Origin of the sequence: Streptomyces sp. x-80, assembly GCF_046549095.1 — a bacterium.
GTDB lineage: Bacteria > Actinomycetota > Actinomycetes > Streptomycetales > Streptomycetaceae > Streptomyces > Streptomyces celluloflavus.
Genome location: NZ_JAJPWM010000022.1, coordinates 1 through 56,245 on the forward strand (window position 1 = coordinate 1; position 56,245 = coordinate 56,245).

50 protein-coding genes, 1 pseudogene and 1 riboswitch (1 of these 52 cut by a window edge) are annotated in these 56,245 nt (G+C 71.4%); of the genes and pseudogenes, 27 read left to right on the top strand and 24 right to left on the bottom strand.

All coding sequences use genetic code 11. The features are described 5' to 3' along the window. Positions 1-263 precede the first annotated feature (263 nt). The gene (locus tag ACLJWH_RS33705) at positions 264-506 is read left to right on the top strand and encodes a hypothetical protein (RefSeq protein ID WP_411145589.1); all 243 of its coding nucleotides are present in this window, start codon (positions 264-266) and stop codon (positions 504-506) included. A gap of 38 nt (positions 507-544) precedes the next feature. On the opposite strand, the gene ACLJWH_RS33710 is transcribed toward ACLJWH_RS33705, so the two are convergent. After that, positions 545-1,246, bottom strand: a complete 702-nt coding sequence (locus tag ACLJWH_RS33710; RefSeq protein ID WP_411145590.1) for a metal-dependent hydrolase — start codon at positions 1,244-1,246, stop codon at positions 545-547. A gap of 265 nt (positions 1,247-1,511) precedes the next feature. Between ACLJWH_RS33710 and ACLJWH_RS33715 the strand changes: the two genes are divergently transcribed. The 5 genes from ACLJWH_RS33715 (at position 1,512) to ACLJWH_RS33735 (ending at position 9,251) form a co-directional block, all read left to right on the top strand. Further along, complete coding sequence (locus tag ACLJWH_RS33715; protein ID WP_411145591.1) at positions 1,512-3,731, top strand: NADP-dependent isocitrate dehydrogenase; 2,220 nt, start codon at positions 1,512-1,514, stop codon at positions 3,729-3,731. Positions 3,732-4,351: 620 nt separating this feature from the next. Then, on the top strand, positions 4,352-5,794 hold the full coding sequence (locus ACLJWH_RS33720; protein ID WP_411145592.1) for a basic amino acid/polyamine antiporter: 1,443 nt from the start codon (positions 4,352-4,354) through the stop codon (positions 5,792-5,794). 47 nt (positions 5,795-5,841) lie between these two features. Next, entirely contained in the window at positions 5,842-7,104 is a 1,263-nt protein-coding gene (locus ACLJWH_RS33725; protein WP_411145593.1) for an arginine deiminase, read from the top strand. Between the two features lie 257 nt (positions 7,105-7,361). After that, complete coding sequence (locus ACLJWH_RS33730) at positions 7,362-8,459, top strand: chemotaxis protein (protein ID WP_411145594.1); 1,098 nt, start codon at positions 7,362-7,364, stop codon at positions 8,457-8,459. 165 nt (positions 8,460-8,624) lie between these two features. Then, entirely contained in the window at positions 8,625-9,251 is a 627-nt protein-coding gene (locus ACLJWH_RS33735) for a hypothetical protein (protein WP_411145718.1), read from the top strand. A gap of 40 nt (positions 9,252-9,291) precedes the next feature. On the opposite strand, the gene ACLJWH_RS33740 is transcribed toward ACLJWH_RS33735, so the two are convergent. Next, positions 9,292-10,854 carry an adenosine deaminase family protein gene (locus ACLJWH_RS33740; protein ID WP_411145719.1) on the bottom strand — a complete coding sequence of 521 codons (1,563 nt, stop codon included), beginning with the start codon at positions 10,852-10,854 and terminating at the stop codon, positions 9,292-9,294. 435 nt (positions 10,855-11,289) lie between these two features. On the opposite strand from ACLJWH_RS33740, the gene ACLJWH_RS33745 reads away from it, so the two are divergent. Together ACLJWH_RS33745 and asnB are read left to right on the top strand one after the other, a co-directional pair. Then, positions 11,290-12,321: a PHP domain-containing protein gene (locus ACLJWH_RS33745; RefSeq protein WP_411145595.1), complete on the top strand. Its 1,032-nt coding sequence runs from the start codon at positions 11,290-11,292 to the stop codon at positions 12,319-12,321. Positions 12,322-12,535: 214 nt separating this feature from the next. Next, complete coding sequence (gene asnB, locus ACLJWH_RS33750) at positions 12,536-14,365, top strand: asparagine synthase (glutamine-hydrolyzing) (protein ID WP_411145720.1); 1,830 nt, start codon at positions 12,536-12,538, stop codon at positions 14,363-14,365. A gap of 59 nt (positions 14,366-14,424) precedes the next feature. On the opposite strand, the gene cynS is transcribed toward asnB, so the two are convergent. Then, positions 14,425-14,895, bottom strand: a complete 471-nt coding sequence (gene cynS / locus ACLJWH_RS33755; protein ID WP_411145596.1) for a cyanase — start codon at positions 14,893-14,895, stop codon at positions 14,425-14,427. A 588-nt stretch (positions 14,896-15,483) separates the two neighbouring features. On the opposite strand from cynS, the gene ACLJWH_RS33760 reads away from it, so the two are divergent. After that, positions 15,484-15,777, top strand: coding sequence for a LysR family transcriptional regulator (locus ACLJWH_RS33760; RefSeq protein ID WP_411145597.1), 294 nt, complete (start codon positions 15,484-15,486; stop codon positions 15,775-15,777). 123 nt (positions 15,778-15,900) lie between these two features. Next, on the top strand, positions 15,901-17,442 hold the full coding sequence (locus ACLJWH_RS33765; protein ID WP_411145598.1) for an AMP-binding protein: 1,542 nt from the start codon (positions 15,901-15,903) through the stop codon (positions 17,440-17,442). A 55-nt stretch (positions 17,443-17,497) separates the two neighbouring features. On the opposite strand, the gene ACLJWH_RS33770 is transcribed toward ACLJWH_RS33765, so the two are convergent. The 3 genes from ACLJWH_RS33770 to tdh form a co-directional block, all read right to left on the bottom strand. Next, positions 17,498-18,406, bottom strand: a complete 909-nt coding sequence (locus ACLJWH_RS33770) for a LysR substrate-binding domain-containing protein (RefSeq protein WP_411145599.1) — start codon at positions 18,404-18,406, stop codon at positions 17,498-17,500. 10 nt (positions 18,407-18,416) lie between these two features. Continuing rightward, positions 18,417-19,604 (bottom strand): glycine C-acetyltransferase, encoded by a 1,188-nt coding sequence (locus ACLJWH_RS33775; RefSeq protein ID WP_411145600.1) that lies wholly within the window; start codon positions 19,602-19,604, stop codon positions 18,417-18,419. 62 nt (positions 19,605-19,666) lie between these two features. Continuing rightward, positions 19,667-20,695 (bottom strand): L-threonine 3-dehydrogenase, encoded by a 1,029-nt coding sequence (gene tdh / locus ACLJWH_RS33780; protein ID WP_411145601.1) that lies wholly within the window; start codon positions 20,693-20,695, stop codon positions 19,667-19,669. A gap of 302 nt (positions 20,696-20,997) precedes the next feature. Between tdh and ACLJWH_RS33785 the strand changes: the two genes are divergently transcribed. Together ACLJWH_RS33785 and ACLJWH_RS33790 are read left to right on the top strand one after the other, a co-directional pair. Continuing rightward, positions 20,998-23,409 (top strand): SpoIIE family protein phosphatase, encoded by a 2,412-nt coding sequence (locus ACLJWH_RS33785; RefSeq protein ID WP_411145602.1) that lies wholly within the window; start codon positions 20,998-21,000, stop codon positions 23,407-23,409. Positions 23,410-23,519: 110 nt separating this feature from the next. Further along, positions 23,520-23,711: a hypothetical protein gene (locus tag ACLJWH_RS33790; RefSeq protein ID WP_094793016.1), complete on the top strand. Its 192-nt coding sequence runs from the start codon at positions 23,520-23,522 to the stop codon at positions 23,709-23,711. A 23-nt stretch (positions 23,712-23,734) separates the two neighbouring features. Here ACLJWH_RS33790 and ACLJWH_RS33795 read toward each other — a convergent pair whose 3' ends face one another. From ACLJWH_RS33795 to ACLJWH_RS33815, 5 genes are all read right to left on the bottom strand, one after another. Continuing rightward, positions 23,735-24,280: a GNAT family N-acetyltransferase gene (locus tag ACLJWH_RS33795; protein WP_411145603.1), complete on the bottom strand. Its 546-nt coding sequence runs from the start codon at positions 24,278-24,280 to the stop codon at positions 23,735-23,737. A 411-nt stretch (positions 24,281-24,691) separates the two neighbouring features. Next, positions 24,692-25,597: a GNAT family N-acetyltransferase gene (locus tag ACLJWH_RS33800; protein ID WP_411145604.1), complete on the bottom strand. Its 906-nt coding sequence runs from the start codon at positions 25,595-25,597 to the stop codon at positions 24,692-24,694. Positions 25,598-25,707: 110 nt separating this feature from the next. Next, positions 25,708-27,159 carry an amino acid permease gene (locus ACLJWH_RS33805; protein WP_411145605.1) on the bottom strand — a complete coding sequence of 484 codons (1,452 nt, stop codon included), beginning with the start codon at positions 27,157-27,159 and terminating at the stop codon, positions 25,708-25,710. A 274-nt stretch (positions 27,160-27,433) separates the two neighbouring features. Further along, on the bottom strand, positions 27,434-28,390 hold the full coding sequence (locus ACLJWH_RS33810; RefSeq protein WP_411145606.1) for a hypothetical protein: 957 nt from the start codon (positions 28,388-28,390) through the stop codon (positions 27,434-27,436). A gap of 407 nt (positions 28,391-28,797) precedes the next feature. Then, positions 28,798-30,282: an MFS transporter gene (locus tag ACLJWH_RS33815; protein ID WP_411145607.1), complete on the bottom strand. Its 1,485-nt coding sequence runs from the start codon at positions 30,280-30,282 to the stop codon at positions 28,798-28,800. Positions 30,283-30,307: 25 nt separating this feature from the next. Here ACLJWH_RS33815 and ACLJWH_RS33820 point away from each other — a divergent pair, with 25 nt between their 5' ends. The 5 genes from ACLJWH_RS33820 to ACLJWH_RS33840 all read left to right on the top strand — a co-directional run bounded on the left by ACLJWH_RS33820 (position 30,308) and on the right by ACLJWH_RS33840 (position 36,373). Beyond that, positions 30,308-30,829 carry a CGNR zinc finger domain-containing protein gene (locus tag ACLJWH_RS33820; protein WP_411145608.1) on the top strand — a complete coding sequence of 174 codons (522 nt, stop codon included), beginning with the start codon at positions 30,308-30,310 and terminating at the stop codon, positions 30,827-30,829. 185 nt (positions 30,830-31,014) lie between these two features. Beyond that, positions 31,015-31,246, top strand: a riboswitch (cobalamin riboswitch). 40 nt (positions 31,247-31,286) lie between these two features. Further along, a complete protein-coding gene (locus ACLJWH_RS33825) occupies positions 31,287-33,074 on the top strand; it encodes a ribonucleoside triphosphate reductase (RefSeq protein WP_411145609.1) in 1,788 nt (595 codons plus the stop codon). Continuing rightward, entirely contained in the window at positions 33,071-33,721 is a 651-nt protein-coding gene (locus tag ACLJWH_RS33830) for an anaerobic ribonucleoside-triphosphate reductase activating protein (RefSeq protein WP_411145610.1), read from the top strand. The genes ACLJWH_RS33825 and ACLJWH_RS33830 overlap by 4 nt, the downstream gene beginning before the upstream one ends. A 620-nt stretch (positions 33,722-34,341) precedes the next feature. After that, the gene (locus ACLJWH_RS33835; protein ID WP_411145611.1) at positions 34,342-34,890 is read left to right on the top strand and encodes a winged helix-turn-helix domain-containing protein; all 549 of its coding nucleotides are present in this window, start codon (positions 34,342-34,344) and stop codon (positions 34,888-34,890) included. 640 nt (positions 34,891-35,530) lie between these two features. Continuing rightward, on the top strand, positions 35,531-36,373 hold the full coding sequence (locus ACLJWH_RS33840) for an SAM-dependent methyltransferase (RefSeq protein WP_411145612.1): 843 nt from the start codon (positions 35,531-35,533) through the stop codon (positions 36,371-36,373). Between the two features lie 461 nt (positions 36,374-36,834). Here ACLJWH_RS33840 and ACLJWH_RS33845 read toward each other — a convergent pair whose 3' ends face one another. Continuing rightward, a complete protein-coding gene (locus ACLJWH_RS33845) occupies positions 36,835-37,401 on the bottom strand; it encodes an ATP-binding protein (RefSeq protein WP_411145613.1) in 567 nt (188 codons plus the stop codon). Between the two features lie 195 nt (positions 37,402-37,596). Here ACLJWH_RS33845 and ACLJWH_RS33850 point away from each other — a divergent pair, with 195 nt between their 5' ends. Continuing rightward, entirely contained in the window at positions 37,597-37,833 is a 237-nt protein-coding gene (locus ACLJWH_RS33850; RefSeq protein WP_411145614.1) for a DUF397 domain-containing protein, read from the top strand. 368 nt (positions 37,834-38,201) lie between these two features. Here ACLJWH_RS33850 and ACLJWH_RS33855 read toward each other — a convergent pair whose 3' ends face one another. After that, complete coding sequence (locus ACLJWH_RS33855; RefSeq protein ID WP_411145615.1) at positions 38,202-38,681, bottom strand: GNAT family N-acetyltransferase; 480 nt, start codon at positions 38,679-38,681, stop codon at positions 38,202-38,204. Positions 38,682-38,882: 201 nt separating this feature from the next. Between ACLJWH_RS33855 and ACLJWH_RS33860 the strand changes: the two genes are divergently transcribed. Next, positions 38,883-39,794, top strand: coding sequence for a helix-turn-helix domain-containing protein (locus ACLJWH_RS33860; RefSeq protein WP_411145616.1), 912 nt, complete (start codon positions 38,883-38,885; stop codon positions 39,792-39,794). Between the two features lie 125 nt (positions 39,795-39,919). Here ACLJWH_RS33860 and ACLJWH_RS33865 read toward each other — a convergent pair whose 3' ends face one another. The 3 genes from ACLJWH_RS33865 to ACLJWH_RS33875 form a co-directional block, all read right to left on the bottom strand. After that, positions 39,920-40,525, bottom strand: coding sequence for a hypothetical protein (locus ACLJWH_RS33865; protein ID WP_411145617.1), 606 nt, complete (start codon positions 40,523-40,525; stop codon positions 39,920-39,922). 101 nt (positions 40,526-40,626) lie between these two features. Then, positions 40,627-41,655, bottom strand: a complete 1,029-nt coding sequence (locus ACLJWH_RS33870; RefSeq protein WP_411145618.1) for a helix-turn-helix domain-containing protein — start codon at positions 41,653-41,655, stop codon at positions 40,627-40,629. 183 nt (positions 41,656-41,838) lie between these two features. Next, positions 41,839-41,991, bottom strand: coding sequence for a hypothetical protein (locus ACLJWH_RS33875; RefSeq protein WP_411145619.1), 153 nt, complete (start codon positions 41,989-41,991; stop codon positions 41,839-41,841). A gap of 561 nt (positions 41,992-42,552) precedes the next feature. Here ACLJWH_RS33875 and ACLJWH_RS33880 point away from each other — a divergent pair. Further along, a pseudogene (locus tag ACLJWH_RS33880) lies at positions 42,553-43,037 on the top strand (nuclear transport factor 2 family protein). 22 nt (positions 43,038-43,059) lie between these two features. On the opposite strand, the gene ACLJWH_RS33885 reads toward ACLJWH_RS33880, so the two are convergent. Together ACLJWH_RS33885 and ACLJWH_RS33890 are read right to left on the bottom strand one after the other, a co-directional pair. Then, positions 43,060-43,260 carry a hypothetical protein gene (locus ACLJWH_RS33885; RefSeq protein WP_411145620.1) on the bottom strand — a complete coding sequence of 67 codons (201 nt, stop codon included), beginning with the start codon at positions 43,258-43,260 and terminating at the stop codon, positions 43,060-43,062. 77 nt (positions 43,261-43,337) lie between these two features. Next, the gene (locus tag ACLJWH_RS33890; RefSeq protein ID WP_411145621.1) at positions 43,338-44,369 is read right to left on the bottom strand and encodes a medium chain dehydrogenase/reductase family protein; all 1,032 of its coding nucleotides are present in this window, start codon (positions 44,367-44,369) and stop codon (positions 43,338-43,340) included. 172 nt (positions 44,370-44,541) lie between these two features. Here ACLJWH_RS33890 and ACLJWH_RS33895 point away from each other — a divergent pair, with 172 nt between their 5' ends. After that, positions 44,542-45,204 (top strand): TetR/AcrR family transcriptional regulator, encoded by a 663-nt coding sequence (locus ACLJWH_RS33895; RefSeq protein WP_411145622.1) that lies wholly within the window; start codon positions 44,542-44,544, stop codon positions 45,202-45,204. Positions 45,205-45,525: 321 nt separating this feature from the next. On the opposite strand, the gene ACLJWH_RS33900 is transcribed toward ACLJWH_RS33895, so the two are convergent. Together ACLJWH_RS33900 and ACLJWH_RS33905 are read right to left on the bottom strand one after the other, a co-directional pair. Beyond that, entirely contained in the window at positions 45,526-46,839 is a 1,314-nt protein-coding gene (locus ACLJWH_RS33900) for a sensor histidine kinase (RefSeq protein ID WP_411145721.1), read from the bottom strand. Between the two features lie 139 nt (positions 46,840-46,978). Further along, positions 46,979-47,656, bottom strand: coding sequence for a response regulator transcription factor (locus ACLJWH_RS33905; RefSeq protein WP_411145623.1), 678 nt, complete (start codon positions 47,654-47,656; stop codon positions 46,979-46,981). Positions 47,657-48,647: 991 nt separating this feature from the next. On the opposite strand from ACLJWH_RS33905, the gene ACLJWH_RS33910 reads away from it, so the two are divergent. The 6 genes from ACLJWH_RS33910 (at position 48,648) to ACLJWH_RS33935 (ending at position 53,319) form a co-directional block, all read left to right on the top strand. Next, complete coding sequence (locus ACLJWH_RS33910) at positions 48,648-50,330, top strand: ABC transporter permease (RefSeq protein ID WP_411145624.1); 1,683 nt, start codon at positions 48,648-48,650, stop codon at positions 50,328-50,330. A gap of 47 nt (positions 50,331-50,377) precedes the next feature. Next, complete coding sequence (locus ACLJWH_RS33915; protein ID WP_411145625.1) at positions 50,378-51,685, top strand: nitrate/sulfonate/bicarbonate ABC transporter ATP-binding protein; 1,308 nt, start codon at positions 50,378-50,380, stop codon at positions 51,683-51,685. 93 nt (positions 51,686-51,778) lie between these two features. Further along, entirely contained in the window at positions 51,779-51,970 is a 192-nt protein-coding gene (locus ACLJWH_RS33920) for a hypothetical protein (RefSeq protein ID WP_411145626.1), read from the top strand. Further along, on the top strand, positions 51,957-52,157 hold the full coding sequence (locus ACLJWH_RS33925) for a hypothetical protein (RefSeq protein WP_411145627.1): 201 nt from the start codon (positions 51,957-51,959) through the stop codon (positions 52,155-52,157). Before ACLJWH_RS33920 ends, ACLJWH_RS33925 begins: the two co-directional genes overlap by 14 nt. Beyond that, a complete protein-coding gene (locus ACLJWH_RS33930) occupies positions 52,154-52,312 on the top strand; it encodes a hypothetical protein (protein WP_411145628.1) in 159 nt (52 codons plus the stop codon). Before ACLJWH_RS33925 ends, ACLJWH_RS33930 begins: the two co-directional genes overlap by 4 nt. Then, entirely contained in the window at positions 52,309-53,319 is a 1,011-nt protein-coding gene (locus ACLJWH_RS33935) for an endonuclease/exonuclease/phosphatase family protein (protein ID WP_411145629.1), read from the top strand. The genes ACLJWH_RS33930 and ACLJWH_RS33935 overlap by 4 nt, the downstream gene beginning before the upstream one ends. A gap of 446 nt (positions 53,320-53,765) precedes the next feature. On the opposite strand, the gene ACLJWH_RS33940 is transcribed toward ACLJWH_RS33935, so the two are convergent. The 4 genes from ACLJWH_RS33940 to ACLJWH_RS33955 form a co-directional block, all read right to left on the bottom strand. Continuing rightward, positions 53,766-55,130, bottom strand: coding sequence for a peptidoglycan-binding protein (locus ACLJWH_RS33940; RefSeq protein ID WP_411145630.1), 1,365 nt, complete (start codon positions 55,128-55,130; stop codon positions 53,766-53,768). Next, complete coding sequence (locus ACLJWH_RS33945; RefSeq protein ID WP_411145631.1) at positions 55,127-55,330, bottom strand: hypothetical protein; 204 nt, start codon at positions 55,328-55,330, stop codon at positions 55,127-55,129. The genes ACLJWH_RS33940 and ACLJWH_RS33945 overlap by 4 nt, the downstream gene beginning before the upstream one ends. A 223-nt stretch (positions 55,331-55,553) precedes the next feature. Continuing rightward, the gene (locus ACLJWH_RS33950) at positions 55,554-55,979 is read right to left on the bottom strand and encodes a DUF3224 domain-containing protein (protein WP_411145632.1); all 426 of its coding nucleotides are present in this window, start codon (positions 55,977-55,979) and stop codon (positions 55,554-55,556) included. Between the two features lie 177 nt (positions 55,980-56,156). Beyond that, a protein-coding gene (locus ACLJWH_RS33955; protein ID WP_411145633.1) for a hypothetical protein crosses the window boundary here: on the bottom strand, positions 56,157-56,245 show its 3' portion. It continues 226 nt past the right edge of the window; only the last 89 of its 315 coding nucleotides appear in the window; its start codon lies off the right edge, out of view — the gene reads right to left on this strand; the stop codon is at positions 56,157-56,159.

The following is a 56,245-nucleotide window of genomic DNA, read 5'->3' on the forward strand; positions in this document are numbered from 1 at the left end:
GCTGCTTACCGCCCACCTCGGCATCCCCCGGGGTGAACTGCCCCCTGCTTCACCCGGATTGCTGCGACAACCCGGGGGTAAGGTCTCTCACCTCACTCGACTCCATGGCGCCTCGTGGCGCACCCACGCGCTACGACAAGCTCGCCGTCCGCTACGAGGCGACCGTGCTGGTCGCGGTCCTTAACGAGTGGCTGTGACGGGCGCCCTGCTGGGAGCATGCCCCAGTGAACTCAGGACTCCCCGCCGGATGGACGATCGAGCGCGTGCGCGCTCTTTCCGGAGACCCCAGCGCCGCCCCGCTCTCCTTCGATCGACTCGTAATCATCGAGACAGCCGGTCAGGGCGACTACGAACCGCTCCGACCCGATGTGATTCATGCGTTCCACGAGTTGTGCCTCGTGAGGGACAACGGGGAGTGGTTCATGGGGCAGCTCGACGATGACGGCTCGGTGATCTGCTGGGCCTCCTACGGATCCGACCTGGCCGAGGCCATCCGCAGCCTCTGAGCGACACCCCGCATCTTCAGCCACTTTCGCAACACGCCCTAGCTGATGGCCCCCGGCGAGAGCGCGGTGAACCAGAGCAGGACGACGGTGAGGACGCCCATGATCGGGGTGAGTATCTCCGTCTCCAGCTTGTTGCCGCTGCTCTTGATCACCACGATCTCGTAGCGGGTCTTGATCGGCCACAGCCAGGGGGCACCCCGTTTGGTGATGGAGTCCCCCAGCAGGTGTGCCACGCAGCCCAGTCCGACGGCGTAGGGCAGCCAGCCCGGCGCCGAGGGGATGAACTTGGCGATCACCCCGGTGCCTATGCCGGCCATCGCCACGATCGTGCCCCAGGCCGAGAAACCGTGTCCGGGCGGGCAGAGGTTGAGCGCCCGGACGGCCAGCGCCAGCAGGAAGAAGGTCATGCCCAGCGTGAACGGCCGTCCCAGGTAGGCCACCCCCGCCCAGGTGCCGAGGGTCATGAAGGCCACGAAGAACAGCGAGTGCGTGGCATGGCGGTGGCCGCCGGAGGCCCAGGCGACGAAGCGGCACAGCGTCTTGGAGACCGGGCCGAGGAAGTTGGCGATGGTGCCGTCGTGGTGGTCCAGGTCGGGCAGGAGTGCGGCACCGGCGCAGAGCACGGTGCCCATCAGAATCTCCTCCGGCGCCAGGTGCGCGTGCATCACCAGCGGCGGCAGGTACGGCGCGGTCCCCGCGAAGAGCAGCGCACCGCTCACCGCGTGTGAATGGCCCATCATCGTGTGGTCGTCCTCCCCCGGCCCAGCGGCACGACGCTCTCGTGCCTCCCCATCCGGCAGACGCTACCAGCAAGATCCAACTGGGCATGACAAAGCGGCGTCCCCGGCACCGACGGCCGCCGCGGGCACCGGCCGGCGACGGCGAGGACGTACGCGCCCCCGGCACGGTGGGTGCCCGGCAGCCGCACACGGGGGCCGGTATCCGGGAGGGGCGGCCACGAGATATCTTGATATCGAGACGTTGTAGACGTGAAGCGGAGTACTGGTGACTGACTCGACCATCATCTATACGCACACCGACGAGGCCCCGGCCCTGGCAACGTATTCGTTCCTGCCGGTGGTCCAGGCGTATGCCTCGACAGCGGGTGTCCGCGTGGAGACGCGCGACATCTCCCTGGCCGGGCGCATCATTGCGAGCTTCCCGGAGCGTCTCGAGGAGGGCCGGCGCATCGACGACGCCCTCGCCGAGCTCGGCCGGCTGGCCAAGACCCCCGGGGCCAACATCATCAAGCTGCCGAACATCTCGGCCTCCATCCCGCAGCTCAAGGCCGCGATCGCGGAGCTTCAGCAGCAGGGCTACGCGCTGCCGGACTACCCGGACGACCCGAAGACCGACGAGGACCGGGACGTTCGCGCGCGGTACGACAAGATCAAGGGCAGCGCCGTCAACCCGGTGCTGCGCGAGGGCAACTCCGACCGGCGGGCGCCCGCCTCGGTCAAGAACTACGCCAAGGCGCACCCGCACCGGATGGGTGCCTGGACGTCCGGCTCGAAGACGAACGTCGCGCACATGACGGCCGACGACTTCCGCTCCACCGAGAAGTCCGCGGTCATCGCCGAGGACGGCGCGCTCCGCATCGAGCTGGTGGGTGCCGACGGCAGCACCACGGTCCTGCGCGAGTCGGTGCCCGTGCTCGCCGGTGAGGTCGTGGACGCGTCCGTGATGCGGGTGGCGGCGCTGCGCGAGTTCTTCGCGGCCCAGGTCGCCCGCGCCAAGGCCGAGGGCGTGCTGTTCTCGGTGCACCTCAAGGCCACGATGATGAAGGTCTCCGACCCGATCATCTTCGGCCACGTGGTGCGCGCCTTCTTCCCGAAGACGTTCGCCCGGTACGGCGAGGCGCTCGCCGCGGCCGGCCTGAGCCCGAACGACGGCCTCGGCACCATCTTCAAGGGCCTGGACTCGCTGCCCGAGGGCGCGGCGATAAAGGCCGCGTTCGACGCCGAGCTGGCCGAGGGCCCCGCCCTGGCGATGGTCGATTCCGACCACGGCATCACCAACCTGCACGTGCCGAGCGATGTCATCGTCGACGCGTCCATGCCGGCCATGATCCGCACCTCCGGCCACATGTGGGGCCCGGACGGCGAGGAGGCCGACACCCTCGCCGTCATCCCCGACAGCAGCTACGCCGGGGTCTACCAGGTCGTCATCGACGACTGCCGCGCGCACGGCGCCTTCGACCCGGCGACCATGGGCTCGGTGCCGAACGTCGGCCTGATGGCGCAGGCGGCCGAGGAGTACGGCAGCCACGACAAGACCTTCGAGATCGCCGCCGCCGGCACGGTCCGGGTCGTCGACACCGCCGGCCAGGCCGTACTGGAGCAGCCGGTGAGCGCCGGCGACGTGTTCCGCATGTGCCAGACCAAGGACGTGCCGATCCGCGACTGGGTCAAGCTCGCGGTCAACCGCGCCCGCGCCACCGGCGACCCGGCGGTGTTCTGGCTCGACGAGGGCCGTGCGCACGACGCGAGCCTGATCGCGAAGGTCGAGGCGTACCTGCCGGAGCACGACACCGACGGTCTCCGGATCGAGATCATGGCGCCGGAGCAGGCGACCGCGTTCTCCCTGGAGCGCATCCGCCGCGGCGAGGACACCATCTCGGTCACCGGCAACGTGCTGCGCGACTACCTGACCGACCTGTTCCCGATCCTGGAGCTCGGCACGAGCGCCAAGATGCTCTCCGTCGTCCCGCTGATCAACGGCGGCGGCCTGTTCGAGACGGGCGCCGGCGGCTCCGCGCCCAAGCACGTCCAGCAGCTGCTTAAGGAGAACTACCTGCGCTGGGACAGCCTGGGCGAGTTCCTCGCGCTCGCGGTCAGCTTCGAGCACCTGGCGCAGACCACGGACAACGCGCGTGCCCAGATCCTCGCCGACACGCTCGACCGGGCGACCGGCACGTTCCTCAACGAGGACAAGTCGCCGAGCCGCCGCCTGGGTGGCATCGACAACCGCGGCAGCCACTTCTACCTGGCGCTCTACTGGGCGCAGGAGCTGGCGCGGCAGACCGATGACGCGCAGCTGGCCGAGGCGTTCGCCCAGCTCGCCCGGACGCTGTCCGAGCAGGAGCGGGTCATCGTCGACGAGCTGATCGCGGTCCAGGGCTCGCCGGCCGACATCGGCGGCTACTTCCAGCCGGTGGCCGCCAAGGCGGCGGCCGTCATGCGTCCGTCGAAGACCCTCAACGAGGCGCTCGCGATCCTCGGCTGATATTCCACGGAGTACGGGGAGAGGTCCCCGGGCCCGGTTCGCCGCCCAGCGGCGGCGAGGGTCCGGGGACCTTTCGCGTGTCACGGCCCGTCAGGTTCCGGCCCGGCCGTCCACCGCGGACACCTACACTCCGGAATTCCCAAATCGGGATAATTAGGGACATAGCTGGTAATTTCTTCCCGATGTGACTGCCTCGGCCCGGTGCCGCCCACGTTCGCGGGCCGGGGGCCGGGGTGATTGCCGGCGCGGAACGCGAGCAGGCGCGTTCCGCCGGGACGCTGCCGTTGTCCGGAGGTGTGGCGAACGAGTTCTCGACCGGCTCGGATACCGGGCCGCGCGGCCGCCGCCCGCCCCGTCGGGCCACGGACCGCACCCCGCCGACGCGGCGGCCCGCCCCCCGCGCCTCCCCCGCACGCACGGCGCCCGCCGCGGCCGGTGCCCGGCGCACGCTCGCTGTCCCCTCTGCCGTACGGCGTCCTCGACCGCGCCGGTCCCGCCGCGCGCGGGCGCCACGGCGCCACCGGTGTCACGGCTCATCAGGTCGAGCCGGTCGCGGAGCGGACCGCCCGCCGCCAGGAGCGACCGGCCGCCCCGCACCAGCCACAGAGAGCAGGTACGACATGGCCCAGGGCGGCACCGCCGGATCACCACCGGCCGCCAAGCTGACGATGATGACGCTGACCGCGATGGTGGTCGGCTCGATGGTGGGCGCCGGGGTGTTCTCGCTGCCGCGGCGTTTCGCCCAGGAGACCGGTGTCGCCGGTGCGCTGATCGCGTGGCTGATCGCCGGCACCGGCATGCTGATGCTCGCGCTGGTCTTCCAGTTCCTCGCGGTCCGCAGACCGGAGCTGGACGCCGGTGTCTACGCCTACGCCAAAGCCGGCTTCGGCGAATACCTCGGCTTCTTCTCGGCGTTCGGCTACTGGGCCAGTGCGTGCGTCGGCAATGTGACGTACTGGGTGCTCATCATGTCGACGATCGGCGCCATCGCGCCGGCGCTCGGCGACGGCGACACCGTCCTGGCCGTGGTCCTGTCGTCGGCCGGCCTCTGGGCGTTCTTCTTCCTCATCCGCCGCGGCGTCAAGGAAGCCGCGGCGGTCAACAGGATCGTCACGGTGGCCAAGGTCGTCCCCATCGTGGTCTTCGTCATCCTGGCGCTGTTCTTCTTCAAGCCCCATGTCTTCGCCGAGAACTTCGGCGGCGCCGACTACGCCGGCTCACTGTTCCACCAGGTCCGGGAGACCATGCTGGCCACCGTCTTCGTCTTCCTGGGCGTGGAGGGCGCCAACGTCTATTCGCGGCACGCCAAACGGCGTGCGGATGTCGGACGCGCCACCGTACTGGGCTTTCTGAGCGTCTTCGCCGTCTTCGCGTCGGTCACCATCGTGTCGTACGGCATCCTGCCGATGGGCGAGATCGCCGAGCTCCGCCAGCCGTCGATGGCCGGTGTACTGGAGGCCGCGGTCGGCACCTGGGGCGAGGTGTTCGTCAGCGCCGGGCTGATCATTTCCGTGCTGGGGGCCTATCTGGCCTGGTCGCTGATGGCCGCCGAGGTGCTGTTCGTCGCGGCCAAGGACGAGGACATGCCCCGCTTCCTGGCCCGCTCCAGCGCCGGTGACGTCCCGGTGCCGGCCCTGATGATGACGACCCTGCTGTCCCAAGTCGTCCTCGTCATCACGCTGTTCTCCGGCGACGCGTTCAATTTCGCACTCGATCTGACCAGTGCGCTGTCCCTGATCCCCTTCCTGCTGGCGGCGGCGTTCGCCCTCAAGATCTCGCTGCCGCTCGCCGGCACCGCCCGGGAGAGCGGCCGGTCCACCGGCCAGCTGATCATCGCGGCGCTGGCCACGGTCTACACGGCCTTCCTGCTCTACGCGGCCGGGCTGAGCTACCTCCTGATCTCCTTCATCCTCTACGCGCCGGCCACGGTCCTGTTCGTGCGGGCCCGGCGCGAACAGGGCCGGCGTCTGTTCTCGCCCGCCGAGTCGGTCATCTGCGCCGTCTCGATCGCCGGCGCCGTCGCCGGCGTGGCCGCCCTGGCGACCGGCTGGATCAGCCTCTGACCGCGGCCGTGCCCGTCGCCCGAGCCGAGTCCCAGAAAGGGCCCACCATGACGAACGACACCACCGCCGCCCAGCCGGTTCTCGGCGTCCACTCCGAGGTCGGCAAGCTGCGCAAGGTACTGGTCTGCGCGCCGGGGCTCGCCCACCGCCGGCTCACCCCGACCAACGCCGACGACCTGCTCTTCGACGATGTGATGTGGGTGGAGAACGCGCAGCGCGACCATGCCGACTTCGTCAACAAGCTCCGCGGGCGGGGCGTCGACGTCGTCGAACTGCACGAGCTGCTCGCCCGGACCATGGCGATTCCCGACGCCCGGGAGTGGCTCCTCGACCGCAAGATCACCGCGAACGAGGTCGGCCTCGGGCTCATCGACAGCACCCGGGCCTTCCTGGAGACACTCGATCCGCGCGGCCTCGCCGACTACCTGATCGGCGGCCTCGCCGCCGCCGACCTCCCGGACGAGTTCCGGCCCGACTACCTCGGCCTCGCCCGCGAGTCGACCGGCGTGCAGGAGTACCTCATGCCGCCGCTGCCGAACACCCTGTACACGCGCGACACGACGTGCTGGCTGTACGGCGGCGTGACGCTGAACCCGCTGTACTGGCCGGCCCGCCACGACGAGACGCTGCTGATGAAGGCCGTCTACCGGTTCCACCCCGACTTCACCGGCAGCACCGTGTGGTGGGGAGACCCCGAGCGGGAGTGGGGGCAGGCGTCGTTCGAGGGCGGCGACATCATGCCGGTCGGCAACGGCGTGGTGCTGATGGGCATGAGTGAACGTACGTCCCGGCAGGCGATCACGCAGGTGGCGGCGGCGCTGTTCGCGAACGGTGCGGCCGAGCACGTCATCGTCGCGGGGATGCCGAGACTGCGCTCGGCGATGCATCTCGACACCGTCTTCACCTTCGCGGACCGGGACATCGTCACCCTGTATCCGAAGATCATGGACAGCGTGCACACGTTCTCGCTGCGGCCGAGCGACAAAGCGCCCGGCCTCACGATCAGCGACGAAGGGTCCCGCAGCTTCGTCGAGGTGGTCACCCGGGCGCTCGGCCTGCCGGAGATGCGGGTGATCGAGACGGGCGGCGATGTGTACGCGTCCGAGCGGCAGCAGTGGGACAGCGGCAACAACGCCGTCGCCGTCGAACCCGGCGTGGTCTTCACCTACGACCGCAACACCCAGACCAACACCCTGCTGCGCAAGGCCGGCGTCGAGGTCATCACCATCGTCGGCGCCGAACTCGGCCGGGGGCGGGGCGGCGGGCACTGCATGACCTGCCCCCTCATCCGTGAACCCGTCGACTTCTGAGCTCCGGCCCCGGGACGGCGGCCGTACCCGACGCTCCGCGCGTAACTCCCATAACAGAATAAAATTGGATATAAGGTCTGATTGCTTCGCACGGCACGCACCACCCCGGGGCCATTTCCCTCAGCCGGCGATCGCCACCTCACACACCGCGAAGTGGCTGTACTCCAGGCAGTCCACGCCAGCCACCCAGTCCACGCCACCCCCGCAGCCCACCGTCCAAGGGAAGAGCAACGGCGTCTCCGCCGGAAAGGGCCTCCATGCACCCCGTTCTCAGTCCTGCCGTCCTCGCCCGGCTGCGCAAGCCGCGTCCGTACCCGGCGGTCTCCATCGTGCTGCCGACCCACCGTCGCGAACCGGACAACGCACAGGACCCCATCCGCCTGCGGAACCTGCTCGCCGAGGCCAAGGAGCGGCTCGCGGCGGACCCGGCCGTGACCCGGGAGCGGCGGACCGAGGTCGTCGAGCAGCTGGACGGTGCGCTGAAAGACATCGATCTGGCGCACGCCGAGGACGGGCTGGTCATCTTCGCCGCGCCCGGCGAGCATCAGGTGTGGTCGCTGGGGCGCACGGTGCCCGCCCGGGTGGTGCTCTCCGACACGTTCCTCACCCGGAACCTCGTGGCCGCCCACGCCGCCGAACCCTCCTTCTGGGCGCTGGTCATCTCCGCGGACCGCATCTCCCTCTGGAGCGGCGGGGCCGAGCACGTCACGGAGCACCGCACCGGGGACTTCCCGCTGACCCGGGACCTGGAAGCCCCGGACTCCGAACGCAAGGAACAGATCGGCGATCTGCCCAGCACCTTCCGCGACGAGCAGACCCGCCAGTTCCTGCGCACGGCGGACACCGCCGTGGAGCACCTGCTGGCGGCCGCCCCCCGGCCGCTGTACGTACTCGGGGAGGCGGCGGCGCTCTCGCTGCTCGACGCGGTCGGCACGGTCGCCCGGCACGCCACCGCCCATATCCCGCACGGTGGTCTGGGGCGCGCGTCGGCCGAGGCCGTCCGCGCGGCGGTGCTGCCGGCCGTCGCGGCGCAGGCGCGGCGGGAAGTCGACGCCGTCGTGGCGGACCTGACGGACGCCCAGGGCCGGCAGAAGTTCGCCGCCGGGATCGACGAGGTCTGGCAGTGCGTGTCCGAGGGACGGGTGCGGATCCTCGCCGTGGAGGAGCACTACCGGGTGACCGTCCGGGCGACCGGCGACCATCTGGTCCCGGCGGAACCTGGCGACCCGGACGCCCGGGACGACATGGTCGACGAGATCGTGGAACAGGCCCTGGAGACCGACGCCCGGGTGACCTTCGTACCGGACGACACGCTCGCCGGCATGGGCCGGATCGCGTGCGTCCTGCGGTACTGACCCACCGGCGGTACCGGCCCGCCGGCGCGGCGGAGGCCCGGCGCCCGTCCGGCCGGCACCTCAATGGGCCAGCAGGGTTCGCGGCCGGCGAACAGCACACCCAGCATGGACGAGGCGGACCCCGACAGCAGCGGCTGGGGCGTCGCGGTGAAAGGACGGGACGCGATGAGCAGGACCTTCTCCCCCGGCGCCGGTGCGCACCGACGACGGCTGCCCGCGGCCCTGGTGTGCGTGCTCGCCGCGGGGTCGCTCGCGGGTGCCCTCGTCTCGTGCCACAGCGGTGGCGGCAGCGGAGGTGCCTCGTTCAGCCCGCGCCCGACGCCGCCCCATACCGCCTCGTTCTCGGGCACGCCGCCGTCGTCCGTGGCATCGAGCGCCGAGTCCGCCCGTGCCTCGGCCTCCGCCGCGGCCTCCTCCGCGTCGGCGGCCGCGTCCGCGTTCGAGGCATCGGTCTCGGCCGAGGCCGCCCGCGCCAACGAGGCGGCGGCGGCCGAACTGAAGAAGGTGCACGACCGGGGCAACGCGCTGTCCGATGTGTCGCTGACCGGTAAGCCGCGGGCCGAGACCGCCGGTCTGCTGGTCGCCGTGGTGAATATCGTCAACAGGACCGACCGGCAGGCGTCGTACGCGGTGCAGGTCGACTTCGTGGACACGTCCGGGAAGACGGTCGAGAGCAGGACCGTGGGGGCGGAGAAGCTCGGTCCGGGGCAGCGTGCGCAGCCCCTCGCCGTCAGCGACAAGCCGGCGGATGTGAAGCTCACCCCCCGGGTCGCCAAGGCCCAGCGGTACTGAGCCGGTTCGCACCGGCTCGCCGTCCGCGCGGCGCTCGTGGTCAGGGGGCGAGGTGGCGGATGTGGTCCTCGAAGCGGGTGAAGGCGGCCTCCTGCCGCCATTCGAGGGTGGCCCTGGGACTGCCGGCCAGGAAGCGCGCGCAGTTCTGTCGCGGGGCCCGGCTGCCGGGCCGTTCCCCGCGGCAGGGGCCGGCCGGCGTGACGGCGCCCGGCCCGACGCGCCGGGTGTCCCACAGGCTGTCGCCGGGGAGGAAGGCGTGCTCCAGCGAGGCACGGGCCAGATCCTTCAGTTCGCGGTAGTCGAGCCGGTAGGTGCGGGCCGCGTACCGGTACTCCGCGCCGATGTCGGTACGGGAGACGCCCGGGTCATCGGTCGCGAGCACGACCGGGACACCGTAGCGGCGGTAGAGCGGGAACGGGTGCTCGGCGCCGTGGACGCCGAGGATCTGCCGGTTGCTCGTCAGCGGCACCTCCACCGCGATCCCCCGCCGGGCCATGGTGCGCAGGAGGGCGGCGGCGTGGTCCTCATGGGCCACGTCGACGCCGTGGCCGATGCGTTCGGCCCGGCCGGTGCGGACGGCCTCGCCGATGTGGAAGCGGAGGTCGGCCGGTGCGACCAGGCCGGTGGTGAGTTCGCCGGCGTGCAGCGTGATGTGGGCGCGCGGGTGGACGCCGTGCAGGTGGTTCAGCATCCGCATCTGGAGACGGTAGTCGCGCAGCGCGTTCGCGCCGTCTTCCGGCTGCACCAGGTTCACGGCGACGAACCGCGGGTCGCGTTCGGCGAGCCGCATGCCGAGGGCGAGCTGGGTGAAGACCTGCTCGGGTGAACTGCCGCGGGAAGCCTGGAAGATGAAGCGGAACGGCAGTCGGCAGCCGGGGTGGGGGTGGCCTGTGTCGCACTCCCCCGCCGCGCGGAACTCCGCCAGGGCCGCGTCGGTCTCCCGCTCGGCCTGGCGTACCAGGCGGTCCAGTTTGCCGTCGGCCAGGAGCAGCCGGTGCAGCCGCGCGAGGTCCGGATGGAAGCCGATGTCCGCCGCGAGCCGCTCACTGCCGGTGGCGGCGGGGGCCAGCATCGTCTCCAGGTAGAACTGGTGGTTCCGGGCGGCGGTGTCCGCCACCTCGGCGAGCAGCCTGCCGCTGTGGGCATCGGCGACCGCGCGGAACTTGTCGAAGGCGCCGAAGAAGTGGTCGTGCCCGGATGCCCCCGGCGGGAAGTCCTGCATCGACCAGGCCCGCAGGATCCGCCGCCGGAAGCCGGCGTCCGTCCGGGCCCGCGCGGCCGGGCGGCTGTGCCGGCCGCAGGGCGCCGGCCGTGCGGTCAGGGTCCGTTCGTCGATGCACAGCCCGTCCTCGCCGGCGAGCCGGATCAGCAGTTCGGTCGAGGCGGCTCCGGAGAGATGGTTGTGCAGATCGGCACCCTTGGGCAGGTCCCGGAAGAAGGCCCGGAGCGCCGCCGGCCGGTCCTCGACGGCCCGGAGGTAATCGGAGACGCGCTGATCGGCGGAGCGTGGAGCCGCCGGCTGCGCGGCGGGCAGCAGCGACAGCAAAGCCGTACAGCCCAGGACCGGCAGCAGCGGGGCGCGGCGGCGGTGCCGTCGGCGCATGCGGGGGGTGAGGGTGGGCACAGGCGTATCTTGTCGATACGGCACACCCATGAGTGACAAATCCGGCATGACGTCCTCGATCGGGTGAGCGGGCACCGCGCCCGGGACGGGCCGTCCTGGACGCATCCCTCCCGGCGGGGAGCGTGCTCCGACTGTCCGTGCGGCGCCGGTCGGCCCGCCGGCCCGCTGGCCGCCGCCGTCGCCATGCCTTTGCGTCACCGTGCCCCTGCCTCGCCGTGCCCCTTCGTCGCCGTGCCCCTTCGTCGCCGCGTCGCTCGGCACCCGGCCGCTCCCGCGCCGCCGATACGGCCGGAAGTGGCAGCCGGTCGCGGGGTGCGGCACCGTGGGAAGAAGGCAGCGGGGACGGCCCGCCCGGACGGAGCGGTGCCCGCCCGCCGGGCCGGAGAGGTGCCGCCGGCCGGGAAGGAGCGGCGCGTGGAGCCGGTCGAGGCGCTGGAGCGGATCGCCTTTCTGCTGGAGCGGCAGGGCGCGGTGACCTATCGCGTACAGGCGTTCCGGACGGCGGCGGCGGTGGTCGGCGAGCTGTCCGGCGAGGAGGTACGGCGGCGGGCGCTGAACGGGTCGCTCGCGCGGGTCAAGGGGCTGGGCCCCAAGACCAGCGGGGTGGTGGAGGAGGCACTCGCCGGGCAGGTGCCCGGGTATCTGGCACGCCTGACGGCGGAGGCGGGCGGGCCGCTGGTCGACGGGGAGCGGGGGCAACGGCTGCGGCGGGCGCTGCGCGGCGACTGCCATCTGCACTCGGACTGGTCGGACGGCGGCAGCCCCGTCGAGGTGATGGCCCGTGCCGCCCGCGACCTGGGACATCGCTGGTGCGTGCTGACCGACCACTCCCCCCGGCTCACCATCGCCCACGGGCTGAGCGCCGACCGGCTGCGGGAGCAGCTGACGCTGGTGGCGGCCGTGAACGAGCAACTGGCGCCGTTCCGGCTGCTGACCGGGATCGAGTGCGACATCCTCGACGACGGCCGCCTCGACCAGGAGCCGGAGCTGCTGGCGGAGCTGGACGTGGTGGTGGCCTCGGTGCACTCCCGACTGCGGATGGACGCCGCGGCGATGACCCGGCGGCTGGTGGCGGCGGTCGGCAACCCGCTCGTCGATGTGCTCGGCCACTGCACCGGCCGGCAGCTCACCGGCACACTGCGGCCACCGTCGCAGTTCGACGCCGGGCCCGTCTTCGCGGCCTGCGCGGCGTACGACACCGCGGTGGAGATCAACTGCCGTCCGGACCGTCTCGATCCGCCGCGCCCGCTGCTGCGGCAGGCGCTCGACGCGGGCACGCTGTTCGCCATCGACAGCGACGCCCACGCGCCGGGCCAGCTGGACTGGCAGATCTACGGGTGCGCGCGGGCCGAGGAGTGCGGCGTGCCCGCGGACCGGATCATCAACACCTGGACGGCCCGCCAGGTGACGACATGGACCGGCACCGGCAGCGCCCCCAGGCGCTGACGGAGCGTGGGACGGCACGGCCATCGCCGCCGCTCGCACCGTCACACGGGCCCCTTGGGCACCTCTGGCCCCTGTGGCACGAAACCCGTTATTAGGAGGAATTTACCGGTGAGAAACCCCACGCACCCGATTGACCGCTACGGGTAGTGCGGGCCCCTCGACAGAGAGATGGTCGCTACACGCAACCGTCTCCGTGGGAATGAGGCTGATCGCTTTGTGCGGGATAACCGGATGGATCTCCTATCGACGTGACCTGACCGCTCACCAGGAATCCGTCGACGCCATGACCGAGACGATGTCCTGCCGCGGACCCGATGCCCGGGGCACCTGGGTGACGCCGCGGGCCGCGTTCGGCCACCGGCGGCTCGCCGTCATCGACCTCCCCGGCGGCGCACAGCCCATGGAGGCGGGCACCGACGACGGCGCGGTCGCGATGGTGTACTCCGGCGAGGCGTACAACTACGTCGAGCTGCGCGAGGAGTTGAGGCGCCGCGGGCACCGTTTCACGACCGACTCCGACACCGAGGTCGTCCTGCGCGGCTACCTCCAGTGGGGCGAGGAGGTCGCCGAGAAGCTCAACGGCATGTACGCCTTCGCGATCTGGGACACCCGGACCGAGAAGCTGGTCATGATCCGCGACCGGATGGGCATCAAGCCCTTCTACTTCTACGAGACGGACGACGGCCTGCTGTTCGGCTCCGAGCCCAAGGCGATCCTCGCCAACCCGCTGGCCACCGCGGAGGTCGGCCCGGACGGTCTGCGGGAGATCTTCTCGTTCGCCAAGACCCCCGGGGCCGCGGTGTGGGAGGGGATGCGCGAGCTGCGGCCCGGACACGTGGCCGTACTGGACCGCAACGGCCTGCGCGAGCACGCCTATTGGCAGCTGACGGCGACCGAGCACACCGACAGCCGGCAGGAGACCGTGGCGCACGTCCGCGAGCTGCTGGAGGACATCATCGCCCGCCAGCTGGTGGCGGATGTGCCGCGCTGCTCGCTGCTCTCCGGCGGCCTCGACTCCTCCGCGATGACCGCGCTCGCCGCCAAGCAGCTGGGGGAACACGGCGAGACGGTCCGCAGCTTCGCCGTCGACTTCCCCGGCCAGGCCGAGAACTTCCGCGCCGAGGACATCAGTCCCACGCAGGACACCCCGTTCGTACACGCCGTCAAGGACCATGTGCACAGCGACCACAGCGACATCGTGCTGGACGGCGCGGCGCTGTCCGACCCGGCCGTGCGGCGGGCCGCCGTCGGTGCCCGCGACCTCCCGGTCGGGCTCGGCGACCGGGACAACTCCCTGTACCTCCTGTTCAAGGCGGTCCGCGAGCAGTCCACCGTGGCGCTGTCGGGCGAGTCCGCGGACGAGGTCTTCGGCGGCTACCCGTGGTTCCACGACGCGCGGCGCGAGGAGGAGATCTTCCCGTGGCTGGCGGGCCTCGCCCCGATCGACTTCCGGGGGACGCTCTCCGACGACCTGGCGGACCGCCTCGACCTCGGTACGTACCTCCACGACAGCTACTCCTCGGCCGTGGCGGACGCCCCGCTGAAGGACGGCGAGAACGGGCTGGAGAAGCGGATGCGGCAGGTCTGCTATCTGCATCTGACGCGGATGGTGCAGTCCCTGCTGGACCGCAAGGACCGGATGAGCATGGCCGTCGGCCTGGAGGTCCGGGTGCCGTTCTGCGACCACCGGCTGGTGCAGTACGTCTTCAACACCCCGTGGTCGCTGAAGACGTTCGACGGACGGGAGAAGAGCATCCTGCGGGAGGCCACCCGTGATCTGCTGCCCGAGTCGGTCGTCCAGCGCAAGAAGAGCGGCTACCCCGGCAGCTTCGACCCGAACTATGTCGCGGCCATCCAGTCGCAGGCCGCCGACCTCCTCTCCTCCGGTCACGCGGCCCTGGACCTCTGCCATCGCGAGAAGCTGCGGGCAGCCTCGGTCGCCGACGGCGCGACCATCACCACGGGCCAGCGCTCCCAGCTGGAGCGGGCGCTCGACCTGGCGGCCTGGTTCGACCTGCACAAGCCGGTGATCAAGCTGAACTGACGCCGCCGCACGGCCCGTGCCGGGGCCGGGGGGCGCACCGCCCCGGCCCCGGCACGGAATCAGAACGGTTTGGTGGGCAGGTACTTGCCGTCGAGGGTGATGACGGCGCGGGAGCCGCCCTCGGGGTCTTCGACCTTCTGCACATCGAGCTTGAAGTTGACCGCGCTGATGATGCCGTCGCCGAACTGCTCGTGTATCAGGGCCTTGAGGGTGGTGCCGTAGACCTGGAGCATCTCGTAGAAGCGGTAGATCGTCGGGTCGGTGGGGACGCCGCCGGGGATGCTGCCGCGCAGCGGGATCGTCTGGAGGAGCAGCGCGGCGTCGTCGTCGAGGCCCAGACGCCCGGCGACAGCCCGTGCGGCGTCCGCGGGCAGCGCGTGCTGGCCGAGGACGGCGGCGGTCACGAACGCCACCGACAGACCGGCGGCGTCGGCCAGCTCCTGCCAGCTGAGGTCCTTGCGGCCCTTGGCCTCGACGGCCGCGATGGCCAGTTCCTGACGGGCCTGCGGGTCGGTCTGCGCGTGTGCCATGGGAGAGAGCCCTTTCGGAGGTTCGGTGGGTGAGCGGTCGGTGGGTGAGTCGGTCGGCCGGTGGTCGGGTCGGCCGGTGAATCGAGCGGCGAACGGCGGCGGGTGAGGCGAGCGGTCGGCCGGTCCGCCGGGTGCGTGGCCAGGTGGCGGGGACGGTGCACCGGCCGTCCGACGCACGGGGTGCACCGGCCTCGACGAGTTCCCCGACGACGTGGACGGCCCCGGTGCCGATGCCGATGCCGTGGACCCGGCCGCGCAGGGTGACCGCGCGCCGCGCGAGGGCGCGGGCCACCGAGGGGTGGTCGCCAGGTTCGCGCTGGGTGATCAGCCCCGGGACGCCCCGGGCGTCCGGGCAGCTGATGAACAGGGCGGTCGGCCGAGGGGTGGTGGCGAAGTGGGCGAAGAGCGTCGCCCGAGTGGGGAACACGTCGCACAGCACGCGCCGGACTCCCTGGGCGAGGTCGCACCTGGTCACTCCTTCCGGCGACGTGTCGGCGGGGCCGATGTGTTCGACCATGCGTGACCAGTACCGATAACACCCAGGTCGCAAACCCCATACCTGTAATTGCTCCTGTCTATAGCTGCCCCGTGGCCGTGGAACCGGGTCATCTCGGCTATCCACTCGCGGTGGCCGAGCGCGCCGGTTCCACCCGCGCCGCCGAGGCCCGGCACATCTCGCAGCCGGCCATCTCGCAGCAGATCAGGCAGCTCGAACGCGCCGCGCCGGCGCAGCCGCTCGACCGCTCGGGCCGTCCGGCACGGCCGACCGGCGCCGGCGTGGGCCACATCCACTACGCCCACCGCGCCTTGCCGGACCTGGCGGCGGGCGTACGCGCCCCCGGTCCGGCCCGGACGCCGGGAGCCCGCCCCGGGCCGCCGTAACGCTCCGCCGAAGCACCCGAGTTGGATCTCCCGATCGGCAGGGGCTACCCTAGTTTTAGTTGCCCGCAGCAACCAAAAGCTCGGGTACGTGACCGGGCATACCCGCCCCAGGAGGAACCCGCCATGTCCACAGACGCCCAGACCTTCCCCACGTACGTCACGGAGAACCTCGACGCGCTGGAGCACGACCTCGGGCACGATGCCTTCTTACACCGGGAACGGCGGATCACCGCGGGCGAGTTCCGCGCTCTCGTCCATCAGATGGCCCGCGCGCTGCGCGACCAGGGCATCGACCGCGGCCAGACCGTCACCCTGCTGAGCGGCAACCTGCCGGAGACCGTCGCCGCGCGCTACGCCGCCAACCTCATCGGCTGCCGGGTCAACCACCTCTACGGCAAACTCTCGGCCGAGTCCCAGGCCGCCATCGTCCGCGATGTCGAGACGCGCGCCCTGATCGTCGATCCCCGCATGACGGAACGGGCCGCCGAGATCACCGAGTCGGCCCCGGTACCGGCCGTCCTCGTGCTCGGCCCCACCCGGCTGGGCACGGACCTGCTGGAGCTCGCCGCCGGACACTCCGCGCAGCCGCTCCGCAGCCGGGCGCGACCGGAGGACGTGTGCACCATCCGCCACACCGGCGGTACCACCGGCCACCCCAAGGGAATCTGTAGCACCTTCGCGCAGTCGCGCGGGCTGCGCGCCATGCATCCGCCGGAGCCCGTAGAGCGCCGCCTGCTGGTCTGCACCACCCTCGCGCACGCCGCCGGTCTGTTCACCGACGCCGTCCTGGGCACGGGCGGCACCGTGGTGCTGCTCGACGACTTCGACCCCGCGGCCGTGCTCGCCACCGTCGAACGCGAGCGCATCACCGACCTCTTCCTGCTGCCGCCGCTGCTCTACCAGCTGCTGGACCACCCGGACCTGGCCCGCACCGACACCTCCAGCCTGCGCACACTGATCTACGGCGGCTGCCAGTCCTCCCCGGCCCGCATCGCCGAGGCGGTACGGGTCTTCGGCCCGGTGCTGCTCCAGATCTACGGGCAGAACGAAGCGGGCGGCATCAGCGTGCTCACTCCCGCGGACCACGACCCGGAGCGCCCGGACCGGCTGCGCTCCGCGGGGAAGGTACTGCCCGGGGTGGAGGTGGCGATCCGCGACGAGCGGGGCCGCGAACTGCCGGCGGGGGAACACGGCGAGGTCTGCGTACGCTCCGCCACGATCATGAAGGGGTACTGGAAGCAGCCCGAGCTGACCGCCGAAGTCCTGCGGGACGGCTGGGTGCACACCGGTGACATCGGATTCCTGGACGCCGAGGGCTATCTGACCGTCGTCGACCGGATCAAGGACATGATCGTCGTGGTCGGCGGCCATGTGTACACCAGCGAGCTGGAGGAGCTGCTCGTCTCCCATCCGCAGGTCCTGCACAGCGCCGTGTTCGGCGTCCGCGACGCCGACCGCAAGGAACGCGTGCACGCCGCCGTGGTGCCCGTGCCCGGCAGCGGAATCGACGGGCAGCTGCTGCGCGACCTGGTGCGCGCGGAGCTCGGCGCGATGTACGAACCGGCCGCCGTCACGTTCGTCGACGCGCTGCCGCTGACCGATGCGGGCAAGCCGGACAAGAAGCTGCTGCGGCGGCAGGCCGAGCGGGCGCTCGACGCCGTCTGACGGCTGAGGAGGGGCGGCCCCGGCGCCCCGCGCGCCGCGCCGGGGCCGCCCCTCCTCAGCCCTGGGGGACGGCCACCGCGCCGAGAGCCGCCAGCACCGGGCGCAGCAGCGGGTGGGCCTCGGCGCCGCGGCGCACCGCCGCGAAGACGCGGCGGGTGGGCGCCACACCGTCGACCGGGCGCACCACCACACCCGCGAGGTCCATACCGCGCAGCGCCGAACGCGGGACGAGCGCCACACCCGCCGCGGCCGAGGCGAGCGCGACGACGGCCCGGAAGTCGTCGGAGGAGTGCTCCAGATCGGGCGCGAAACCGGCGTACTCGCAGGCCAGCACGACCACGTCATGGCAGGGGTTGCCGGGGTACGGGCCGATCCACGGGTCTTTCGCGAGGTCGGCCAGCGCCACCCGCGGCGCGCCGGTGAGCCGGTGGCCGACCGGGAGCACGGCGTCGAACGGCTCGGCGTACAGCGGGACCCGGGTCAGCCGCGGATCGTCCTCGCCGGGGGCGCCGCGGTACTCCACGGCCACCGCCACGTCCACCTGCCGGTCGAGGACCATCAGCAGGCTGGCGTCGCCCTCGGCGTCCCGGACGCGGACGCGGATACCGGGTGAGGAGGCGGCCAGCTCTGTGATCGCGGGCGCGACGACCAGTCCGATGCCGGTCGCGAAGGCCGCGACGGTCACCGTGCCCGCCTCGCCGGAGCCGTACGCGGCCAGCTCCGACTCCGCCCGCTCCAGCTGTGCCAGGACGGCGTTGGCGTGGCTGAGCAGGATCTCGCCCGCAGCGGTCAGCCGGGCGCCGCGGGCGCCGCGTTCCACCAGGTGGTGGCCGGTCTCCTGCTCCAGGGCGGCCAGCTGCTGCGAGACCGCCGAGGGCGTGAGGTAGAGCGCGGCGGCCGCGGCCGTGACGGTGCGGTGGTCAGCCACCGCACGCAGGATGTGCAGCCGCCGCGCTTCGATCATGCCCCCAGTGTTACAGGGCGGACCTCGCGTCGACGAACGCGTCGACCGCGCGATGGACGTCCTCGGTGGAGTGCGCCGCCGACAGCTGGACGCGGATCCGCGCCTGGCCCTGCGGGACCACCGGGTAGGAGAAACCGATGACGTAGACGCCGCGCTCCAGCAGCAGGTCCGCCATGCGGGCCGCCTCCGCCGCGTCGCCGATCATCACCGGCGCGATGGCGTGCTCGCCGGGGAGGACGTCGAAGCCCGCCTCGGTCATCCTGGAGCGGAACAGCGCGGTGTTGGCGGTCAGGCGCTCGCGCAGGTCACCGGCCGACTCCAGGAGGTCGAGCACCTTCAGCGAGGCGGCCGCGATCACCGGGGCGAGCGAGTTGGAGAAGAGGTAGGGACGCGAGCGCTGGCGCAGCAGGGCGACGATCTCGGCGCGGGCCGCGACATAGCCGCCGGAGGCGCCACCGAGCGCCTTGCCGAGGGTGCCGGTGATGATGTCCACCCGGTCCTGCACACCGTGCAGTTCGGGGGTGCCGCGCCCGCCGGGGCCGACGAAGCCGACGGCGTGCGAGTCGTCGACCATCACCATGGCGCCGTAGCGGTCGGCCAGGTCGCAGATCTCGGGCAGCGGGGCGAGGTAGCCGTCCATGGAGAAGACGCCGTCGGTGACGATGAGCGTGCGGCCGGCGCCCGCCGCCTCCTTCAACTGCCGCTCCAGGTCGGCCATGTCGCGGTTGGCGTAGCGGAAGCGGCGGGCCTTGGAGAGCCGGATGCCGTCGATGATGGAGGCGTGGTTGAGGGCGTCGGAGATCACCGCGTCGTCCGCGCCGAGCAGCGTCTCGAAGACGCCCCCGTTGGCGTCGAAACAGGACGAGTAGAGGATCGTGTCCTCCTGTCCGAGGAAGCCGGAGATGCGCCGCTCCAGCTCCTTGTGGACCTCCTGCGTACCGCAGATGAAGCGGACCGAGGCCAGTCCGTAGCCCCAGCGGTCGAGCGCTTCGTGGGCGGCGGCGACGACCTCGGGGTGGTCGGCGAGGCCCAGGTAGTTGTTGGCGCAGAAGTTGAGGACCTCGCCGGGGCGGCCGCCCGCGGTGACCGCGACGGTGGCGGACTGCGGGGTGCCGATGACGCGCTCGGGCTTGTGCAGCCCCGCGGCGCGGATCTCGTCGAGGGTGCCGCGCAGTTCGTCGCGTACGGAGTCGAACATGAGGGGTGTCTCCAAAGCGGGGAGGGACAGGAGCGGGTGAGGAACGGCGTGGGCAGGGCGGGTCAGGTGGTCCAGTCGAGGATGACCTTGCCGCCGAGGCCGCTCGCCGCGTCCGCGAAGGCGGCCTCGAAGTCCTGGTGCGGGTACCGGCCGGTGATCACCGGGGAGAGGTCGAGGCCGCCCTCCAGCAGGACGGACATCGCGTACCAGGTCTCGAACATCTCGCGGCCGTAGATGCCCTTGATCGTGATCATCGAGGTGACGATCCGGGACCAGTCGACGGGGAACTCCTGGGCGGGCAGGCCGAGCATCGCGATCCGGCCGCCGTGCGTCATGTTGGAGATCATGTCGCGCATCGCCTCGGGCCGGCCGGACATCTCCAGGCCGATGTCGAAGCCCTCGCGCAGTCCCAGCTCCCGCTGACCGTCCGCGATCGGGCGCTCGGCGACGTTCAGGGCGAGGCTGACGCCGACCTTCCGGGCCAGTGCCAGGCGCTCCTCGCTGACGTCGGTGATCACCACATGGCGGGCGCCCGCGTGCCGGGCGACGGCCGCGGCCATGATCCCGATCGGTCCGGCGCCGGTGATCAGGACGTCCTCGCCGACCAGCGGGAACGACAGCGCGGTGTGCACGGCGTTGCCGAACGGGTCGAAGACGGCGGCGATGTCGAGATCGACGGGGACCCGGTGCACCCACACATTGGCGGCGGGCAGCGCCACATACTCGGCGAACGCGCCGTCCCTGCCGACGCCGAGGCCGACCGTGGCGCGGCACAGGTGGCGGCGGCCGGCCAGACAGTTGCGGCATTTGCCGCACACCAGATGGCCCTCACCGCTGACCAGGTCGCCCTCCTTGATGTCGGCCACATCGCGGCCGGTCCCGACGACCTCGCCGACGAACTCGTGGCCGAGGGTCAGCGGGGTGGCGATGGCCCGCTGGGCCCAGCCGTCCCAGGAACGGATGTGCAGGTCCGTACCGCAGATCCCGGTACGCAGGACCTTGATCAGCACGTCTCCCGGGCCGATCGCCGGTTCCGGCACGTCCATGAGCCACAGACCGGGCTCCGCCTTCTGCTTGACCAGTGCCTTCACCGCGACGGCTCCCGTACCTCGGAGTGCTGTGACTTCGGAATGCTGCGACTTCTGCATGCTGTGATCTGCCGGGCGGCGCCCGGCTTCGCGATCTACGGCAGGAAATCTTCCGTACGCCGGCCGTCCGGTCCATCGAGGATTTCTTAACCACGGCCACAGCTGCCCTTCACACCCCACGGGCACCGGGGGTGCCAGGCGGTCACGCGGATGCCCTCACCGGCCCCCGGCACAGGTTGTGCCGGTCCTGATCCCGCTCGATGCTGTAGGTACCGAACCGGGCTGGGCTGAGCTGGGCTGATGCCATGAACGCTGGGAACGCGGCCGAGAGCGCCGATTTCCGTGGTCCCCTCGACGTCACCAGGGCGGCCACCGCGGTGCTGGACGCCCAGAGCCTGGTCATCGGCTGGAGCCCGGCGGCCGAGAAGCTCCTCGGGTACGCGCCCGGGGACGTCGTCGGGCGCTCCACGGACACGTTCCTGGCCCCCGTCCCGGCGGGGACCGCGCCGCCGGGGCCGCTGAACGGCAGCGAGGCCCGTACGGCGCGGCACCGGGACGGCCGGCCGCTGCGGGTGGCGGTCACGGTCTGCCCGCTGGCCGCGGCCGGCGGCGGAACGGGCCCGGCGCGCCTGCTGGTGCTGACCGGGCTGGACGCTCTGCGCAGATGGGAGTCGTGGCAGGCCATGCTGGACGGGCTGGCCACCCAGTCCCCGGTCGGCCTGGCCATCTACGGCACCGATCTCCGCCTGACCTGGTCGAACACCGCCTACGAACGGGAGGTCGGACAGCCGCTGCCGGAGTACCTCGGCAAGCGGGCCGACGAGCTGTATCCGGACGGCGTGTTCGTGACCGAGGGGTATCCGACCACCCTCGACGCCGTCATGCGGTACGTGCTGGGGACCGGTGAGCCGATCCTCGACCTGCACTTCCTCGGCGAGCCGCCCACCGATCCGGGGACCGATCACGTCTGGTCCTGCTCCTACTACCGGCTCCAGGACGCGGGCGGCACGGTGCTCGGCCTCTGCGAGGAAGCCTTCGACATCACCGACCGCTACCGGACACAGCGCCGGCTGAACCTCCTGGTGGAGGCCGGCCGACGGATCGGCACCACACTCGACATGACCGCCACCGCCCGGGAGGTCACCGAGGTGGCCGTCCCCTCGTTCGCCACCCGCGTCACCGTCGATCTGGTGCAGGCCGTGCTGGAGGGCGACGAGCCGGGCCCCGGCGACGGGGCGGCGCCCACCCTCGTGCGTGTCGCGTCCCGCACCGACCCCCGCTACGGCGACGCGGTGGCGGACGGGCCCGCGCCGCAGCCGCACCCCGTCAGCTACCCGCCGGGCTCGCCCCAGTACCGCAGCCTGTCCTCGGGCGGTCTGGTGCAGGCGGAGCACACCGTCGTCGTGCCGTTGCGGACCGGCGGTACCCCGCTGGGGGTGGTCACCTTCACCCGCGGCGGGCATCCGGCCTCCTTCGACCGCGACGAAATGGTGCTCGCCGACGAGCTGGTGGCACGTACCGCGGTGTGCCTGGACAACGCCCGCCGATTCACCCGCGAGCGCCGCGCCGCGCTCGCCCTCCAGCGCAATCTGCTGCCCCAGCGGCTGCCCAAGCAGTCCGCGGTCGATCTGGCCCACCGCTATCTGCCCACCGACGCACGGGCCGGGGTCGGCGGCGACTGGTTCGATGTGATCGCGCTGTCCGGTACCCGGGTCGGGCTGGTCGTCGGGGACGTGGTCGGCCACGGTCTCCAGGCGGCGGCCACGATGGGGCGGCTGCGCACGACCGTGCAGGCCCTGGCCCGGCTGGATCTGGCGCCCGACGAGTTGCTGGGCCGGCTGGACGACCTGGTGGGACAGCCGGCGGCGGACCGGGTCGTGCCCGGTTCCGAGGCCGTCGGCGTCGATGACGCGGCCACCGGCGTGACCTGCCTGTACGCGGTCTACGATCCGGTCTCGCGGCGCTGCACCATGGCGCGCGCCGGACATCTGCCCCCGGCGATCGTCGATCCCGAGGGCAGGCTGTACTTCCCCGATCTGCCGGCCGGGCCACCGCTGGGGCTGGGGGGCCTGCCGTTCGAGTCGCTGGAGATCGAGCTGGCGGTGGGCAGCCTCGTCGCCCTGTTCACCGACGGGCTGGTCGAGGCCCGCGACCGTGACATCGACGTGGGTCTGGACATCCTGGGCCAGGTGCTCACCGATCACCGCAGACCGCTGGAGGAGCTGTGCGACCGGGCACTGGCCGCGCTGCTGCCCGGCGGGGCGGGCGCCGACGACTCGGCGCTGCTGCTGGTGCGCACCCGTGAGCTGGACGTCCGGCAGATCGCCGGCTGGGAGCTGCCCGCCGAGCCGGCGGCGGTGGCCCACGCCCGTGAGCTGGCCACCGGCCAACTGCGCGCATGGGGCCTGGAGGAGCTCGCGTACTCGACGGAGCTGGTCGTCAGCGAGCTGGTCACCAACGCCGTCCGGCACGCCGCGGGGCCGCTCCATCTGCGGCTGCTGCGCGATCTGACCCTGCTGACCGAGGTCTCGGACACCGGTCACACCTCGCCGCATCTGCGGCACAGCGAGAGCGACGACGAGGGCGGCCGGGGGCTGTTCATCGTCGCGCAGCTGGTGCAGCGGTGGGGGACGCGCTACGCGCCGTACGGCAAGACCATCTGGACGGAACAGTCCTTCCCGCCGGACTATCCCGGCGCCCCGCGCCCGGTGGGCTGACCGGGCCGGCGGCCGCCCCGGCGCCTGTCGTGCGGCGGTTGGGCGGCAGCCCCATGATGGAAGCAAGCGCCCGTCCCAGCGCCTGGGCGGACGCGACACGAGGAGGTCCCGTGACGAGCAACGGCAGGGAAAGCTCGGCCGAACAGCGGCCGAAAGTGCTGTACACCGGTGGCGAGCGGCCCTTCGATCCGGAGGACCTGGTGATGGCATCCGGGCGCGAGCCCACCCCCGCGAGCCTTGAATGGGCCAGGAATCTCATCGAGGAGGACGGGGCGGCGGCCATCGAGCGATATCTGCCGTAGCCGCGACCGGGGCGGACCACGGGCTACTCCCCGGGCGCCGCCGTCGCGGACGGTGCACCACGGCGCAGTACGAAGCGGGCCATGCGGAGCCCGGGGACCGGCTCGAAGTCGGCGGTGCGGGTGAATCCGAGCCGCCGGTACAGCGCGACGGCCGGCTGGTTGGCGGCGCCGGTGGTCACCACCATGTCGCGGTCCGGGGCGAGGTCGTGCATCAGGTGGTCCAGCAGCCGGGTCGCCAGGCCGCGGCGGAACCACGTGGGGTCCACACAGACCCGGTCGATCTCGACGAGCCCGGCCTGTGGTCCCTCGTCCTGCCAGGCCACGAACGCGGCCACCGTCCCCGCGGCGGGCACCGCGCCGAGCCAGCGCAGCGGACGCTCCCGCAGCTCCGCCAGGCTCTCCCGCAGCGCCGGGATGCCGTCGAAGCCGATGAGTCCGGCCTCGACGGCGTAGGCGCTGCGACCGGTGCGGTGCACGGCGGCGGCGGTCGGCCCGTCGGTCAGATCCAGCTCGCGTATCGGCGGGACGGGCCGGGCATCCGGTGCGGATGAGGGGGTGATCTTCTGCATTCCGCGATGCTAGTGCCGTGACCGGCAAAGCTTGCCCGACGGGGCAAAGCCTGCCGGGAGGGGCACTGGCCCGCCGGATGTCCGCGGGCGCCGGGCGCCGCCGCGCAGCGGGACCCGGGGGCGGCGCGGGCCCGGGGCCCGGGGGTGGCACGGGCCCGGGACCCGAGGACGACACGGGCCCGAGACCCGAGGGCAGCGCAGGCCCGAGACCCAGGGACGGCGCGGGTCAGTGCGCCGGCCATCCGCGCGCCGGAGGAGAAGGTGCCGGATCTCGGCTCTCCTCGCAGCAGGGCCACCGCCGGTGACCGCCGTACGGCCGTCCCGCCCGGGACCGCCGCTGTCGCCCCCCTGCCTGCCCGGCTCCGGGCCCCGTCACCCGACTGCCCGGCAGGGCCACGGTGCCGGTCCGCCCTACCCGAGTTCGAGGCTGGTGACGCCGTAGGTGCACTCCTCCCGGGCCGGCGGGACCGGGCCGGTGTACATGCGGATGGTGTGCGACCGCGGGGTCAGGCCACGGGCCGTGGCGAGCGCCTGGGCGGCGTGCCGGGGCTCGGGGATGTCGAGGCTGACCTCGTCGTCCGGGCCGAGGTGGGCGGTGAGGCTGTCGAAGAGCGCTTCGGCGTCGCCGGGGGTGTCGGCGAAGAGCGGGCCGATGCGATGGCCGTCGCGCGCGGACCTGATCACTCCGTAGCCGGTGATCCGGCCGTCGCGCAGGCGGACGCGGGCGGTGTGGCCGTCGGCGGTGAGCCAGCGCGCGAGGAAGGCCCGCCGCTCGGCGGGGAAGCAGCGCACGTCGTACGCGGTGATCCCGTCGAGGAGGGCCGGATCGAGGCGGGACGGGTCGACGGGCACGACGCCCGATGCCGTCGCGGCGGTGCCGTCGGGGTGTCCGGGTCGCTCGGGGCGTCCCGCGTACCGGAGGGTCTCGTAGGCCGCGGTGAACCCGGCCCGCCGGTAGGTCGATTGCTGGGCGGGCACCGCGTCGAGTCCGACGGTCCGCCGGCCGGCGTGCGGGAAGGCGGCGTGCCAGGTGGCCAGCCCCCGCCCCTGTCGGCGGTGGCCGGGGTGGACGAGGTAGTAGCCGAGGAACGCGAACTGTGCGGAGTAGTTGACGACCGAGACCGCGGAGACCGGCCGGTCGCCCAGGCTGCCGATGAAGAAGCCGGCCGGGTCGGTGGGGTGGAAGCAGGCCGTGTCGCCGTGCCCGGGGTTCCACCCTTCTTCGGCGGCCCACTCCTCCACCTGGCGCCAGGCGTCCAAGGAGGCGGTGGTGACGGTGAGTTCACCGGTGTGCGGAGCTGCGTCGTGCGGGTGCATGGCGGGGTGCGTCCCTTCTGGTCTGCTGCGGGCGGCGGAATCGGGGGCGACGGCGGGCAGGCCACCGGCCCACCGGTCGGTGGCCGGTGGGCCGGTGGCCTGCGCACGCGTCAGATCAGGTCCATGGCGGCCACTTCGTCGGGGCGGCCGTAGCTGACCGGGCCCTGGAAGCGGCGGCGGGCGGTGGTGAACCACCAGACCGTGGCGATGAGCAGCACCACGCCCAGGGCGATCGGTGCGTAGTTGAACGATTCGGGGGTGATCGGGGATGCCTGCGGCAGCATGAACAGCACGTTGCTGATGACGATCCAGGTCACCGCGATGGCCGCGACGGGCTTGCCCCAGCGTCCCAGGTTCCACGGTCCGGCCTGGAAGTCGTCCAGCCGCAGCCGCAGGAAGATCGGCACACCGTAGGCGAGGAAGAGCCCGACGACGTTGACGCTCACCACGGCGGTGAAGGCGGTGTGCGACCACCAGCCCGGCAGGACCAGTACCAGAGGGCAGGCGGCGGCGAGCCAGACGGCCTTGACGGGGGTACGGGTGCGGGCCGACACCGAATGCCACCAGCGGGAGCCGGGCATCGCGCCGTCCCGGGAGAAGGCGAAGATCTGCCGGGTATTGCTGGTCATGTTCGCCAGACCGCAGAACAGCATGGCGCCGATCACGATCAGCAGGAGGAACTTGGCGGTGCCCACACCGAGTGCGTCGATGAGAATCTGCACCGGCGGCGCCGACGCGCTCGCGGCATGGCCGTAGTCACGGATCGCGTAGATCAGGGCGAGCATGAGGATCAGTCCGGCGAGCGCGGAGTAGAGGATCGCGCGCATGATGCCCTTGGGGGCGTTGACGGTTGCCTTCACGGTTTCCTCGGACATGTGGAAACTGCCGTCGAAGCCGGTGAACGTCCAGCTGGTGACGAGCAGTCCCAGCATTCCGCCGTAGATCCCGTTGGTGAAACCGGTGTTGTTGACGAAGTGGGTGACGAACGAGGGCGACTGGTGGTGTGCGGGGATCAGCGTCAGGGCGGCGACGATGACCACCATGCCGATCAGCAGCCACCACACGGATATCCGGTTCACCACCGCGACCAGCCGTACCGTATACGTGTTGGCCAGCCCCTGGAGGAGCAGGATTGCCGCGGTGATGCCGACGGTCTGCTGGGGTGTCGGCTCATAGGACGGCCACTGCATCACGATGAATGCCTGAATGAAGGTGGCGGCGGCGAAGTTGGTCGCGGCCGTACCTCCCACCTGCCCGACGAAGTTCAGCCAGCCGGTGTACCAGGACCAGGCGCCGCGATGCCGCTTGGCGAGCTTGCCCGCGGAGAAGTAGAGCGCGCCGCTGGTCGGGTAGGCGGAGGCGATCTCGCCCATCGCGGCGCCGACGAACAGCACCATGATCGACACGCCGATCCAGCCGAAGACGAGAATCCGCGGACCGCCGGCCCCCATACCGAAACCGAAGGAGGAGAAGATCCCGGAAATGATGTTGATGATGGTGAAAGAGATGGCGAAGTTGTCGAATGCGCGGAATCTTCGGGTCAGTTTCCGCGGATATCCCATTGCGTGGAGTGTCGCATCGTCATCGAGAGCGACGGCGTCCGCATCCCGGGAGTTCTGCACACGTGGGGGGGACGTACGCTGAGCCACAACCGTAACCTTTCTGCTCTGGTGTGTGAGGGATTCATGGGGTGAGCTGATCGAACTTTTCGAGCGGACAGCAGGACTCCGGCACTGGATACGCAGCCGTGCTGCCGGTACGCGTCAATGTCAGGCTTTCCGAGCCTTTCCGGCCGTACGGTCCTTTCGGCACCGCCCGTGCTGACGCCGACGCGGTTCAGGGGGCACTGGGAATCGGAAGTCCGCAGGAACGCCGCGCTTTGGTCAACTGCTCCTCGGGATCACCGAACACACTCCAGGGCATACGCGAGGCGTACGGTCCCATGGCCGTGAACACTTCCCGCGCCTCGAACTCGCGCTTCGCCATGAAGAGCGCGTGCGCCAGATACGCCAGGTCCAGTACCGGGGCGAACCGGTAACCGGCCACCTGCGGGAACCAGTTGTGGTGAATGCCCATCGCGGTGGTGATCCACTGGGGTTGCTCCCACGTCCGGTCCGCCAGCAGTGCCGACGGGTTGTAGTCCTCGACCAGCGCCACCAGCGGCAGCAGCCGCAGCGGCGAGGAGGCCGGCGCCCGCTGGCTCAGGAACGCCGAGACGTCCCAGCTCGCGCTCGACGAACCGCCGTAGCGGGTGAAGAAGAACGACAGGAAGCGGTGGTGCGCCTCCCGGTGCCAGGGGTCGAGCCGGAGGATGTGGGCGAACAGGTACCACGGGCCGGTCGGCGCGGTGAGCAGCCCCTGCGGGGCGGGGTCCTGCGGCCGGTTGAGGCGGGTCAGCGCCAGCTGGGCGACCCACGGGGTGGGGTCCGTGGGCAGCAGCTGGGCGGCCCGTTCGCACGCCGTCTGCGCTATCCGCACCAAGGCGTCCTGCCGACGGTCGCCGGCGTCGGCCATGTGCAGCGCCCGGAGCATCGCCACCCGGGCCCACAGCAGGGCCGCCTCCGGGCCCGGCTCCTCCGCTAACCAGCGCTCCGCCAGATCCGAACCCGCCGCCTCCGAGGCGAGCACCAGCGAACGGTGGGCCCGCACCTCGAAATCCTCGCGCGTCTCCCGGAGGACCTCGTGCGCGCTGAAGTAGCGGCCCGCCCTGATGTCCATGCACGCGCTCGCCAACTGCCGGTCATTGGCCGCTGGACTCCATACGTACTGCCCCTCGAAAGCGCCAGCCGCCATGATCCCCTCCCGATCCTGAAGGCGTCATCCCACCCGCATACATTCCGACCGCGCCGAATTCGGCAGGATCCCTTCCGGAGATCCGTGCGGCAGCGGGCCACACCCTACTCACCATCAAGACGTAGCGAAAATAGTCGCCGGGTATATCAGGTTCCACACCATTTAGCCGCTATGGGATTACGGCGGAAACAGCGCTCTCTCCGCACCGCCCGAGATCCACCACCGCACTCTTCACCGGAGCACCGGGCAGCTGTTTGGCATATTCATTCCTTCACGTAACCATCACAACTGAAACAGCGTCAGAACGTCGCCGAGGCCGGCCGCGGGCGCCGGGCGGCACCGCCGCCACGCAACCGCGCGAGCACCGCCGCGCGCCCCCGCACCGCCCGCCGCCCCGGCACCTCCCGTCATCGAGCAGCGTCCCGTGGCCTCATCAACCGGAGTGCCGACAGCCCGCCGCCGAGCCCGATGACGCCCGCGAGGAGGAACACCGCGTCGAGACCGGCCGCGTACGCCCCGGGCGGGGCGCCGTCGCCCGTGCCGGGCACATACCGGTGGAACACGGTGCCGAGCAGCGCGATGCCCAGGGCGAGGCCGAGTTGACGGGCGCTGTTGGCGGCCGCGGCGGCCACGCCGCTGTGCTCCGGGGGCGCCGCGGACATCGCGAGGGCCGGCAGGACGGGCGAGACGAGCCCCGCGCCGACGCCGGTGAGCACCAGACCGGGCAGCAGCACCGGCCAGGAGGAGCCGGGCTGGACGGCGAGCAGGGCCAGGTCACCGACGCCGGTGAGCACCGTGCCACCGCCGATGGCCCAGCGCGCGGGGATCCGGCGCAGGGCGCCGCCGGCCGGCGCGGAGGTGCCGATGAAGGCCGCCGGCTGAACGGTGATGACCAGTGAGGTGGCCAGCGAACCGAGACCGACGCCGTTCTGGAGCCAGAGCGAGAGCACCGGCAGGAAGCCGAAGGCGGCCAGGTAGTAGCCGCAGGCCGCGATCAGCAGGCCGTTGAAGGCGGGCGTGCGGAGCAGCGCGAGCGGCAGCATCGGATGCGCCGCGGCGCGCTCCACCAGGAGGAACGCGAGCAGCGCGCACGCCCCGACGGCGAAGCCGAGCAGCGTCGAGGGGTCCGCCCAGCCCCGCTCGCCGCCGCGGACGCAGCCGAAGGTGAGGCCCGTCGCGGCCGGCGTGAAGGTCACGATCCCGGGCCAGTCGATACGGGCCGGTGTACGGGCATCGCGCACCAGCACTTTGACGGACAGTACGAGGGTGACGGCGCAGACCGGTACCGCTCCGTAGAAGATCCACGGCCAGGACAGGAACTGGGTGAGTATGCCGCCCAGGACGTTGCCGGCCCCGGCCGCCGCACCGGCGACCGCGCCCCAGACGGCGAACGCCCGCGCCCGGTCGCGCCCGTGGTAGGTGAGGCCGATCAGCGGCAGCAGGGTGCCGAACATCGCGGCGCCCGCGACCCCTTGGACGGCGCGGGCCGCGATGAGGACCTGCGCGTTCGGGGCCAGGCCGCACCCGAGGGTGGCGAGCGTGAAAACGGCGAGGCCGAGGACGTACAGGCGCTTGCGTCCGAAGGCGTCCCCCAGGGAACCCATGCCGAGCAGCAGACCGGCCAGGGCCAGCGTGTAGACGTCGACGATCCATTGCAGGGCGCCGAACCCCGCGTGCAGATCGTCGGCCATGCGCGGCAGCGCCACCGTCACGATCGTCGCGTGGACGAGCAGCAGGAACGTGCCGAGACAGGTGGCGACGAGCGGCAGCCACCGGCCCGGTGCGGGCTTCGCCGGGGACACCGAGGGCTGTTCGGGCGGGGTCGCGGGCCGCCCCGGCGCCGGTTGCGCCGCGGAGCCGGACCGTCGGCCGGCCAGGGGTGAGTGATCCATGGAGCCACCCTGCTGTAATGGCCTTATGCAACTGAACCCTTACGGGGAGGACCCGGTCCGCCTTGTGGTCGAGCTCACCAACACACCGCCGGCCGACGCGGCGGAACTGGCCGAGCGCTGCGTCGCGGCGGGCATGGTCCTGGACCGCCCGGTACGGGACGCGGACCTGACCGAGGTGCGGGACTTCCTCCGCCGCTGGGCCGAGGTCGTCGACGCCACCACGGACGAGCGCCGCGCTGCCCGGCTCAATGCCCTGCTGTCGGATGCCGCCGCACACCCCCGGCTGACCGACCACGCCGACGGCGGCTGGCACCTCCACTACCGCGAGGACGACCTGAGCCTGGCCGGACTGCTGCGCGCGGTGGCCTCGGTCGGCACCGCACTGCATCTGACCGGTCTGGGCATGCACCGGCTGGGCCGCTGCGCGCTGACCGAATGCGGCCACGCCTACGCGGACTTCAGCCGGGCCGGCCGGCAGCGGTACTGCTCACCCGCCTGCGCCAACCGCGACGCGGTACGCCGCCACCGCGCCCGGCGGTCCGCCTGACCCGAACGGGGGCGCCGGATACGGCACCGGACACGACACCCCGCCGGCACCGGACACCGCCACCGGGCCCGGCACGCGACCGGCACGCGACCGGACACCGGCCCGCCCGGGGAGGGACCAAAGTCCCCACCCCGGGACCAAAGTCACCCAACATCTGGTGTCGGCGTGTCGCTGTTCGCACCAGATGTAGTGTTGCGGCTGCCGGTTCGGCGACGCCCCCCTGGGCCGTCGCCGAGGCAAGAGGGAACCCGGTGGGAATCCGGGACTGCCCCGCAGCGGTGAGCGGTAACGACCGCCGTCATCGAGCACTGGGTGTGCGCACCGTCGCACGCGGCCCGGGAAGCGACGGCCAGTAGGAGGGCACCCAGGTGTCCGCGACCACGAGTCCGAAGACCTGCCGGCCACGCCGCACACATCCGTGCGCGGCGGATTCCCGATGCCTCGTGGGAGGGCTGACGTGACCGCTGTCGACGCCGTCGATACCGTGACCGAATACCTGGAGCGCCGTGACTGGCGCGTCAACGCCAACGCCAATCAGGGCTATTCGCTGGGCGGCCTGATCCTCAACACGGCGGGCAAGCTCATCGCCAACTACTGGCTGGACCAGGTCTATCCGCCCGCCATCGGCCACGCCCACCGCACCGGCGAGCTGCACATCCACGATCTCGACATGCTCTCCGGCTACTGCGCTGGCTGGTCGCTGCGCACCCTGCTCGCCGAGGGACTGGGCGGGGTGCCGGGCCAGATCGACTCGGCCCCGCCGCGCCATTTCTCGTCCGCCGTGGGCCAGCTCGTCAACTTCCTGGGCACGTTGCAGAACGAATGGGCCGGCGCCCAGGCGTTCAGCTCCTTCGACACCTGCATGGCGCCCTACGTCCGCCTTGACGCGATGACGTACGAGCAGGTCAGGCAGTGCATCCAGGAAATGGTGCACAACCTGAACGTACCGGCCCGCTGGGGCACCCAGACGCCGTTCACCAACCTCACCTTCGACTGGACCTGCCCCGCCGACCTGCGCGCGGAGGTACCCGTCATCGGCGGCGCGGAGATGCCCTTCACCTACGGGGATCTCCAGGCGGAGATGGACCTGATCAACCGCGCGTACATCGAGGTCATGACCGAAGGCGACGCCTCGGGACGGGTCTTCACCTTCCCCATCCCCACGTACAACATCACCCCGGACTTCCCCTGGGAGAGCGAGAACGCCGAGCGGCTGTTCGCCATGACCGCCAAGTACGGACTGCCGTACTTCCAGAACTTCATCAACTCCGAGCTGTCCCCGCACCAGATCCGCTCGATGTGCTGCCGCCTCCAGCTGGACCTCACCGAACTGCTCAAACGCGGCAACGGACTCTTCGGCAGCGCCGAACAGACCGGTTCGCTCGGTGTGGTCACCGTCAACTGCGCACGCCTCGGCCATCTGCACGCCGGCGACGAGGCCGCCCTCTTCGCCGCCCTCGACCGGCTCCTGGAACTCGCCCGGGACAGCCTGGAAATCAAGCGCGTCACCGTGCAGGAGCTGATCGACGGCGGTCTGTACCCGTACACCAAGCGCTACCTCGGCACGCTGCGCAACCACTTCTCGACCATCGGCGTCAACGGCATCAACGAAATGATCCGCAACTTCACCGCGGACGCCCACGACATCACCAGTCCCGAAGGCCATGCGCTGGCGGTACGGCTGCTGGACCACATACGGGCCCGGATGGTGACGTTCCAGGAGGAGACCGGCCACCTCTACAACCTGGAGGCCACCCCCGCCGAAGGCGCCACCTACCGGTTCGCCAAGGAGGACCGCCGCCGCTTCCCCGGCATCCGGCAGGCGGGCACGGCCGAACGCCCCTACTACACCAACTCCTCCCAACTGCCGGTCGGCTGGACCGACGACCCGTTCCAGGCCCTGGAGATGCAGGACGAACTCCAGCGCAAGTACACCGGCGGCACCGTGCTGCACCTGTACATGTCCGAGCGGATCTCCACCGCCGACGCCTGCCGGCGCCTCGTACGCCGGTCGCTGGAACGCTTCTCGCTCCCCTATCTCACCGTCACCCCGGCCTTCTCCGTCTGCCCCGGGCACGGCTACCTGTCCGGCGAGCACACCACCTGCCCGCAGTGCGGCGCGGAGTGCGAGGTATGGACCCGGGTCATGGGCTACCACCGCCCCGTCTCCTCCTTCAACATCGGCAAGAAGGGCGAGCACGCCGAACGCCTGCCCTTCCGCGAGGCCGCCGGGACCGGCGCGTGATACGGATCGGCGGCTGGTCCCGGCTGTCCACCTGCGACTGGCCGGGCCGGCTGGTCACCACCGTCTTCTGCCAGGGCTGCCCGTGGCGCTGCGGCTACTGCCACAACCCGGAGCTGCTGCCGGTCCACGCGGCGGCACCGGTGCCCTGGCGGACGGTCACCGCCCACCTCGCCCGGCGCCGCGGACTGCTGGACGGCGTCGTCTTCTCGGGCGGCGAGCCACTGCTCCAGCCGGGCCTGGCGACCGCCCTGCGCGAGGTCCGCGCGCTCGGCTTCGCCACCGGCCTGCACACGGGCGGCGCCTTCCCGCGCCGCTTCGCACAGCTCCTCGCGGCCGGCCTGGTGGACTGGGTCGGCTTCGACGTAAAGGCCGCCCCCGACGCGTACGAGAAGGTCACCGGCGTCCGCAACAGCGCCCGGCCCGCGCAGCGCAGCCTGCGCCTGCTGCTCGACTCCGGCACCGCGCACCAGCTCCGTACGACGGTCGATCCGGCCCTGCTCGACGAGGCGGAGTTCGCCGCTCTCGGACGGTGGCTGGCGGCGCAGGGCGCCCGTGGCCACGTCCGCCAGGAGGCCCGGCCCGAGGGCCAGACCGTCGGACCACGGTCCTCCCCCGTGGCGGAGCGGGCCAGGAGGCCGGGCGGCTGATCCCGCCCGGCGGCGGTACGGGGCGCGAGCGGACCGCCGTCGGCCGGGCCGACCGGACGACCGAGGCGGGCCGGCGGGCGGCGCCCGTCCGGGGTGACCCCCGTGAGAGCCGGCCGGCCACGGCCGACGCGGCTCCGGCATCCGGCGGGCACCCGGACATCAGCGGCCCCACCCGGCCCGGAGCCGCGCCGTGCGGGCACCCCGATCACCTGCGAAGTGTCCGCCGCGTCCCTCCTGTACCTCGTATCCCTATCGACGCCTTTCGGCCGCTTTTCCTGCCCGCGCGCCCCACCGCACGCGCGCGCCCTCGCACGCCTGCCACACGCCCTCTCACGCGCACCCCGGCGGCTCTGGCGCGCCGCCACCCCGACCAGCCTGTCGCCGCACGACGGAGCCCCGGCGCGAAATCAGGTCAAGGTCAACCCCTCGCACCGGAAGCTACTTTCCGGAATCAGACGATCACATGTAGCGTTCTTTCGGACCGAAGCTACGACTGCGTCGCCACGTCACGGCCGGGAGGACGCGGGTCCGTGGGCATTGCGGCACCTCGCGCTCCGTCCGTCGGGCACCACCACGTCTGTCCGTACACGCCTGCTTTGCAAGAGGAATGGGCCCAGACCATGTTTCTGCACTCCTCGACGACCCTCACCGCGCAGTCGGCGGCCGAGTACCGCCGGCCGACGGATGCCGGGCCCGGCGACGAGCCCGCCTGGGCGGTCGACCGGCTCCCCGACGGCACGTGGCAACTGACCCTGCGCGACCTGGAACCCGTATCGGTCCGCCGGCTCCCCTCGGACGAGGTCCGCATCATCCTGGCGCCCGCACACGCCGAACCGGCCCGTCCCGTGGCAGCCGCCGGTCTCCCGTATACCGCCGATGCCCCGCCGGACCCGATCCAGATCAACGTCGCGGCCCGGACCGTATCCGTCGAAGGACACCAACTCCTCCTGCCACGGCTTGAGTTCGATCTCCTCGCCCACCTCGTCCGGCACCCGCACCGTGCCTACACCCGACAGCAGCTGATGGCCGCCGTCTGGCCGGACTCCCGGTCCAGCACCCGCACCGTCGATGTGCACATCGCCCGGCTGCGCCGCCGCCTGGGACCGCGCCGCCGCGCGTCCATCAGCACGGTGTTCGGCATCGGCTACAAGTACCTGCCCCTCCTGTAGCCCACGCTTCACGTCCCATGGCCCCGTAGGCCCATGGGTCATGGGTCATGGGTCATGGGTCATGGGTCATGGGTCATGGGTCACCGAACATGGCTCACGGGTACGGCACATGGCACACGGCGCCGATCACCGGCGCGCAGCGGGTCCCGCCCAGCCGTACCGCCGGAGACCGGCCACAGCCGGACAGCGGGATCAGCGACAGTACGACGAACGAGGGCACCTGGCCGGGCGTGACATCGGCCCGGCCTCCTCACCTCGTCCCGAGGAAGCGCCTTCGGACTGCCGCGGGTGGCCGTCCACACCGAGGCCCCCTCCGCCGCCCTGCCCAGAACTTCCTCACGGTCGTGACAGACGGCGCATCCCCACCTCGCAGGGTCCCGGGAGCCCGATCGAACGCCAACAGGCTGCCTTCCTCCCTTTCGTTGTATGCCTGCCCGGCCGCACGGGATCGTCCACACCCCGCGCCCTGCGCACATGTTTGTGGGACTGATCTGCGGTAAAGGGTGGTCAGTGGAGACGGCAGGCCCGCTCGGGCCCGCCGGTCAGTCACACCGCAGAGTCAACACGGGCCAGTCAACACGCGCTCCTCGGCGCCTGATGGGTGCCGTGTTGTCAGGCGGGCAGCGAAAGGGTGCTGAGCATGGTGGAGCCGGAAGACTGGATGGCCGCAGCCAGTAAGCCGCCGGTCGAGCTGCACACCGACAGGCCCCACGCGGCGCGCGTCTACGACCTTCTGCTCGGCGGTAAGACCAACTATCCCGCCGACCGCGAGGCGGCGAAGGCAACGCTCGCGGCCCTGCCCAACGCCGCCATGATCGCCCGGCAGAACCGGTCCTTCATGCACAGGGCGGCTCGCCATCTGACCGCGGAAGCCGGTATCCGGCAGTTCCTCGACATCGGCACCGGGATTCCGACGTCGCCCAACCTGCACGAGATCGTCCAGTCGATCGCTCCGCGGTCGCGGATCGTGTACGCCGACAACGACCCCATCGTGCTGGCTCACTCACGCGCCTTGCACACCAGTCACCCCGAGGGGCGTACCGCCTACGTCCAGGCGGACCTGTCCTCTCCGGAGAGCATCCTCGACGACCGGCGACTACGACAGACCCTCGATCTGACGCAGCCCGTCGCGCTGACGCTCCTGGCCGTGCTCCACTGGCTGCCCACCGAACACGACCCGTACGCCATCGTCCGCCAGATCCTCCGCGCATTCCCCGCCGGCAGCTATCTGGCGCTGACCTACGTGACGAACGACTTCGACCCCAGCGCGCTGCGGGACGTCTCCGACACCTTCCGGGCCGGGGGTTCCCATGTGAACGCACGCAGAAAGGACGAGGTGCTGCGGTTCTTCGACGGCATGGAGATGGTCGAGCCCGGTCTCCAGGTGGTCCAGCGGTGGCGCCCGGACCCGACGGACCTCGGCGCGGGCGCCATCGCCGACACCGACATCCCTCTCTACGCGGGCGTCGCCCGCAAGAACTGAAGCACGGTACGCCGGAGCCCGGTTGCCGCCCATGCCTGTGCGCACTCCACATGCGCTCGGCGTGCGGAATCACCGTGGCACCACCGGATCCCCGTGGTGTGGCGCATGGCCTTCGGGCCGTCCGCCCCTGCCCGCATCCGGGCGCCGCCCGTGGTCACCGGCCGGTCGCCGAGGCCCTCGCCGGCGAGGGCCCACGGATACGGAACAGCTGGGCGACAAGGCGAATGACGAACTGTCCGCCACCCTGACGCCCACCGGGCGCGAACAGCTCATCGGCCTCCGCACCCGCATCCTTCAGCCGGAAGAGCCCTGCCACGGCACGAGGGACACCGGCCCACAGCGGCACGGCCGCCCGTCACACGGCCTCGGCAGGACCCCGAGAACCCCACACAGGCAGCCGCGGGACGACGACCCATCGCCCCATCGAGGTGCCGGGCCGAGTCAGTGCCCGTCGGCCGCACTCACCACGTACGCGTCGGAGCAGCGGAGGCAGGGGCGTCGTCGTGCGGAGGGGGTGCGACAGCCGCCCATACCGCCTTCCCGCCGACGTTCGGGGTGGTCCAACCCCAGGAGGCGCTGAGGTAGTTGACGATATGCAGGCCGCGGCCGGACTGGGCCAGGTAGTCGGGCTTCTTCAGCACCGGGACGGCTGTGCTGTGGTCACAGACCGTACAGAGGACGGTCCTACCGCGTCGTAGCAGGCCCAGCCAGACCGGGCGGCGATCAGCGCGGTGGGCCGGGGGGCGCGCCAGTCCGTACTGGAGAGCGTTGCTCAGGAGCTCGGACACGATGAGGGTCGCGTTGTCGATGAGCGGACTCAGCCCCCAGCCACTGAGGGTGGACCAGGTGAACCGGCGGCCCTCGCCGGCCGCCTGCCCGTCGGCCATCAGGGCGCAGGCCGCGAACCCGGTGGCTCCCCGCATGCTCGCTTCGTCTCCCAGGGCGTCGGGCGATGCCTGCGCCGGCCAGTGGCCGACGGCCGTTCCGGGTTCGTGGGCAGAGGGGATTCCGGCCCGGTGGGGTGTCATCACGATCTCCGTGGAGCCTCTCAGGCAGTCGTCACGAACGGGTGATTCGGGGCCACTATCCCCTGCGACGGCTAGTGCTGCAACTGCATCTGCAATTACAGTTGCCGCCAACGTAATTGCACCAGTAAGTGCATATGCAATTGCGTACCAGGTAAGTGCCTGGTCAGGCACGTGTGTTCGCAAGGGAGCGACGTGATGCGGAAGATCGACAACGGAGTTCAGTCGGACCAGATCGAGGGAGCGGTCTGGACGAAGAGTCTGCACAGCGCCCCGGGAGGCAATTGCGTCGAGGTTGCCCAGCTCCCGGGCGGGGAGATCGCGGTGCGCAACTCGCGTTTCCCGCAGGGGCCCGCGCTGGTCTACACCCGGGCGGAGCTGGCCGCGTTCATCGACGGGGCCAAGGACGGCGAGTTCGACGCGCTGGTGAGCTAGGGCCGCATCGGGCGACCTCCGCTGTGACCACGGCGGCTCGTGGGCCACGGTCGTCGGCATGGCGGTTTCGCCGGTTGAGGTAGCGGTGGATCATGCTGCCCCGCTCCTTGTGAGTGGCATGGTCGGTGCCGTCAAGGGTGAAGTAGCGCAAAGGCGGTGAACTGGGCCTCGATGACGTCGAGTCAGCACCTGATGGCCGGGGTGCGGGCGATCTCGACGGTGTTCATCGTGGCCCAGTCACTGAGCCATTGAGGCGCTGGAATCTTCTTTATGATCACGTGCGGGAAAAAGCTGTCACAAGTGATCACTGTACGGGCGACCGGCGGTTGGTGTGCGCGCGAATAGCGGCGGCGCTTCACGACATGGCGTCATTGCACCCCGGTAAGGACCAGTTCGCCGACTACCTGATCACCGCTCTTCTCTTCCGTCGGGCGAAATCCGAGCCCCGGGTAGAACCCCTCGGGCCCGCGCCCTCCCGGTGCCCAGGTCGTCGTCACCCGCGCCAGCCCGCGCCTTCGGACCTCCTCGCACACGGACTCCACGGCGAAGCGGCCGTATCCCCGGCCCTGTTGGCGGGCGGCGATGTTCAGCCGCCAGAGTCCGGAGCGCAATCTGTCGTCCGGATCGTCGGGATGAAAACGGACCGAGAAGAAGCCCATGACGAAGCCCACGAGTTGCTCACCGTCGAAGATCAGTCGAGGCCAGGCGATCTCCGGTTGCGCGTATGCCTCGGCGAGTGACCACGCGACCGGAGCTACGAGGCTCTCCTGGTCGGGCCGCACCTTCAGCTGGCACGCGGCTTCGACGGTGTCCGGCGTGACCTTCTCCAGGCGAAGCGATGCAGACATCCCGGCACCCTACCGGCCGTCCCCGAGCGCTTGAGGGGTCATACTCCGGCCGGGACCGCATGGTGGGGCATGGTATGAGACCCGCCGACCACCTGGGCGGTCGTTCGGCCGTCCGCGGTCAGGGGCCTCCTCGGCGGGTTCCTGTGGATGGTGGCCGGGTGGGAGAATGGTCCACCCGCACAGACACCGACGGGAGTTTGCATGTCCGCCATGATGCGGCCGAGTACTGAGCTGTCGATACGGCGCTACCTCGATGCGCCACAGGTCCGGCCGACGGCCCTGCGTATCGTGCTGGGCACCCAGCTGCGGAGGTTGCGGAAGGAACGCGACATCTCCCGGGAGGATGCGGGCAAGGCGATCCGAGGCTCCCACGCCAAGATCACTCGCCTGGAACGAGGGCAGGTCAGCTGCAAGGAACGCGACCTGAGCGATCTGCTCACCCTCTACAAGGTGCTGGACGAAGCGGAGCGGGCCGACTATTTCGAGCTGGCCCGCCAGGCCAACACCTCCGGCTGGTGGCACCAGTACAACGACGTACTGGAGGACTGGTTCGAGCTGCACATCGGCCTGGAGGAAGCGGCGTCGCTGATCCGCACCTATGAGGTGCAGTTCCTCCCCGGCCTCTTGCAGACGCGGGAGTACGCCCGCGCGGTCAGCCGGCTGGGCTACCCGAGCGCCTCGGAAGACCGGCTCGACCGCTTGGTGGAGCTCCGGATGATGCGGCAGGAGCTCTTGACCCGCCCGGATGCGCCCAAGATCTGGGCGGTGGTGGACGAAGCCGCTGTGCGTCGCCCGTTCGGCGGCCGGGAGGGGATGCGCGCCCAGCTGGAGCATCTGCTGGAGGTGGCGGAACTGCCGAATGTGACGCTTCAGATCGCTCCGTTCAGCGTCGGCGCGAATGCGGCGGCCGGGGCTCCGATCACCATCCTGCGGTTCAGCGAGCCGGACCTGCCGGACAAGGTCTATCTGGAGCAGCTGACGGGCGCGATCTATCTGGACAAGCAGGATGCCGTCGACCAGTACACGTTGATCATGGACCGGCTGTGCGCCGAAGCGGACCCACCGGAGGAGACCGGCACCTTCCTCAAGAAGCTGCTGGACCAGCTGGTCTGACCCCTGCACCGGTGACGCCGTCGCGGCACGCATCGTGCCGGCGCGGTGCGCATCGGGCTGAGAGCATGCGTCGTGCCGAGGGGCACCGGCGGTGGCGCGCTGTCACGGTGGGAGGGGGCGGCGCCTCACAGCGCGTATGCGCACTTCTCCGGCGTGGCGGGGCGGGTTATGACGTCCGCGGCGTACGAGAGGAAGGGGCGCCGGAGGCGGCAGCCGAGGTCCTCACCCAGCCGCCGCTGTGCCGCCCGCAGGCTGTACGCGACGGCGGCCCGGTCACTGCCCATGAGATCGGCGACCTGGTCGCTGGTGAGATCCAGGAGGTAGCGCAGCACCGCGGCGTCTGCCTGGCCCTCGGGCAACGCCCGGTAGACGAGTCCCAGCAGAGCCCTGGCGGGGCGTGGCCCTGTCTGCTGCTGCCGGACGCCGTCGGAGACGCGCCGCTTGAGGGCACGCCAGGCGATCTCCGCCGGGCAAGGACTGCGCAGCACATGGGGCCAGGTGATCGCCAGGTCCCCCAGACCGGCCCGCACGGTTGCCTCGGCGTGGCCCCGGTCGGCCAGGCGCAGGCGGGTGTACCTGAGGAACAGCTCATAGCGCAGTTCGCAGAAGGCGGTGAAGTCGATGGGCAGCGCGACGAGGTGGGCGGGTGCCGCCGGATAGCCGGTGCGCGCTGCCCGTTGGGGCTGCGGCCGGGTGGTGACCCGGTGGGCAGGGCCGTGCCGATACGTCATGGTTCTTCCTATGGGCGTCGGTCGCGAGAAGCCGTTGGCGCCGGCCGTACCTGCCTGGGCAGGCCGTTGTCCGCGAGTGACGGGTGACGACAGCTGTGGGATCACGTGGCGGACATCCGGCCGCCTGCCTCGCCGTCGGGGACCGTGACGAGCCGGTCCCACAGCGCGCAGACCTCATCGGAGCGTCCTTGCAGGAAGGCGGCGTGCGCATGGGCCACCGGCCAGGCGAACGAGGTGATGCTCCGGCCCGCCGGGCGCTCGAACATACCGTCCTCCGTGAACGCTCCGAGCTGGCCGACCGCCTGATCCATCCGCTCCATGGCCGCCTGCATCAAGGTGGCCGCCTCCGTGAGGTCCGCACGCTGTGAGGAGCCCTCGCCCTCCGCAGCATTTCCGTAGACCTGGTCCCACAACGGCCTGATCATCTCCGGGTCGCCGTCGCAGGCGAGGGTGAAACGCTCGGCGACCTTCCAGGACGGGCGGCGTTCACCGCTGAGCAGCCGGGACACATAGGACGGGGAGATACCGATCTCACGCGCGAGTGCGCGCACGGATTTCGTCGACGCGCGCTGGAGATCGGACAACGCGCCGGCCAGTTCCCGGCCTGGTGGCCCGCTCTCACCGCCGGCGGCCGCCTGGGGAGGCGGCGCCGCGGAGTTCGGGAGCCGAGGGCGGCTGCCGCGCTTCGCCCGCTGCTCCAATGCGCGTTCCACCTGGCCGGGCGACCAGCGGGTCCGGGCCGCGTCACCGCTGACTCCCAGGACCTCGCCGATCGGCTCCCAGTTGGCCCCGTACTCGCGAGCCTGCCGCACCAGCACGGCACCGAGATCGTGCACGTCCCGCACCAGCGCCGCGTACAGCTCCAGCACCTCCAACTGCTGGGACGGGTCGAACGTGCGGGACCGGCGGTGCAATCGCTGGGACCGGCGCAGGACGGCCTCGCTGATCCGCACCACGGCGGCGTCGTGTTCCGCCGGGACGGTGCGGGCGGCATGGGATGTCCTGCCGCGGAACGCCGCGGTGCGGCAGGCGTCCTTGCAGTACTCCGGTGGGCGGCCGTAGGGGCTGCGGCGGGTGAACGAGGTGCCGCAGTGTCGGCAGGTGCGGGTGAGCGAGTTCTTGCTAGCCATCGGAAACCTCGACAGGGGGTTCTCGTTCAGGGGGAAGGCCAGGAGTGCTGTTGCCGAATTTCGTTACGTATCCGGCCGCGATCTACGAGGCGGCAGCGAACGACTCGCTGTCCGTCGGTTCCCGGCGGCAGCTGCGGCCGCGGCCGACGAGGCGTTCGGTACGCAAGTGGCGGCGGGGAGGGCTTACACCGCGCCGGCCCTGCGGTGGTGAATCGCGGCGCGGTGCGCGGCCTGCGCGGCGACCAGCAGCGGCGAGAGGGTCGCCGGAACCGTGGGGGCACCGGAGAGGAGAACGATGTGCGCCACCGGGCGGACGAGGAGGGCACACCCTCGCATGTTGACCGATCCGTCGACAACGCCACCGCGGCTGCGGCCTGTCTGCGTAAAGGTGTTACCTTCGAACCCGCTGCTGAGCGAGCGATGTGTGAGCCCAACAGTCTTCGGGTCACGGGGCATCAAGTTCTCCTCTGACTCGTCGAGATGGAAGAAAACGGCAGGGCCCTGGTTCTCGGTTGCTAGGCCACCCAGGGCCCTTCCGCTGCGTTGACCCTAACCGCTGATCCGCACGGAGCGCGAACACAGCGTTACGTAACGGAATTGTTTTTCGGTTGATCCAAATAAGACCCGAGTTGGACAGCGGAACGGTCAAAAACGGTCACCGTTCGGCCTCTTCCGGGCCGTGGATACGTGTACGGCCATCTGCCGACGCATACAGCCACGTACGGACACGTACAGACATGTACAGACACGTAGCGGCAGCAGGCTCCCGGGGCGCGCGGAGGCGGTCCGCGGCCCCGCACTCGGGGTGGCGGCCCGGTCCAGGGATTCGGTCGCCAAAACGGCTGTCGCCAGGCCCTGTTGAGGCGTAACAGCTATGGGCCGTGACAGCTGTGGGCGATGTCGAACGAAGCCCTTGACCCGGTGACGCGTCTCCTCGCCGAGCGGGCCTGTGAGCGCCTGATCAACGAGTTCGTCCGCCGCCTCGATCTGGGAGATCCGAGCGGTGTCGCGGATCTCTTCACGTCTGACGGGGTAGGGAGTGGCCGCACGGCGACCGCAGAGTGGTGGGGCGTGACGCGCTTCGCAGCTACTTCGGTTCGCGGCCCGAGGACCGGCTGTCGCGCCGCATGTCCACGAACATCTTGGTCACCGCGCATTCCGCGTCGACAGCCACCGCCACCTCCTACTTCGCCACGTACCGGGTCGATGGCCCTACCGATGGCATGGTGCCTCCCAGGCTCCCCGCGAACGTGGGCCACTACGAGGACACGTTCCGCGAGATCGAGGACACCTGGCGCCTCGTCAGGCGCACCACGTTTCTGCCCTTGGGCGGAGCGACGGCGCGTCTCAGCCACCTCGGCCAGCCAGCCGTGAGGGCGTGACCCACACCGGTCGACGCTTCGGTCAAGGCCGTCGCCTTCGGCAGGCCGGTGCCGGGCGACCGGAACGACCGCAGACCGTGGGAGCGTCCGGCGTGAAGGGCACCGTCGGCGAGACCACGGTCATCGCCGGGTCGATCTCCAGCGGGCGGTACGGGCCGCTCGACCCGCCGATCGCGAACACGGCGGGCAGAGCGGCGACTTCGGCGAGGAAGAGGGTGAGCACGGTGGCCTCCCGCGCAGGTGGCCGTGTGGATGGCGATGCGTGCGCGGTGTGGTGGTGCGGGAGGGGCGGGCGCTCGGTTACGGGACGAGGACGACCTTTCCGGCGACCGTGCCCGACTCCGCCAGGCGGAGCGCTTCGGCGGCGCGGGCCAGGGGGAGTTCGGCGGCGACCTGGGCGGTGATCTCACCGTTCCGCAGGGCCGTGAACACCTGGGTGAGGTCGGCGCGCAGGCGGGCCCGGAACCGGTTCTTGGCGAGGGCACGGCCGGCCCAGATGTTGAAGAAGTAGGCGCGGCGCCCGTTGGGCAGCCAGTTCCACAGCCATACCTGGCCCAGGAGCTTGAGTACGGGCCACTGCCCCGACCCCGTGTCGTCGCGGGTGGCGGCGCTCCCGTAGGAGAGGAGGGTGCCGCCGGGGGCGAGGAGGCGCCAGGAGTCGGTGATGCCGCGCCCGCCGACGTGGTCGAAGACGGCGTCCACCCCGTCGGGGGCGAGTTCCCGGACGCGTGCGGGGACGTCGCCACCGCGGTAGTCGACGGGCTCCACGCCGAGTGCGCGCAGCCTGTCGTGGTGGCGGCCGGCGGCGGTGCCGATCACCCGGGCGCCGGCACTGCGCGCCAGCTGGACCAGGATCGATCCGACTCCGCCGTTGGCGCCGTGGACGAGGACGGTCTGGCCGGCGCGTATGCGGGCCTTGCGGTGCAGCATCTGCCAGGCGGTGATGCCGTTGACGACCGCGGTCTCGGCTTCGGCCGCGCGCACGCCGGCGGGCACCGTCACCACATCGGCGGCGTCGAGTACGACGTGGCTGGCCCAGCCCCCGGTCTTGGTCAGGGCGGCCACCCGCCGGCCGATCAGGCCCCGGCCGACGCCTTCGCCGACCGCCAGCACGGTGCCGACCAGGTCGTATCCCGGGACGAAGGGGAACGGCGGCTGGTCGTAGTACCGGCCGCGGCGCATCTGCTGCTCGGCGAAGGACACGCCGGTCGCCTCCATGGCGATCACGACCTGTCCGCCGGCCGGTGACGGCACCGGCCCGTAGCGGAGCTCCAGGCCCTCCGGCTCGACCGTGCCCGGCAGGACCACCTCGACGCGCTCGACGGTGCTCATCACGTTCTCCACTGAGTTTGAAGTATTCATTCTCATTATAGGCTGTAACTAGAATGAGCACATATACGGCCGGCGTCAAGAGGGCGGGCCGCGCGGGCGCGAAGGGGTGTGCCGTAAGTGATAGCCTCTCGCTCCCTGATGGCGCGGTAGCGAGAAGTGCGAGGTGGCGGTCATGACCGGGAGTCCGGCGACCCCCCGTGAGCGGTACCGGCAGCAGGTACGCGCGGAGGTCAAGGAGCGGGCCTGGGAGCAGATCGCCGAGGCCGGTGCGTCCGCGCTCTCCCTGAACGCGATCGCCAGGCAGATGGGCCTGAGCGGACCGGCCCTGTACCGGTACTTCGCCAGCCGTGACGAGCTGATCACCGAACTCATCAGGGACGCCTACCGCAGCCTCGCCGACACCTTCCGTGACACCGGCTCCCCCGAGGGCGCCCACCCGGCCGCGCTGGCGCGGGCACTGCGCCGCTGGGCGCTCGACGACCCGCAGCGCTACTTCCTCGTGTACGGCACCCCGGTGCCCGGCTATCACGCGCCACAGGACATCACCGGGATCGCGTCGGAGATCATGTCGACGCTGCTCGACGCCTGGATGACGGCAGGTCCGGGGGGAGCCCCGGCGGGTGCGGCGGGCGCCCTCGACGCGTACCTGGCGGACCATCGCCCCTGGGCCGCCGGGCATCCGGCCGCGCCGCCCGCGGTCCTCCGCCGTGCCCTGTCCTTCTGGAGCCGCCTCCACGGCTTGCTGTCCCTGGAACTCGCGGGCCACTTCACCGGGATGGAGCTGGACCCGGAGCTGCTCTTCGCGGCCGAGGTGGACGCCCTGGGCGCCCGCTGAACGGACGCTCCCCCGGCCGGATCCGATCCGTCCGCACGGCACGTCCGAGGGCCGTACGCCCCGTCCGGGCATCGTGCCCCGGCCGCGCGTACGCCCTCTCCCCCGCCGTTCCCGCCGCACCGGACCCGGCTGCCCGGCCGCGCGAACGCAGCTGGAACCCGCCCTGCGAACCCCTACGCCCCCTGGATGACGTCATGCGAGGGCGTCATGCGGGGCCTCGAAGGTTCACCTGCCGCCTGACAGGGCTCCCCTCAGGACGATTTCAGGGGTGACGGGCAGTCGGGGCGCGGCGCGGCGCACATGCTCCGGGGGTCGCCGCCGTCAGGAGCCGGCAGGTGGGAGGCGGAGCTCCAGCAGGGCGCCGCGTGGGCTCGGTGCCACTCTCAGGGTGCCCCCGTGGGCCTGTGCGATCTCGCGTGCGATGGCCAGGCCCAGTCCGGTGCCGCCGCTGCCGCGGTTGCGGTCCTCCTCCAGCCTGGTGAACCGCTCGAAGACCTGCTCGGCGGCCTCGGGCCGGATGCCGGCCCCGTCGTCGGCGACACGGAGCACCGCGGTGCCGTCCGCCGGATCGGTTCCGGTGGTGACCTGGACCGCGGAGTCCGCGAACCGTTCGGCGTTGTCGAGGAGGTTCGCCAGCAGCCGCTCCAGTTGGCCGCGGTCCCCGCGTACGGGCACCGGGTCGTCGCCGTCCAGGCACAGCGGGACCCGGGCGGAGCGGCGCCGGGCGATCTCCTCCGCCGCGAGCAGCGACAGGTCGACGAGGTGGGCGGGCGGCGGCCGTTGGGCGTCGAGGCGGGCCAGCAGGAGCAGGTCGGCGGCGATCCGCTCCAGGCGCAAGGTGCTGTGCAGCGTCTGCCGGAGGGAGGCCGCGGTGTCGGGGTCGGGTCGGCGCAGCAGCGCCAGTTCCAGTTCGGCGCGGGCCGCGGCGATGGGGTTGCGCAGTTCGTGCGAGGCGTCGGCGACGAACTGCCGCTGCCGGGTGACCGAGCGTTCGAGGCGTTCGAGGGTGTCGTTGACGGTCCGGGCCAGCCGGGTGATCTCGTCCTGACCGCCCGGGGCGGGGACGCGGCGGCTGAGCCGGTGCGCGGTGACGGCCGCCAGCTCCGCGCGGATGGCCTCGACCGGGCGCAGCGCGGCACCGGTCACGGACCAGGCGATGAGTCCGGTGAGCAGGACCACCAGCGGGCCGCCGGCCAGGAGCGTGACGGCGAGCGCGCGGCCGGCGTCGGCCACATCGTTGAGCATGGTCAGCGCGTAGACATAGTGTCCGCCGGCCGCCGAGGGGCTGCGTACGACGGCGACCACGCTGTCATGGCTGGTCAGCACCTGGTCGGCGGAGAACACCCGGACCGCCGAGTCGCTGCCGGCGGCGGGCCGGAAGCTCGCCAGACGGGCGGCTCGGGCGGCGGGGGCGGTGGCGGTGCTGGCCACCGGGTGGCCGTGGGCGTCCAGGACGAGGACCGCGTCGACCCCGCCGGCCGGCTCCGGCAGCGGCGCGGGGTGCGCCGGGGAGGCGGCGGGGAAGGTGGTGATCTTGCGGGCGGCGAGTTCGGTGCGGTCGCCGGCGTTGTCCAGAAGGTTGCCGCGCAGGGTGAGATAGAGCCAGCCGCCGCCGACGGTGAGGGCGACCACCATCGTCAGCACGGCGGCCACCGTCGTACGGGCCCGCAGCGTGCGGGGCCACAGCGGACGGGGCCGGGACGGGCGGGGCCGGAACCTGCGGGGGCGGCGCGGCCGCCCGGGGGCCGGCGGCGGCGCGGGGACGCGTGCCGGGTCAGGGCTCATCGGGTGCGAGCCGGTAGCCGGCGCCGCGCACGGTGCGGAGGGTGTGCCGGCCGAACGGCGCGTCGATCTTCTTGCGCAGCGAACTGACGTAGACCTCGACGATGTTGGGGTCGAGGTCCGCCGGTGAGTCCCAGACCTCGTCGAGGATGTCCTGCTTGGAGACCGTGCCGCCGGCCGCGGCCATCAGGCAGCCGAGCACGGCGGCCTCCCGCGCGGTCAGCTCGACCGTCCGCTCGTCGCGTTTGCAGAGCCGGGCGGCGATATCGAGCGTCAGGTCGCCGGCCTGCAAGGTCGTGGGCCGCTCCCGTCCGGCCCGGCGCCCGAGGGCACGCAGCCGGGCGAGCAGGATGACCAGCGAGAAGGGCTTGGTCAGGTAGTCGTCGGCGCCCGCGTCGAGTCCGTCGGCCTCGTCGTACTCGCCGTCCTTGGCGGTCAGCATGAGGACGAGGGTGTGGTCGTCCAGTTTCCGCAGCCGCCGGCAGACCTCGTCGCCGCTCGGTCCGGGCAGCATCAGGTCCAGCACGATCGCGTCGTAGCCGCCGGTCAGCGCCAGTTCCAGCCCCCGGTGACCGTCATGGGCGACATCCACCCAGTGACCGTCCGAGGAGATCGCCCGGCGCAGTGTGTCGGCGAGTTCCTGCTCGTCCTCAATGACCAATATTTTCACCGCTCAAATATCGCATGCCCCGGCACTTTTTTGCCTGCCTCCGGCCGTGCGGTGGCGTATTGCACGCACCGGGCGGGACGTTCTTTCATGACGGTATCCGCTCCCGGTGGTGCGGGCGTTCCTGGAACGGCGCGGGCGCGGGCATTTACCCTTTCCTTCGGCGGACCACGAAGAGAAATTCACCGGGTATCTTCCCTCTTCTCGCAGTGCACCGGATCCCCTTTTCACGGGTTCCCCGCACTGCCGGTTCTCCTCCGGAAGCCGGCGCGGGCCCCGCTCTCCGCTGCCCGTCAGGGGTGGCTACCGCCTGGTCAGGGACGGTCGCACCCGCGCCGCCCCGGTGTGGCGGAGCGTCGCCCCTTCATGATGACCGACACTTCCTGAAGGAAGTCTGAACTTGCTGAATCCCTCTTCAGGTTTCCTTCCGGGGCGGCCGGCCGCTGCCTTTTCGCGGTGAAATCCGGGAGGTTACGGGGACTTTCCGCATTCGGTTTGACCGGGCCGCGCGCCATGTGCCATCGTCTTTTCTGTTGCCGAGTCGGCCGCGTACTGGAATGCGGGCCGGCGTTCAGGCAATTCCCGTGGTGTACCGCAGAGCATGACGAGCTCGCGCGTACCGAAGAAACCGGAGGAGGTGGTCGTTGTGCTGTACGGCGATCCTCCTAGTTGCGCATTCCGCCGTCACCGGTGAACGGCATCCGCCGATTCCGGTGACCGATGTGCCGCACGGTGGCTGATGTCCGCGGGGTGGCCGATTGCCGCACGGCACCCGGCCGCGGCTGCCGGTCGCTGCCTGATGTGGGCCGCGCGCCGGGCCACACCGTGCCCCGCGCGTCGTCTTCCGCCTCGTCTCTCCCCCGCTCTTCCCGTCCCGGGCCGTGCCCGGCGGTGCCGCGCCGCGCCGTCCTGCGCCATGCCCGCAACACCTCTCGGGTACCCCATGCCGAAACTCCGTCAGTTTCCTTCCCGCAGCGCCCTGCGCGTTGCCCGTATGCGTCCCGTCGACGTGCTGGTGCTGTTCGGCATCGTCGCGGTCTTCTATCTCGTGGTCCGGGTCGGTGCCACGGCCGACCAGCCCTTCGACGCCGGCAAACCGCCGGTCGTCTCCACCGATCCGGGCGATCTGCCCTACTACGCCGCGCGCTCCCTGCTGCGGATGTTCGCCGGGCTGGTGCCGGCCGTGCTCTTCACCTTCGTGTTCGGCACCTGGGCCGCCCGCTCCCGGCGCGCCGCCAAGGTGATCGTGCCGGCCATCGACATCCTCCAGTCCGTACCGGTCCTGACGTTCCTCAGCATCACCGTCACCGGTTTCATCGCGCTCTTCCCGCACTCCACGCTGGGGCTGGAGTTCGCCTCCGTCTTCGCCGTGTTCACGGCGCTGGTGTGGAACATGACGATGGCCTTCTACCAGTCGCTGACCACCCAGTCCAAGGAACTGGACGAGGCGGCCCGGCTGATGCGGCTCACCCGCTGGCAGCGGTTCTGGAAACTGGACGTGCCCAGCGGCATGATCGCCCAGGTCTGGAACGGCATGATCAGCTTCGGCGCGGCGTGGTTCGCGCTCTCCGCCTCCGAGACGATCAGCGTCAACGGCAATGACAACGCGCTGCCGGGCGTGGGCTCGTACGTGACGCAGGCGCTGGGCAACGGCGAGGGATGGCGCGTCGCGCTGGCCATCATCGTCATGATCACGATGGTCGTGTCCGTCAACTTCTTCTTCTGGCGGCCGGTCACCGCCTGGGCCGAGCGGTTCCGCACCGAGGACTGCGAGATCGCCGAGCAGCCGCGCAGCTGGTTCCTGGAGCTGCTGCGGCGCTCCACCGTGCCGACGCGGCTGGGCAGCGTCCTGCGCCCGGCCGGTGAGCGCCTGGACCGTGCCATGCGGGTGCTCGGCACCAGCCCCGGGCATCTGCGCCACGACCCGGTCCGCCGCAAGCGGGCCGACCTCGTCTTCACCGTGCTCTACGCGGTGGCCGTCGCGGCGATCGTCGCGAAGGCGTGCTCCTACGTACTGGACAACGTCCCGGTCGGCGAGATCGGCCATGCGGCCTGGCTCGCCCTGATCACCTACGGCCGGGTCATCGTCCTGGTGGTCTTCTCGACCGTGGTGTGGGTGCCGGTCGGCGTGTGGATCGGGATGAACCCCAGGGTCAACCGGATCGCGCAGCCGATCGTGCAGGTGCTGGCCTCGTTCCCGTCCAACTTCCTCTTCCCGCTGGCCGTCATCGTGCTGGGCGCCTCCGGTATCTCCCTGAACTGGGGCTCCATCGCCCTGATGGCGCTGGGCGCCCAGTGGTACGTGCTGTTCAACGTCATCGCGGGCGCCAGCGCGATCCCCGGCGATCTGCGCGAGGCCGCCGACGACCTGGGCGTACGCGGCCTGCTGCGCTGGAAGAGGCTGATCATCCCGGCGATCCTGCCCTCCTACACCACCGGCGCGCTCACCGCTTCCGGCGGCGCCTGGAACGCCTCCATCCCCGGCGAGCTGGTCAGCTACGGCACCACGACGCTGACCGCGGTCGGCATCGGCGCCTACATCACCCAGGCCACCGACGCCAACGACTTCGCCCGCAACTTCCTCGGCGCGGTCCTGATGAGCGTCTACGTCGTCATCATCAACCGGCTGTTCTGGCGCCGGCTGTACCGCTTCGCCCAGCGGCGCTGCGCGCTGTGACCCGCCGCCCTCGCCACCACCACACCACTCCCCTCAGGAGCCACCCCGTGAACATCCCTGTCATCACCGTGACCAACCTCCACAAGGACTTCGCCGGCCCCACCGGGGGCATACTGCCGGTCCTCCAGGACATCAACTTCACCCTGAACGAAGGGGAAGTCGTCGCCCTCCTGGGCAAGTCGGGCTCGGGCAAGTCGACCCTGCTGCGCCATGCCGCCGGGCTGCTGGCCCCCACCAGCGGCACCGTCCACTACCGCGGCACACCCGTGACCGGCCCCAACCCGGGCACCGCCATGCTCTTCCAGTCCTTCGCCCTGATGCCCTGGCTGACGGTCCAGCAGAACGTCGAACTCGGACTCCAGGCACGGGGCATATCGCTGACCGAGCGCCGCGGCCGGGCTCTGCGGGCCATCGACATGGTCGGCCTGGACGGTTTCGAGAACGCCTACCCCAAGGAGCTCTCCGGCGGGATGCGCCAGCGCGTCGGCTTCGCCCGCGCCCTGGTCGTGGAGCCGGACGTCCTGCTGATGGACGAGCCGTTCTCCGCCCTGGACGTGCTGACCGCGCAGACCCTCCGCAACGAGCTGCTGGCCCTGCTCGCCCACCCCGACACCGCCACCCGCACCGTCCTCCTGGTCACCCACTCCATCGAGGAAGCCGTCCAGCTCGCCGACCGCATCCTCGTGCTGGACACCAACCCCGGCACCCTCAAGGCCGAGCTGCGGGTGGCGCTGCCGCGCCCCCGTGACCGTCGCGTCCGCGGCTTCGAGGCCCTCGTCGAGGAGGCGTACGAGGCCCTGACGGGCGAGCGCGCCCAGGCCCCGTCCCCCCTCGTCGAACACGATCCGCTGCGCGCCGCCGCGCCGCTCCCGCACGCCAACGTCGAATCGCTCACCGGCCTGCTGGAGGACCTGGACACCCGCGGCGGCGCCGTGGATCTGGCCGTGCTGGCCGACGCCCTGTCCTACGAGGTCGACGATCTGATGCCGCTCGTCGAGGCCGCCGAGCTGCTCCGTTACGCCCAGGTCGGCTCCGGCAGGCTCCATCTGACCACCGCCGGCCGGGGTTTCGCCCGCGCCGACATCCTGCCGCGCAAGCCCCTCTTCGCCGCCGCCGCGCTCGCCAACATCCCCCTCATCGCCACCATCCGCACCCTTCTCATGGCCTCCGACAGCGGCCGCCTGCGCGAGCCGTACCTGATCGACCGGCTGTGCGGGAACGTCTCGGAACGCGATGCGCAACAGCAGCTGCGCACCGCGATCACCTGGGGCCGGTACGCCGAACTCTTCGAGTACGACGCCGAGGACCGGGTTCTGCTGCTGCCCGCCGAGTACCGCCGCGCGAGCGCCGCCTGAACCGTGCGCGGCCCCGCGCGTCCGATGCAGGCGCATCCCGTCTGCCCCGCCGATCCCACCGATCCCACCGATCACTTCCGGAGGTGGCATCCCATGACCACGCAGTACCTCCCCCGCCCGCGCCCCGTGGCCGGGCGGGCCCCGGCACGCACCCTGATACGCGCCCTGCGCGCCGCGTTCGTCCGGCGTCTGCTCAGCGCGTCCACCGGGGCCCGCCGCCGGGCCGTCGCGCCCGCCCGCCGTCCGCTGCCGTCCCCCCAGGAGCGCCACGATGACCTCGCGTGAGACCGTCCGGACGGCCTTCGTACTGGCCGGGCTGCCGGCCCTCCTGCTGGCCGTTGTCGCCCTCCTCCCGCCGGAAGCGTCCCGCTTCCTCTGCGCGGCGCTGCTCGGCGCCTCGGTGACGGCGGTGTGCTTCGCCCTCACAGGCCGGCATCTGCTCTCCCGGCGGCAGGGAGGCGGCAAGTCGTGACGGAGTGCGGGCGGGACACCGGCCCCTCCGACGGGGGTGGCGCGGCCGGTTCGGACGACCTGGGCGACCTGGGCAGCTCGGCCGGTACGGGCGGTACGAGAGGTACGGGCGGCTGGGACGGCACGGGTCGCCCGGACGGCGAGGGTGCCGCGTGAAGCGACCGGTACGCAGGAAGGGCGCGGGGACGGCCACCGGGCGTCCGGCGGCGGGCGGCCCGGCGAACCGTCCCCGGTACGGCCTGCACATCGCCGTCCCCGCCCTTCTCCTCACCGCGCTCCTGGCCTGCCCCGGCTTGCTGCCCAACACTCCGGGCCACCTCGGCAGCCTGGCCGAGACGGCCCTGCCGTGGTTCGGCGTCGCCGTTCTCCCCCTCCTCGGGTGGGCGGCGGTGCGGCGCTCGCCCGCGGGGGTGGCCGCCGCCCTGGTACCGGCGGTGACCTGGTCCTGCCTGTTCCTTCCGGGGCTGTTCCCCGCACCGGGCACCGGCCGGCCCGACTTCCACGCCCTGACCCTCAACGTCGGCGGCGACCGCACCTCCCCCGAGGCCGTCGCCCGGAAGGTCATCGCCACCGGCGCGGACGTCGTGGCCCTGGAGAAGGTGCCCCCGTCGGCCATCCGCGCGTACGAGCAGGCGCTGGGCGCGACCTACCGCCACCACGCGGTCCACAACACCCTCGGTCTGTGGTCCCGTTACCCGCTGTACGGGGTCGACGCACTGCATCTGGGCGGCGCGTGGCCGCACGCCATCCGGGCCGTCGCCCGCACGCCCGGCGGGGACACCGCCTTCTACGCGGTCCGGCTGCCGTCCGTCCGGCTGCGCGCGGACCAGGGCTTCGCCGTCCAGGCCCGGAACGCGAGCGCGGCCGCCCTCGCCGACCGCGTCTCCCGGGATCCGGCCGCGCGCCTGGTACTGCTCGGCGACCTCAACGGCAGCCTCCGCGACCGGGACCTGGCCCCGCTCGCCCGTCACCTCACCTCGGCCCAGGAGGAGGCCGGCCGGGGCTTCGGCTTCACCTGGCCCGCGCCGTTCCCTCTCGTCCGTATCGACCATGTCCTGCTGCGCGGCCTCACCGCGACCACGACCACCGTCCTCCCCGACCTGGGCAGCGACCACCGCCCGGTCCTCACCGGGCTGGGCGGTGCCGGGGGACGTACGGGCTGAGACGGGGCGGAGGGGCGGGGAACCGGTGCCGGTGCCGGTGCCGGTTTCTCGGCCGGTGCCGGTGCCGGTTTCTCGTACGTGACTCCCAGGAGGGGCGGCCGGTCTCACAAGGTGCGGACGGGCTCCGGGGCGACCGGTCGGTGCCTGCGGCCGGACGCGGCCTGGACCGCCACGGTTGTTTCGCCGGGGACAGCGGGCTCGTCCCCCGGTCTTCCCGTCATGCGGTCACGCGACCCGAAGCCGCGACCGCGGCATCGGCGACCTCACCCTCACCCCCGCCGTCCTCGCCTTCGGCATCGCCATCGGCCACTCCCCGTCCGTACTCCCGCTCCCCGCCGAGCCGGGTTCACCGACTCGGCAGGGAACAGCAGATCCGCGATCGAGGGGGTGTTACTCCCCCCGAAGCACCGCACAGCACATACGGCGTCCGCGGCAGGCGGGCCGCGTCAGCGGAAGAGCCGCTTCCAGGTTTCCGGGCCGGGGTAACCGTCGGCGTCGGCGCCGCTCCAGCCCTGGGCCCGCTGGAAGGCTTCCACGTTCCTGCGGTCGGACTCGGACCATTTGGGGCCGGGCCCTTGGGAGTAGTGCTTGCCGAAGCCCTTCTTCACCAGCTGCTTCCCGAGCTGGGTGACGTAGTCGTTGTTCACCCCCGGACGGAAGTACTTGGCCCCGGGAAAGGCCGAGACACTGCCGCCACTACTGCCGCCACTGCCACCGCTGCCACCGGTCGCACCGCCGATGCTCTTGCCCTTGCCCTCGACCAGGTAGCTCCAGGTGGCCTTGCCGGGGATACCGTCGGCATCCGCGCCGCTCCAGCCCTGGGCCTTCTGGAACGCCTGGGTGGCCTTGCGGTCGGATTCGGACCATTTCGGGCCGGGGCCCTGGGAGTAGAACGACCCGCCGCCACGCTTGACCAGCATCTGGCCGAGCTTGGTCACATGCGCGTTGTTGGCGCCGGGGCCGAAGGCGGATGCGCCGGGGAACGCGTTACTGCTGCTGCCGCCACCGCCCGGCTGACCGCCGTTGCCGGATTCCCCGCCCGAGGTGGTGACGTTCTTGTAGCGGTAGGGAACGTACTTGGCGGAGTTGGAGGTGTAGGCGTAGGGGATGGTCCGTTTGACCGCGCCCATGCCCCCGGCGCTCTCCATGACCACGTACCGGGTGTGCGAACTGTCGGTCCAGCCGGCGAAGAGCACCACGTGCGAGCCCCGCTCGGGGTTCGCCGGGTTGTGGTAGAGCAGCATGTCGCCGGGTTGCAGCGCGTCCTTGGAGACCCGCACGCCCCAGTTGTGGATGTCGCCGGTCCAGTGGTTGGCGGACAGTCCCCAGGCCATCGAGACGAAACCGGAGCAGTCCTGTCGGTAGCCGTCCGACCAGTAGCCGTTCCACACGTACGGCACCCGTGCGTCGACCCAGGTCTGGGCGCGGGCGATGATCTGCTGCCGGGTCAGCGACATGTCGTGGCTCGCCATGCGGCTGAGGCTGGGCCTGCCGGAGAGCGGGCCCGGTTTCCCCTGCGGGTTCGCGCCGCCCGAGGCCGTGCCGGCGGATGCCTTCACCGGCAGGCCGGCGGCGGAGACAGCCGACGCCGACGTGGCGAGGGCCGTCGCCGAAGACGCCGTGGCCGTGCCGGACGCCGCGAACGAGGCCCCGGCCCCGCCCAGCAAGGTGGCCCCGGTCAGGGTGGCGACCGCGGCGATACGGCGACCGTGTGCGGCGCGGCAGGCGGCGTCCGGGACGTTACGGAGCCGGCACCCGGGGCAGGTGCACGCTTCGACACGTATGTCCTCGAAGGCGGGGGCGGCCGTCATCGGGTGCCCCGCTTCCCGCAGCGGCTGCCGGGGCGCTCCCCGGTGACGCTGCCCGGGTGGCCCGTACCGCGGCGGGCGGTCGGACGGTTCCGGTCCGTGGCGTCGGTGTGGTGGGGCGCGATCCGTCCGCCGGCCCCGGCGAACGCGTAGGGGCCGGCGGTGACCGCCCCCGCCGCGGTTGGCGTAGCAAAGCCAGACATCTAGCTCACCTCGCAGTCCAATGAGCGCGCGCGGCCCCGGCCCTGGGGAAGGCCGGCGCCGCGCACATCCATGATGATCATGATCCGGATCAATACTGGAATGTCTGGAAAGCGGAAAAAAGGGACTTTAGTCCTTTTGTTGGCTGATTACGTGATGTGGGGTGCCGGCAGGCGGTCGGCTGCCGACGGCGTCGCGGGTGCCCGCCACCGCCGTGACCTGCCGTCAGCCCAGGTCGTAGGCGAAGGTGTAGGCACAGGACGGTCCGCCGTGCCGGGCGGTGAAGCTGCCGGTGCCGCGGAGCCCGGCCCGTTCCCCGGTGCCCGTTCCGGACACCACCTCGAAGGTGCAGTGCACGGTGCCATCGGCGTCGAACGCACCGCGTTCCTCGGCGGCGAAGGTGCCCTCACGCCCGTCGAGCCGGCCGGTCAGCAGCTCCATGCCGGTGAACGTACCGGTCGCCTCCGTGCCGTAGGCGATGGTGTATTCGCAGGTGGTGCCGCTGGCCTCGATACCGCGGGTGACGGTGTTGGTGACGGAGGCGTGGGCGAGCCTCGGGTACCCCTCACCCGGACCGACCGTCCGTTCCTCCCAGTTGGCGAAGGTGAAGTGGCCGGTGGTCTGCCAGTGGCCGGTGGTCCGCCTGGGCATGGGCGCGTCCTCTCGGTCAGCCGCACGGGCTCTCCCGTGCGGTGCCCGACCAGCCTCTGTCCGCGGATTGCCGGCTCAGCCCGTACCGCCAGGGTGGCCGGTGTGGCCGGTGTGGCCGGCAGGGCTGAGCCGCGGCGAGAGTCCGGACTGGATATGCGAAGTGTCCTGGCCCCAGGGTCAGTTGTCGTTCTTGATGTTGGTGTACGCCGCGCTGTACCCGTTCGGGCAGTAGAGCGTTTCGCTCCCGTCCCCGGTGTGCCACTGCC

Excerpts from the sequence above, each read along its gene's own strand:
- ACLJWH_RS33860 (WP_411145616.1), top strand. The coding sequence starts at position 38,883 with ATGTCCGCCATGATGCGGCCGAGTACTGAGCTGTCGATACGGCGCTAC.
- cynS (WP_411145596.1), bottom strand. The coding sequence starts at position 14,895 with ATGGCACACGCGCAGACCGACCCGCAGGCCCGTCAGGAACTGGCCATC.
- ACLJWH_RS33940 (WP_411145630.1), bottom strand. The coding sequence starts at position 55,130 with ATGACGGCCGCCCCCGCCTTCGAGGACATACGTGTCGAAGCGTGCACC.
- ACLJWH_RS33810 (WP_411145606.1), bottom strand. The coding sequence starts at position 28,390 with ATGGCGGCTGGCGCTTTCGAGGGGCAGTACGTATGGAGTCCAGCGGCC.
- ACLJWH_RS33845 (WP_411145613.1), bottom strand. The coding sequence starts at position 37,401 with ATGACACCCCACCGGGCCGGAATCCCCTCTGCCCACGAACCCGGAACG.
- ACLJWH_RS33735 (WP_411145718.1), top strand. The coding sequence starts at position 8,625 with ATGAGCAGGACCTTCTCCCCCGGCGCCGGTGCGCACCGACGACGGCTG.
- ACLJWH_RS33850 (WP_411145614.1), top strand. The coding sequence starts at position 37,597 with ATGCGGAAGATCGACAACGGAGTTCAGTCGGACCAGATCGAGGGAGCG.
- ACLJWH_RS33870 (WP_411145618.1), bottom strand. The coding sequence starts at position 41,655 with ATGGCTAGCAAGAACTCGCTCACCCGCACCTGCCGACACTGCGGCACC.
- ACLJWH_RS33725 (WP_411145593.1), top strand. The coding sequence starts at position 5,842 with ATGACGAACGACACCACCGCCGCCCAGCCGGTTCTCGGCGTCCACTCC.
- ACLJWH_RS33875 (WP_411145619.1), bottom strand. The coding sequence starts at position 41,991 with ATGCGAGGGTGTGCCCTCCTCGTCCGCCCGGTGGCGCACATCGTTCTC.
- ACLJWH_RS33890 (WP_411145621.1), bottom strand. The coding sequence starts at position 44,369 with ATGAGCACCGTCGAGCGCGTCGAGGTGGTCCTGCCGGGCACGGTCGAG.
- ACLJWH_RS33765 (WP_411145598.1), top strand. The coding sequence starts at position 15,901 with ATGTCCACAGACGCCCAGACCTTCCCCACGTACGTCACGGAGAACCTC.
- ACLJWH_RS33855 (WP_411145615.1), bottom strand. The coding sequence starts at position 38,681 with ATGTCTGCATCGCTTCGCCTGGAGAAGGTCACGCCGGACACCGTCGAA.
- ACLJWH_RS33865 (WP_411145617.1), bottom strand. The coding sequence starts at position 40,525 with ATGACGTATCGGCACGGCCCTGCCCACCGGGTCACCACCCGGCCGCAG.
- ACLJWH_RS33920 (WP_411145626.1), top strand. The coding sequence starts at position 51,779 with ATGACCACGCAGTACCTCCCCCGCCCGCGCCCCGTGGCCGGGCGGGCC.
- ACLJWH_RS33720 (WP_411145592.1), top strand. The coding sequence starts at position 4,352 with ATGGCCCAGGGCGGCACCGCCGGATCACCACCGGCCGCCAAGCTGACG.
- ACLJWH_RS33925 (WP_411145627.1), top strand. The coding sequence starts at position 51,957 with ATGACCTCGCGTGAGACCGTCCGGACGGCCTTCGTACTGGCCGGGCTG.
- ACLJWH_RS33835 (WP_411145611.1), top strand. The coding sequence starts at position 34,342 with ATGTTTCTGCACTCCTCGACGACCCTCACCGCGCAGTCGGCGGCCGAG.
- ACLJWH_RS33820 (WP_411145608.1), top strand. The coding sequence starts at position 30,308 with ATGCAACTGAACCCTTACGGGGAGGACCCGGTCCGCCTTGTGGTCGAG.
- ACLJWH_RS33945 (WP_411145631.1), bottom strand. The coding sequence starts at position 55,330 with ATGTCTGGCTTTGCTACGCCAACCGCGGCGGGGGCGGTCACCGCCGGC.
- ACLJWH_RS33710 (WP_411145590.1), bottom strand. The coding sequence starts at position 1,246 with ATGATGGGCCATTCACACGCGGTGAGCGGTGCGCTGCTCTTCGCGGGG.
- ACLJWH_RS33815 (WP_411145607.1), bottom strand. The coding sequence starts at position 30,282 with ATGGATCACTCACCCCTGGCCGGCCGACGGTCCGGCTCCGCGGCGCAA.
- ACLJWH_RS33730 (WP_411145594.1), top strand. The coding sequence starts at position 7,362 with ATGCACCCCGTTCTCAGTCCTGCCGTCCTCGCCCGGCTGCGCAAGCCG.
- ACLJWH_RS33775 (WP_411145600.1), bottom strand. The coding sequence starts at position 19,604 with ATGTTCGACTCCGTACGCGACGAACTGCGCGGCACCCTCGACGAGATC.
- ACLJWH_RS33840 (WP_411145612.1), top strand. The coding sequence starts at position 35,531 with ATGGTGGAGCCGGAAGACTGGATGGCCGCAGCCAGTAAGCCGCCGGTC.
- ACLJWH_RS33910 (WP_411145624.1), top strand. The coding sequence starts at position 48,648 with ATGCGTCCCGTCGACGTGCTGGTGCTGTTCGGCATCGTCGCGGTCTTC.
- ACLJWH_RS33805 (WP_411145605.1), bottom strand. The coding sequence starts at position 27,159 with ATGGGATATCCGCGGAAACTGACCCGAAGATTCCGCGCATTCGACAAC.
- ACLJWH_RS33740 (WP_411145719.1), bottom strand. The coding sequence starts at position 10,854 with ATGCGCCGACGGCACCGCCGCCGCGCCCCGCTGCTGCCGGTCCTGGGC.
- ACLJWH_RS33795 (WP_411145603.1), bottom strand. The coding sequence starts at position 24,280 with ATGCAGAAGATCACCCCCTCATCCGCACCGGATGCCCGGCCCGTCCCG.
- ACLJWH_RS33895 (WP_411145622.1), top strand. The coding sequence starts at position 44,542 with ATGACCGGGAGTCCGGCGACCCCCCGTGAGCGGTACCGGCAGCAGGTA.
- ACLJWH_RS33800 (WP_411145604.1), bottom strand. The coding sequence starts at position 25,597 with ATGCACCCGCACGACGCAGCTCCGCACACCGGTGAACTCACCGTCACC.
- ACLJWH_RS33785 (WP_411145602.1), top strand. The coding sequence starts at position 20,998 with ATGAACGCTGGGAACGCGGCCGAGAGCGCCGATTTCCGTGGTCCCCTC.
- ACLJWH_RS33770 (WP_411145599.1), bottom strand. The coding sequence starts at position 18,406 with ATGATCGAAGCGCGGCGGCTGCACATCCTGCGTGCGGTGGCTGACCAC.
- ACLJWH_RS33900 (WP_411145721.1), bottom strand. The coding sequence starts at position 46,839 with ATGGTGGTCGCCCTCACCGTCGGCGGCGGCTGGCTCTATCTCACCCTG.
- ACLJWH_RS33950 (WP_411145632.1), bottom strand. The coding sequence starts at position 55,979 with ATGCCCAGGCGGACCACCGGCCACTGGCAGACCACCGGCCACTTCACC.